This is a genomic window from Flavobacterium sp. GCM10022190, assembly GCF_042656445.1.
GTDB classification, from domain to species: Bacteria; Bacteroidota; Bacteroidia; order Flavobacteriales; family Flavobacteriaceae; genus Flavobacterium; species Flavobacterium nitratireducens.
In genome coordinates, this window is record NZ_JBHSOQ010000002.1 from 749729 (window position 1) to 800834 (window position 51106).

At 32.0% G+C, this 51106-nt stretch carries 39 protein-coding genes, 2 rRNA genes and 1 pseudogene (1 of these 42 only partly in view); 11 read left to right on the forward strand and 31 right to left on the reverse strand.

The window, feature by feature from the left end:
* Positions 1-1229 carry the 3' portion of an LTA synthase family protein gene (locus ACFPTQ_RS10085; protein WP_379777095.1) on the forward strand. Its footprint begins 688 nt before the window's first position, so only the last 1229 of its 1917 coding nucleotides appear in the window; the start codon falls outside the window, past its left edge; it ends in the stop codon at positions 1227-1229.
* Positions 1230-1235: 6 nt separating this feature from the next.
* On the opposite strand, the pseudogene ACFPTQ_RS10090 reads toward ACFPTQ_RS10085, so the two are convergent.
* From ACFPTQ_RS10090 to ACFPTQ_RS10140, 11 genes and pseudogenes are all read right to left on the reverse strand, one after another.
* A pseudogene (locus tag ACFPTQ_RS10090) lies at positions 1236-1493 on the reverse strand (putative sulfate exporter family transporter); the annotation flags it as partial.
* A gap of 153 nt (positions 1494-1646) precedes the next feature.
* On the reverse strand, positions 1647-3674 hold the full coding sequence (locus tag ACFPTQ_RS10095; protein WP_379777097.1) for a hypothetical protein: 2028 nt from the start codon (positions 3672-3674) through the stop codon (positions 1647-1649).
* A 72-nt stretch (positions 3675-3746) separates the two neighbouring features.
* Complete coding sequence (gene fabG, locus ACFPTQ_RS10100) at positions 3747-4493, reverse strand: 3-oxoacyl-[acyl-carrier-protein] reductase (protein ID WP_278035629.1); 747 nt, start codon at positions 4491-4493, stop codon at positions 3747-3749.
* A gap of 136 nt (positions 4494-4629) precedes the next feature.
* Positions 4630-5052, reverse strand: coding sequence for a hypothetical protein (locus ACFPTQ_RS10105; protein WP_379777100.1), 423 nt, complete (start codon positions 5050-5052; stop codon positions 4630-4632).
* A 140-nt stretch (positions 5053-5192) separates the two neighbouring features.
* Positions 5193-6065 (reverse strand): succinate--CoA ligase subunit alpha, encoded by an 873-nt coding sequence (gene sucD / locus ACFPTQ_RS10110; protein ID WP_379777103.1) that lies wholly within the window; start codon positions 6063-6065, stop codon positions 5193-5195.
* Positions 6066-6230: 165 nt separating this feature from the next.
* Positions 6231-7160, reverse strand: coding sequence for a UDP-3-O-(3-hydroxymyristoyl)glucosamine N-acyltransferase (locus tag ACFPTQ_RS10115; RefSeq protein ID WP_379777105.1), 930 nt, complete (start codon positions 7158-7160; stop codon positions 6231-6233).
* 100 nt (positions 7161-7260) lie between these two features.
* Positions 7261-7827: an elongation factor P gene (gene efp / locus ACFPTQ_RS10120; RefSeq protein ID WP_278035625.1), complete on the reverse strand. Its 567-nt coding sequence runs from the start codon at positions 7825-7827 to the stop codon at positions 7261-7263.
* 85 nt (positions 7828-7912) lie between these two features.
* Positions 7913-8698, reverse strand: coding sequence for an acyl-ACP--UDP-N-acetylglucosamine O-acyltransferase (lpxA, locus tag ACFPTQ_RS10125; protein ID WP_278035624.1), 786 nt, complete (start codon positions 8696-8698; stop codon positions 7913-7915).
* A 72-nt stretch (positions 8699-8770) separates the two neighbouring features.
* Positions 8771-10162, reverse strand: a complete 1392-nt coding sequence (locus ACFPTQ_RS10130; protein WP_379777110.1) for a bifunctional UDP-3-O-[3-hydroxymyristoyl] N-acetylglucosamine deacetylase/3-hydroxyacyl-ACP dehydratase — start codon at positions 10160-10162, stop codon at positions 8771-8773.
* Entirely contained in the window at positions 10155-11201 is a 1047-nt protein-coding gene (gene lpxD, locus ACFPTQ_RS10135; RefSeq protein ID WP_379777113.1) for a UDP-3-O-(3-hydroxymyristoyl)glucosamine N-acyltransferase, read from the reverse strand. The genes ACFPTQ_RS10130 and lpxD overlap by 8 nt, the downstream gene beginning before the upstream one ends.
* A 39-nt stretch (positions 11202-11240) precedes the next feature.
* A complete protein-coding gene (locus ACFPTQ_RS10140) occupies positions 11241-12470 on the reverse strand; it encodes an HD domain-containing protein (protein WP_379777116.1) in 1230 nt (409 codons plus the stop codon).
* 208 nt (positions 12471-12678) lie between these two features.
* Here ACFPTQ_RS10140 and ACFPTQ_RS10145 point away from each other — a divergent pair, with 208 nt between their 5' ends.
* The 4 genes from ACFPTQ_RS10145 to ACFPTQ_RS10160 are packed head-to-tail and all read left to right on the forward strand — an operon-like array spanning position 12679 to position 18886.
* Complete coding sequence (locus ACFPTQ_RS10145) at positions 12679-13176, forward strand: GbsR/MarR family transcriptional regulator (RefSeq protein WP_379777119.1); 498 nt, start codon at positions 12679-12681, stop codon at positions 13174-13176.
* Positions 13177-13185: 9 nt separating this feature from the next.
* A complete protein-coding gene (locus ACFPTQ_RS10150; RefSeq protein WP_379777122.1) occupies positions 13186-14304 on the forward strand; it encodes an efflux RND transporter periplasmic adaptor subunit in 1119 nt (372 codons plus the stop codon).
* Positions 14305-14328: 24 nt separating this feature from the next.
* Positions 14329-17496, forward strand: a complete 3168-nt coding sequence (locus ACFPTQ_RS10155) for an efflux RND transporter permease subunit (protein WP_379777124.1) — start codon at positions 14329-14331, stop codon at positions 17494-17496.
* A complete protein-coding gene (locus ACFPTQ_RS10160; RefSeq protein WP_379777126.1) occupies positions 17486-18886 on the forward strand; it encodes an efflux transporter outer membrane subunit in 1401 nt (466 codons plus the stop codon). Before ACFPTQ_RS10155 ends, ACFPTQ_RS10160 begins: the two co-directional genes overlap by 11 nt.
* Before the next feature lie 95 nt (positions 18887-18981).
* Here the strand turns inward: ACFPTQ_RS10160 and ettA are convergent, their stop codons facing one another.
* The 5 genes from ettA to holA all read right to left on the reverse strand — a co-directional run bounded on the left by ettA (position 18982) and on the right by holA (position 25614).
* Entirely contained in the window at positions 18982-20676 is a 1695-nt protein-coding gene (ettA, locus tag ACFPTQ_RS10165) for an energy-dependent translational throttle protein EttA (protein ID WP_278035616.1), read from the reverse strand.
* 108 nt (positions 20677-20784) lie between these two features.
* Positions 20785-22605 (reverse strand): cytochrome c peroxidase, encoded by a 1821-nt coding sequence (locus ACFPTQ_RS10170; RefSeq protein ID WP_379777130.1) that lies wholly within the window; start codon positions 22603-22605, stop codon positions 20785-20787.
* A gap of 73 nt (positions 22606-22678) precedes the next feature.
* Positions 22679-24157, reverse strand: coding sequence for an alkaline phosphatase PhoX (locus tag ACFPTQ_RS10175; protein WP_379777133.1), 1479 nt, complete (start codon positions 24155-24157; stop codon positions 22679-22681).
* 213 nt (positions 24158-24370) lie between these two features.
* Positions 24371-24553 (reverse strand): CAL67264 family membrane protein, encoded by a 183-nt coding sequence (locus tag ACFPTQ_RS10180; protein WP_379777136.1) that lies wholly within the window; start codon positions 24551-24553, stop codon positions 24371-24373.
* Positions 24554-24609: 56 nt separating this feature from the next.
* Positions 24610-25614, reverse strand: a complete 1005-nt coding sequence (gene holA / locus ACFPTQ_RS10185) for a DNA polymerase III subunit delta (protein WP_379777139.1) — start codon at positions 25612-25614, stop codon at positions 24610-24612.
* A 96-nt stretch (positions 25615-25710) separates the two neighbouring features.
* Here holA and ACFPTQ_RS10190 point away from each other — a divergent pair, with 96 nt between their 5' ends.
* The 3 genes from ACFPTQ_RS10190 (at position 25711) to ACFPTQ_RS10200 (ending at position 28073) form a co-directional block, all read left to right on the forward strand.
* Entirely contained in the window at positions 25711-26166 is a 456-nt protein-coding gene (locus tag ACFPTQ_RS10190) for a type I restriction enzyme HsdR N-terminal domain-containing protein (RefSeq protein ID WP_379777141.1), read from the forward strand.
* 5 nt (positions 26167-26171) lie between these two features.
* The gene (locus ACFPTQ_RS10195) at positions 26172-27161 is read left to right on the forward strand and encodes a glycosyltransferase family 2 protein (protein ID WP_379777144.1); all 990 of its coding nucleotides are present in this window, start codon (positions 26172-26174) and stop codon (positions 27159-27161) included.
* Between the two features lie 81 nt (positions 27162-27242).
* Positions 27243-28073 carry an OmpA/MotB family protein gene (locus ACFPTQ_RS10200; RefSeq protein ID WP_278035609.1) on the forward strand — a complete coding sequence of 277 codons (831 nt, stop codon included), beginning with the start codon at positions 27243-27245 and terminating at the stop codon, positions 28071-28073.
* A gap of 194 nt (positions 28074-28267) precedes the next feature.
* On the opposite strand, the gene ACFPTQ_RS10205 is transcribed toward ACFPTQ_RS10200, so the two are convergent.
* From ACFPTQ_RS10205 to ACFPTQ_RS10215, 3 genes are read right to left on the reverse strand one after another with little or no spacing between them, the layout of a single operon-like run.
* Positions 28268-28888, reverse strand: a complete 621-nt coding sequence (locus ACFPTQ_RS10205) for an L-threonylcarbamoyladenylate synthase (RefSeq protein ID WP_278035608.1) — start codon at positions 28886-28888, stop codon at positions 28268-28270.
* A 24-nt stretch (positions 28889-28912) separates the two neighbouring features.
* A complete protein-coding gene (locus ACFPTQ_RS10210) occupies positions 28913-29383 on the reverse strand; it encodes a hypothetical protein (protein WP_379777148.1) in 471 nt (156 codons plus the stop codon).
* A gap of 49 nt (positions 29384-29432) precedes the next feature.
* Positions 29433-31766: an ATP-dependent helicase gene (locus ACFPTQ_RS10215; RefSeq protein WP_379777150.1), complete on the reverse strand. Its 2334-nt coding sequence runs from the start codon at positions 31764-31766 to the stop codon at positions 29433-29435.
* Positions 31767-31962: 196 nt separating this feature from the next.
* On the opposite strand from ACFPTQ_RS10215, the gene ACFPTQ_RS10220 reads away from it, so the two are divergent.
* Complete coding sequence (locus ACFPTQ_RS10220; protein WP_379777153.1) at positions 31963-32484, forward strand: hypothetical protein; 522 nt, start codon at positions 31963-31965, stop codon at positions 32482-32484.
* 2 nt (positions 32485-32486) lie between these two features.
* Here ACFPTQ_RS10220 and ACFPTQ_RS10225 read toward each other — a convergent pair whose 3' ends face one another.
* The gene (locus ACFPTQ_RS10225) at positions 32487-33386 is read right to left on the reverse strand and encodes a patatin-like phospholipase family protein (protein WP_379777156.1); all 900 of its coding nucleotides are present in this window, start codon (positions 33384-33386) and stop codon (positions 32487-32489) included.
* A gap of 5 nt (positions 33387-33391) precedes the next feature.
* Positions 33392-35452 (reverse strand): M1 family metallopeptidase, encoded by a 2061-nt coding sequence (locus tag ACFPTQ_RS10230; protein WP_379777159.1) that lies wholly within the window; start codon positions 35450-35452, stop codon positions 33392-33394.
* A gap of 99 nt (positions 35453-35551) precedes the next feature.
* Here ACFPTQ_RS10230 and ACFPTQ_RS10235 point away from each other — a divergent pair, with 99 nt between their 5' ends.
* Positions 35552-36289 carry a diphthine--ammonia ligase gene (locus tag ACFPTQ_RS10235; RefSeq protein ID WP_379777162.1) on the forward strand — a complete coding sequence of 246 codons (738 nt, stop codon included), beginning with the start codon at positions 35552-35554 and terminating at the stop codon, positions 36287-36289.
* An 82-nt stretch (positions 36290-36371) separates the two neighbouring features.
* Here ACFPTQ_RS10235 and lon read toward each other — a convergent pair whose 3' ends face one another.
* The 8 genes from lon to ACFPTQ_RS10275 form a co-directional block, all read right to left on the reverse strand.
* Complete coding sequence (gene lon, locus ACFPTQ_RS10240; RefSeq protein WP_379777164.1) at positions 36372-38822, reverse strand: endopeptidase La; 2451 nt, start codon at positions 38820-38822, stop codon at positions 36372-36374.
* 211 nt (positions 38823-39033) lie between these two features.
* Positions 39034-39897, reverse strand: coding sequence for a DUF6252 family protein (locus ACFPTQ_RS10245; RefSeq protein ID WP_379777166.1), 864 nt, complete (start codon positions 39895-39897; stop codon positions 39034-39036).
* Positions 39898-39935: 38 nt separating this feature from the next.
* Entirely contained in the window at positions 39936-41270 is a 1335-nt protein-coding gene (locus ACFPTQ_RS10250; protein ID WP_379777169.1) for an MFS transporter, read from the reverse strand.
* Between the two features lie 79 nt (positions 41271-41349).
* The gene (locus ACFPTQ_RS10255; RefSeq protein ID WP_379777172.1) at positions 41350-42168 is read right to left on the reverse strand and encodes a M48 family metallopeptidase; all 819 of its coding nucleotides are present in this window, start codon (positions 42166-42168) and stop codon (positions 41350-41352) included.
* Positions 42169-42255: 87 nt separating this feature from the next.
* Positions 42256-44652: a glycoside hydrolase family 31 protein gene (locus ACFPTQ_RS10260; RefSeq protein ID WP_379777174.1), complete on the reverse strand. Its 2397-nt coding sequence runs from the start codon at positions 44650-44652 to the stop codon at positions 42256-42258.
* 204 nt (positions 44653-44856) lie between these two features.
* Positions 44857-46761 (reverse strand): 1,4-alpha-glucan branching protein GlgB, encoded by a 1905-nt coding sequence (glgB, locus tag ACFPTQ_RS10265; protein WP_379777177.1) that lies wholly within the window; start codon positions 46759-46761, stop codon positions 44857-44859.
* A gap of 66 nt (positions 46762-46827) precedes the next feature.
* Positions 46828-48108 carry a glucose-1-phosphate adenylyltransferase gene (locus ACFPTQ_RS10270; protein WP_379777180.1) on the reverse strand — a complete coding sequence of 427 codons (1281 nt, stop codon included), beginning with the start codon at positions 48106-48108 and terminating at the stop codon, positions 46828-46830.
* Positions 48105-49526, reverse strand: a complete 1422-nt coding sequence (locus ACFPTQ_RS10275) for a glycogen synthase (protein ID WP_379777183.1) — start codon at positions 49524-49526, stop codon at positions 48105-48107. Before ACFPTQ_RS10275 ends, ACFPTQ_RS10270 begins: the two co-directional genes overlap by 4 nt.
* Before the next feature lie 362 nt (positions 49527-49888).
* Here ACFPTQ_RS10275 and ACFPTQ_RS10280 point away from each other — a divergent pair, with 362 nt between their 5' ends.
* Positions 49889-50527 (forward strand): endonuclease III domain-containing protein, encoded by a 639-nt coding sequence (locus ACFPTQ_RS10280; RefSeq protein ID WP_379777186.1) that lies wholly within the window; start codon positions 49889-49891, stop codon positions 50525-50527.
* 197 nt (positions 50528-50724) lie between these two features.
* On the opposite strand, the gene rrf is transcribed toward ACFPTQ_RS10280, so the two are convergent.
* Positions 50725-50833 (reverse strand): 5S ribosomal RNA (gene rrf / locus ACFPTQ_RS10285).
* A gap of 146 nt (positions 50834-50979) precedes the next feature.
* A 23S ribosomal RNA gene (locus ACFPTQ_RS10290) occupies positions 50980-51106 on the reverse strand; the annotation flags it as partial.

The window sequence follows — 51106 nt, forward strand, 5'->3', positions numbered from 1 at the left end:
GCATCCTTAAAAATAATAAGGCCAGCAAACAAGGTGAAATTGCTTATTATGATGCCGCGACTGTAGAAAAAAATATTCAAAAAATATATCATACAAATCCAACTGAACACGAAAAAATACTTAGCATTCCTAAACCAAATGTTGTATTAGTTATTTTGGAAAGTTATACTGCTGATATTATAGAGACCTTGGGTGGAGAAAAAGGAATTACACCCTATTTTTCAAAATTAACTCAAGAAGGAATGTTGTTTGAAAATATCTATTCTACTGGTGACCGAACTGATAAAGGTATTGTTGCTGTTTTAAGTGGTTATCCAGCTCAATCTTGCTCATCTATTATAAAAGAACCAAGTAAATTTGAAAAATTACCATCATTAGCTTCTGTTTTTAAAAATAACGGATACACTACCTCCGTTTATTATGGTGGTGAGTCGGAATTTGCTAATTTTAAAGCCTACTGGAAGTACTCGGGCTACAATACTATTATTGACGAAGAGCAATTTGATGAAGATGACAAAAATTCAAAGTGGGGAGCACATGACCATGTTGTCTTTGAAAAAGTAATCAAAGATTTAAATTCCCAGCAAACTCCATTTTTTACAACGGTTCTCACTTTAAGTTGTCATGAACCTTTTGAAACACCTATCAAAACTCCTTTTGATCAGGCAGTTGAAAAAGAATCAGACAAAGACAAAAAACAAGCTAATTTATTTAGAAAAGCAGCGTATTATACGGATTGGAGCATTCAAAAATTTATGGAGTCGGCTAAAAAACAATCATGGTTTAATAACACATTATTCCTTTTTGTTGCTGACCACGGAAATCGATTACCTAAACTTTATTCCGATAGTCGTCAAACCGAAAAATATAGAATTCCATTACTACTTTATGGTAATCCCATATCGAAAGCTTATTTGAAAAAGAGAAATTCAAAAATTGGTTCACAAACAGATATTGCAACCACTCTATTGGGTCAATTAAATATGGATTATTCTAAGTTTAAATGGGGGAAAGATTTATTGAATCCTACTTCAAAGGATTTTGCATTTTATTGTTATGATGAAGGAATGACTTGGGTAATGCCAAAAGGAGTAATTCGTTATGTAACAACAAATGAAACATCACAGTTCAAAACCGCTTCTGATAAAAACAAAAAGTATCTAATAGAAGAATTACCATTAGCTAAAAGTTACTTACAGGCACTGCTAAATGATTATGCGAAAAAATAAAAAACTTTAATTAAAGTGGAAAATAGCTATTAACGACAGAATAGCAATAAATCCCCATAATAAGATACCTTGGATAAGTGGTTTTATACCAACAGCAAGTAAAACAGAACTACTTAAACCTGAACCTATGAAATACAAAGTGACTGTTAAACCAATTTTTGCAACCGAAACAATGTAAGGCGATACAACAGACAATTGTTCTACATAAGTATTAAGAATCATAGCCAGTACAAAAAGACCAATAAAATAAGGTATTTTTATTTTATTGGCTTTGTTTTTAAATAAAAACTCAAAAAAATATTTTTTTGAGTACGACTATGTTTCTCAAAGTTTAAAATCCCTGTTTCGGAAAATATTTTAATTTGTTTTTTCAAGAGATTCTATTTGTGTTTTGCATTAATTAGGCTATAAAAACTGTTACAACAAACCATTATATTTTCTAATAAACCATTCGGCTGCAAAGAAACTACAAATGAATATCAACAACCATTTCCAATCTATTAGTGGGGAACGAATACTATTATTTTTCTCAATAGTTTTGTAATTTTCATCAGCTACTAAGTTTTCAATTAATGATTCTACTTGACTAGGAAAAAACAGTTTACCCTTAGTTAAAGTTGCTAATTGTTCTAATTTGTCTACATCGGGAATAACAAATTGCTTTTCGATATCAAAATCCAATATTTCAAAACGCCCTGAATAGGAAGATTTTGAATGTAACTCTTTAACTGTAAATTGATAACTTCCTGCCAATAAACCATCTAAATTTACTTTATAAGTATTATTTCCTTTAAGTAAATCATAGGTTTTACTTTGTTTGGTTTTCGAATTGACTACAGTAATATTCAAATGTGCTTTTTCATCAAACTCATAATTCTTATTGAAATATTGAGCTGAAATTTCGATAGCTTCTCCAGAATTATAGAAACTTTCATGATTGACAACTAATGATTTCTTTGTATTATTTGAAGCCAAAAATTGAATAACTTTATCTATAAAAATATCGTACTTCTCGAATGATTGATTTTGGATATGACTTTCTAATCGCCATTTCCAACTATTTTCTCCTAATAAATAAGCTGAACGACTTCCTTTATACTCACTAAAAGCTAATAATGGAGCCTGAGTTTCTATGGCTCTTATTTTAGACCAAAGTAAAATGTTGGTATTTACATTCGATTTAATAGAACCGTAAGCATTTTGTAAAGGAGGAAATTGATCAAAACCGATATTATCGATTGCAAAAAGATTAAATTGAGAATTAAATCCAGCCAGATAATCTTCTTTTTGTGATGACATTTTGAATTCTAAATTGCTTTGTACTTGATTTAAAAAATTAAAATCAGTATGTGTACCCGTAATAATAAAAGTGTTTAACCCGACTATCTTATTAGATTCAAAAATCGTTTTAAATTCTTTGGTAGGTTGATATAAAACCAATACATCATAATCATTTAACTGACTGATTTGTTTTGGTTTAACAATAACTACTTTACGATGTGCATTAGCTTCTATAGCTCTTTTTAGAGCTGCTAAATCTGGATGATTTATTGAAGAAACTATAGCAATACTAGTTTTTTGATCAATTACTTCAACAGCAAAATTTTTAGTGTTATTATAGTTGTTTTTTTCTTTTTCTGATGAAGTTAAACTTGCTTTGTATATTTGGGTCCCGATTTTATTAGCGGTCAAAAGTACATTAACAACGGCTGTATTTTTTGTTGGTGAAAAACTTATTTTTTGTTTGTTCACAACTGAATTTCCTTGTGAAATCTGAAAATCAGCAGTAATGGATTTATTACCTGAATATTGTAAAAAAACTTCAACAGGAAACTGATTTTTCAAAAAAGCATATTTGTTTACATTTAGTTGGTTGATTTTTAAATCCAAAACTTGAGTAGTATCTCCAAGTACAATTGGATATATTTTATTGGAATCACCAAAACTGAACACATAATCATTCCCTGATGTTTGATTTCCATCACTAATTAAAACTGTTGGATAGATTTGATTGCGATTTATGGCTTTTAAATCATTCGCAATAATATCAAAATTGGATTGTTTTCCTTTGAAATCTAATTTTTTTAAAACTTTAAAATCAGTATCAAATTGGTAGGTTTGAATATTGAATTTTTCTTTTAAAGCAGAATTAGAAAGTAATTTTGAAACCACTTCTTGAGCATCTTTATCTGCCTTCAAATAAGAAATAGAATTGGAATTATCAGCAACTACAGCTAGAACAGGTTTTTCTAAAACTATTGTATTACTTGTGATGATTGGATTAATCAATAACAACAATAATCCAAAAATGCCTAAAAAACGTAAAAAAGCCAAAAGTAAATTCATCCTTGAATTACTCTTGGCCTTAAAATAATATTGAAAATAAGACAACCCAGCTGCTATTACCAAAGAAAGAATAATAAGAAGAATGGTGTTTGTTGTCATATTATTAGTTTATGGTTTGTAGTTTATTGTTTATAGTTGTGTAAAAACTACAAGCAATAAACTATAAACTTATTATGTAAGCATTCCTCCACAAACATTTAATACTTGTCCAGTTACATAAGCACTCATGTCTGAAGCAAGGAATAAACAAGCATTAGCGACATCTTCTGGAGTTCCTCCACGTTTTAATGGAATACCTTCTCTCCAACCTTTAACTACTTCTTCACTTAATTTAGCAGTCATCTCAGTTTCAATAAATCCAGGAGCAATGGCGTTGCAACGAATATTACGAGATCCTAATTCTAAAGCCACTGATTTAGTAAATCCTATAGCTCCAGCTTTAGAAGCAGCATAATTAGTTTGTCCTGCATTTCCAGAAACTCCAACAACAGAACTAATGTTAATAATAGAACCTGCGCGTTTTTTTAAGAATGTTTTCTGGATTGCTTTAGTCATATTGAAAACTGATTTCAAGTTCACATCAATTACTTGATCAAAATCTGCTTCCGACATACGCATTAACAAATTATCTTTAGTAATTCCAGCATTGTTAATCAAAACATCAACAGTTCCAAAATCTTCCAAAACCGCATCAACAAGTGTTTGAGCTTCGTCAAAATCAGCTGCGTTAGACTTATATCCTTTTGCTTTAATGCCTAAAGCGTTTAATTCATTTTCTAAAGCTAAAGCGGATTCCGCCGAAGAGCTATATGTAAATGCTACGTTGGCACCGTTTTTTGCGAAAACTTCAGCAATCCCTCTTCCAATTCCGCGACTTGCGCCAGTAACAATAGCTACTTTTCCTTCAAGTAATTTCATATTGTGTTAAAAGTTAATTTTAATAAATTGAATTACAAATATAAACGATTTAGATGTTTTATAAAATTAAAGCTATAAAAAAAGCCTTACTGGTGCAAGGCTATACTTTATAAACTTATATTCAATTGAAAATGAACTAAAAAGCTACATTCCATCTAGGTAATTTATTGTTTTCGTTCAGAAAGTTTTGCAAAACCTGAGCTTCAACAAAAGTTGGAATTACTTTAGAATCATCGTTAAACGTTTCGTACCAAACCACTTCTAAACGACTAATTGCTTCTTTTTTCATTTGTGCAGGCCAAGAATATTTTCTTCCAGTTTTAGCAAATTGATGACCGTTTACAATTTTATCATACAATCCTCCATTTTTAGTTTTCAAAGAACCATCATTTTGCACTGTTCCTGTAGAACCTACCATAATAAGCTCTTTTTCATCCGCTACATCATACACTAAAAAAACACCTGAGCCTTCAGAAGCATTACATACTTCCTCCAAATTATCTTCTACTGTTAATGAAAACTGATTTTTTACTTTGAATTCTTCTAATTCTTTATACATATCTTATTTATTGAATTTATTTTTATCTCAATTAGTCTCCTAATTAAATCGGCTGCAAATGTATTTCTTTAATTCTGTATAATACTAAAAAAGCCCCACAAATGTGAGGCTTAAACTAATATAAAATGGAGTTCTTAGATTTAACCTAAAACTTCTTTTACTTTTTTTCCAATTTCAGCTGGAGAATCTACAACGTGAATTCCGTTTTCTCTCATGATACGTTTTTTAGCAGCAGCTGTATCATCAGAACCACCCACGATAGCACCAGCATGTCCCATTGTTCTACCAGCAGGAGCAGTTTCTCCAGCGATAAAACCAATTACAGGTTTACGGTTACCATCCGCTTTAATCCATTTAGCAGCATCTGCTTCTAATTGACCTCCAATTTCACCAATCATGATGATCGCTTCAGTTTCAGGATCGTTCATTAACAATTCTACAGCCTCTTTAGTAGTTGTTCCAATAATTGGGTCTCCACCAATACCAATAGCAGTAGTGATTCCTAAACCTTGTTTTACAACTTGATCTGCAGCTTCGTAAGTTAAAGTTCCTGATTTTGAAACAATACCGATAGTTCCTTTTTTGAAAACAAAACCTGGCATGATACCTACTTTAGCTTCACCCGGAGTAATAATACCAGGACAGTTAGGACCAATTAATCTAGCGTTTCTTTTCTTAACATAATCGTTTGCATGAATCATATCAGCTACAGGAATACCTTCAGTAATAGCAATAATTACTTTGATACCTGCATCAGCTGCTTCCATGATAGCATCAGCAGCAAAAGCTGGTGGTACAAAAATAATAGAAGTATCAGCACCTGCTTGTTCTACTGCATCTTTTACAGTGTTAAAAACAGGAAGGTCTAAGTGAGTAGTCCCCCCTTTTCCCGGAGTTACACCACCTACAACGTTTGTTCCGTATTCAATCATTTGAGAAGCATGGAAAGTTCCTTCGCTTCCAGTAAAACCTTGAACAATTATTTTAGAATCTTTGTTAACTAAAACACTCATGATATATATTTTATGTGATTTTTAAATTTGTGTTGCAAAAATAAGGTATTTAGAAATTATTTGAGCGGTTTTCTTATCAAAAAAAAATTATGTTATTGCAATGATTTGTTAGCATCAAAACAAAAAATAGTTTTGGATTCAGATAGGATATTTTTGTTCTTTATTTTATTTTAATTTTTCTAGAATTTCTGGAATTTTTTTAAGATTAGCTAATTGCTTCAAAGACTCTCTAGATTCCTGAATTGGGGTTCCAAAATAGGTTTTACCTCCTTCAATTGACTTGGTTACGCCTGTTTGTCCTAAAATAACTGCTTTTTCCCCAATTGTAATTCCGCTAGTAGTTCCTACTTGTCCCCAGATAGTAACTTCATCTTCAATAATAACACAACCTGCAATTCCAGTTTGGGATGCGATCAAACACTTTTTCCCAATTACGGTGTCGTGTCCTACGTGCACTTGATTATCAATTTTTGTACCTGCTCCAATTGTTGTGTCGCCAGTCACTCCTTTATCAATAGTACAAAGCGCACCTATACCAACATTATCTTGAATAACTACGCGCCCTCCAGACAATAATTGATCAAAACCTTCAGGTCTTTTTTTGTAATAAAAAGCATCAGCTCCAAGAATAGTTCCTGCATGAATAATTACATTATCTCCTAAAACTGTATTATCATAAATAGAAACATTGGAATGAATCAAACAATTCTTTCCTATAACTACTCCATTACCAATAAATGAATTGGGTTGAATAATAGTCCCCTCACCAATAGTTGCTGTTGGTGAAATTGAAACATTTGAAAACTGAAATGGCTTAAAATAATTGGTTAATTTATTGAAATCTCTAAACGGATCATCAGAAATCAATAACGCTTTTCCCTCAGGGCAATCTACTTTTTTGTTGATTAAAACAATTGTCGCTGCCGATTGCAAAGCTTTATCGTAGTATTTTGGATGATCTACAAAAACAATATCTCCTTTTTCTACCACATGAATTTCATTCATGCCCAAAACTTCAAAACTATCATTACCTACAAATTCACATTGAAGTAAATCTGCAATCTCTTTTAAAGTATATGCTCTTGTAAATTTCATAAATTAGTATAAAGATTGAAAAAAATTAAAGTTTGAAAATACAGTTGTCAACTTAATGCTAATAACTGTTCATTTTCAAACTTTAAATATTTCAAATAAATTACTCCTTAACACGCTCCATATAAGAACCAGTCGCAGTATCAATTTTAATTTTGTCACCTTCATTGATAAACAAAGGAACATTTACTGTAGCACCAGTTTCAACAGTAGCAGGTTTAGTTGCGTTAGTAGCTGTATTTCCTTTTACACCTGGCTCTGTGTATGTAACTTCTAAAATTACTGAAGGAGCCATATCAACTGATAACGGTAAATCAGTTTCTGTGTTAATCTGAATCATCACATTTTCTCCTTCTTTCAATAAATCTGGTGAATCAAGAACATCTCTATTCAGAGTAATTTGTTCGAATGTTTCCGTATTCATAAAGTGGAATTGATTTCCTTCAGGATATAAAAATTGAAAAGTGTGGGTTTCTACTCTTACCACATCAATTTTATGACCTGCTGAGAAAGTATTATCTAAAACTTTTCCATTAGTTAATGATTTCAATTTTGTTCTTACGAAAGCAGGACCTTTACCTGGTTTTACGTGTAAAAATTCAATGATTTTGTATATATCGTGATTGTGTTTTATACAAAGTCCGTTTTTAATATCTGATGTAGATGCCATTTTGTGTATAGTATTTATCGTTATATTAATCAAAAAGCAGCTATTTCATATTTTGAAATAGCTGCATTCTATTTCTGTTATTTAATTAATAGCTTCCGCTATATCCTTTCATGATACCACGAGATGAATTTCTGATAAAATCAATAATTTCATCTCTTTCAGGAGTAGCTTCCATTTCGGCTTCTATAATCCCTAATGCTTGAGTAGTATTGTAATTTTTTTGATATAAAATTCTATAGATATCTTGAATTTCTCTAATTTTCTCTGTGGTAAAACCTCTTCTTCTTAACCCTACTGAATTAATCCCAACATATGACAAAGGTTCTTTGGCTGCTTTTGTATAAGGTGGAACATCTTTACGAACAAGTGAACCACCAGAAATCATAGCATGATCTCCAATATGGATAAACTGATGAATAGCTGCTAGACCACCTATTACTGCATAGTTCCCCACTATAACATGTCCTGCAAGAGCAACTCCATTTACAACAATAGCATTATTCCCAATTACACAATCATGTGCAATGTGAGCATAAGCCATAATTAAACAATTGTCACCAATAACTGTTTGACCTGAAGCTACAGTACCTCTATTAATTGTAACACATTCCCTAATAGTACAATTGTCACCAATAATAGCCAATGAATCTTCTCCACCAAATTTCAAATCTTGAGGAACAGCAGAAATTACAGCTCCTGGGAAAATATTACAATTTTTTCCAATTCTTGCTCCTTCCATGATGGTTACGTTTGAACCTATCCAAGTACCATCACCAATTACCACATTGTTATGAATGGTTGTAAAGGGTTCAATTACCACATTTTTGGCGATTTTTGCGCCCGGATGAACATAAGCTAATGGTTGATTCATCTATTTTCGTTTTTTATAATTAACAACCTTGACTATTACTACCAATTAATAATCAAAGCAATTATTCTACAATTAGTTTTGTTTTTTTGCAATTTGAGCCATTAATTCCGCTTCTGCCACTAATTTTCCATTAGCATAAGCATTCGCTTGCATATGACAAATTCCTCTTCTTATAGGAGTAATTAGATCACATTTAAAAATTAATGTATCTCCAGGCAATACTTTGTGTTTGAACTTAACATTATCAATTTTCATAAAATATGTCAAATAGTTCTCTGGATCCGGAACAGTACTTAAAACTAAGATACCACCTGTTTGAGCCATTGCTTCAACAATTAATACTCCTGGCATTACTGGAGCATTAGGGAAATGTCCAACAAAGAAATTTTCGTTCATTGTAACATTTTTCATCCCAACTACATGACTTTCTGACATCTCAATAATTCTGTCAATCAACAAAAATGGTGGTCTATGTGGTAACATAGCCATAATTTTGTGAATATCCATTAATGGTTCTTGATTTAAATCGTAAACAGGAACATAATTGCGTTGTTCGATTTTAATCATTTTAGCCATTTTTTTAGCAAATTGTGTATTTACAAAATGACCTGGTTTATTTGCTATAATTTTACCTTGGATTTTTGTACCAATTAATGCTAAATCACCTATTACGTCAAGTAATTTATGTCTCGCAGCTTCATTTGGATAATGTAAAGTTAAGTTGTCCAAAATTCCATTTGGCTTAACGTTTATTGTGTCTTTACCAAAAGCAACTTTTAAATTCTCCATTGTAGATGCCGAAATTTCTTTATCAACATATACAATAGCATTGTTTAAGTCTCCCCCTTTGATTAATCCATTATCTAAAAGTGATTCTAGCTCATGTAAAAAACTAAACGTTCTCGATGAAGCAATTTCTGTTTTAAAATCACTTATATTTTTTAGTGTTGCATTTTGAGTACCCAAAATTTTAGTACCAAAATCAACCATAGTTGTTACAGTGTAATGATCGCTTGGCATAACCAAAATCTCACTTCCGCTAGCTTCATCAGTAAAAGAAATAACTTCTTTTACAACATAAACATTACGGTTAGCAGCTTGTTCTTCTACGCCAGCTTTTTCTAATGCTTCAACAAAATATTTAGAAGAACCATCCATTATAGGCAATTCAGAAGCATTTAATTCGATGATTACGTTGTCTAAATCACAACCTACTAAAGCGGCTAAAACATGCTCAGGTGTTTGAATTTTAACACCTAATTTTTCTAAATTAGTTCCGCGTTGTGTGTTTACTACATAATTAGCATCTGCTTCGATAACAGGATTTCCTTCTAAATCGACCCTAACAAAAGTAAAACCATTATTTACTGGAGCAGGTTTGAAAGTCATTTTAACTTCTTTTCCGGTATGTAACCCTACACCTGTTAATGAGATTTCTGTTTTGATGGTCTTCTGTTTAACCATTGTTTCCATTTTTTTGGTTTAATATTTGTTTCTTTAATTCGTCTATTTCTGCAATTATTTTTGGTAAATTTTTAAAATGAACATAGGATTTACTAAAATCATTATATCCAAATGTTGGGCTTCCTTGCAAAACTTCGTCGTCTTTTATGTTTCGTGCAACTCCTGATTGTGCTTGAATTCGAACATTATTCCCAATAGTTAAATGTCCTGAGATTCCTACCTGTCCACCAATCATTCCGTTTTTACCTATCTTAGTTGAACCTGCAATTCCTGTTTGTGCAGCAATAACAGTATTTTCGCCTATTTCTACATTATGCGCAACTTGAATTTGATTATCTAATTTTACTCCTTTTTTAATTCGAGTAGAACCTAAAGTTGCTCTATCAATGGTTGAACAAGCTCCTATTTCGACATCATCTTCAATAATCACATTACCAATCTGAGGAATTTTTTTATAACTTCCATCTGGATTTGGAGCAAATCCAAAACCATCAGAGCCAATAACTGTTCCTGCATGAATGATACAATTATTACCTATAACTGATTCTGAATAAATCTTTGCGCCAGCAAAAATAGTTACATTATCGTGAATGACAACATTATCTCCAATAAAACAATTAGGATAAATTTTTACATTATTACCTATTTTTACGTTTTTACCAATGTAACTAAAACTACCTAAGTATAAATCCGACCCATATTGTACATCTTCGGCTATTACTGTATGTGGCTCAATACCTACTTTACTAGCTTTGATAGCTTGATCATAAAATTCAAGTAATTTAGAAAATGCAAGATAAGCATCCTCAACTTTTATGAGTGTAGTTTTAATTTCAGATTCAGGAGTAAAACTTTTATTTACAATAGTTATAGAGGCTTCAGTTGTATATATATAGTTAGTATATTTAGGATTTGACAAAAAAGTGAGTGAGCCCACTTTTCCTTCTTCTATTTTAGAAAGCTCGTGTACTTCTACTAAAGGATTGCCTACAACCTCTCCTTCTAAAACTCCTGCTATTTGTTCTGCTGTAAATTTCATTGGGACAAAAATATAAAAAAATAGATTTCCAATAGGGATTTATACTAGTTGTTTTGGAAAACATATATAGTATTTGGTCACTGATTTTGATAATGATTTCAAATTCAGTTGGTCTGAAGATTCAATAACATCTTCTATTGTTCTATCTTTTTTAAGTATACGAATGGGTTCGGCTTCTTTATTATAAGCTTGATTTTTAATTTTTCCTTTAAAAATAAAATAATTAGTATCGGCCAAACTAATATTATGTTCTGAAGCAAATTTCTCTCTTAACGGATTTAAATCATCAATTGCTACTTTATCACTGGTTAACTGAATTTTTAATAAATCTCTATTAATTATCATTTTGCTCAATGTCGACAAAATAAAATCATCTTGTCGTTGCCAAGCTTTCAGCGCACTAATAATATCAAAATCATCTAAATGTGAAAACAAATCTAAGGTATTAGTATCAAAGGATGCCAAATCAATTTTATTTTGCATAAAAAACTGTAAAGGTTCACTGCAAGGCAATACTACACCTTTTAAGATAAGTTCTTTGGCTCGTTTTAAAATTTTGGTCAACACTAATTCAGCCACTAAACTAGTTTTATGTAAATAAGCTTGCCAATACATTAAACGTCTTGACATTAAAAACTTTTCAACTGAATAAATTCCTTTTTCTTCAATCACTAAATAATCATCTTCTACGTTCATCATTTGAATTAAACGCTCCGAATTGACATTTCCCTCCGCAACTCCAGAATAAAAACTATCCCGTTTTAAATAGTCCATTCGATCCATGTCTAATTGACTGGAAATTAATTGCAACATGAATTTTCGAGGATAATCTCCCTCGAATATTTTTATGGCTAAACTTAACTTCCCTTTGAATTCCTTATTCAACTGACGCATAAATAGCAACGAGATCTCTTCGTGATGCACATCTTCAACGATACTTTTTTCCATAGCGTGTGAAAATGGACCATGACCTATATCATGCAATAAAATAGCAATGTAAAGTGCATTTTCTTCCTCTTCAGAAATTGAAACCCCCTTAAAACGCAATACATCTACTGCTTTTTGCATCAAATGCATACATCCTAAAGCGTGATGAAAACGGGTATGATTTGCTCCTGGATACACTAAATACGACAAACCCATTTGAGAAATACGTCTTAACCTTTGAAAATAAGGATGCTGAATTAGGTCGTAAATTAAAGCGTTTGGTATTGTTATAAACCCATAAATAGGGTCATTGAATATTTTAAGTTTATTGATTTGCGACACTATGACTTGTTTTTATGCCAACAAATATAAATAAATTAGCTCGTAATTTTAACTATCCTATTTTTTCCTATACTGGTAGTTTATCTTTTTTTTGCTATAAAATTCGTTCTAAGATAACTAGAAACTTTAAAATCTTAAAAAAAGATTAAAATCGTTTGTTTGGTTCGGTAAATTACGAACTAATCATATCTTTGCAAAAAAAATCATCATGGAGACTTTACAAAAAGAAAAAGAAGAACTAGTTGAAATATTAGGTATTCACTTTGAGACTGTCTATCAAATTGCACCATTAGCTGGAAGAATTTTAGGCCTTCTTGTTGTTGAAGGTTGTAAATCTGGATTAACATTTGAGTACATAGTAGAAAAACTAGGTGCCAGTAAAAGCTCAATTTCAACAAATTTAAATTTACTTCTTAAAACGGAAAGAATAATATATTTTACAATTCCTTGTGATAGAAAAAAATACTTTAAGTCAGCTGCATTAAGTAGCCGATTATCAAACTACTTGAAGTTTTTAGAGTCAGAAAATTATATTACCGATAGGATATTTGACTATCGCCAAAAAACGGCTTCCTGCCCAGAAGAAAGATGCAATTTAGAAAACATAAAAGCGTATAAGAACCATTTGCAAGCTGTTGAAGCCTCTTTAAAAAAAACTATCGCCGAATTCAAAGAAATAGAAATTAAAAATCAATCCAACAAATAACATCTAATTATGAAAAAGAAATTTTTTATTAGTTCAATTATATTATCCTTAAGCTTACTTTCTTGCAATAAGAAAAAGGAAGAACAAGCCGCACCTCCTGTAATGCCCTACAAAGTTATAAGTGTAGAAAAATCAAATACTTCTTTACTTTCTGAATATCCAACTACTCTTGAGGGAGTTACCGATATTGATATCCGTGCAAAAGTAGATGGTTATATTGAAAAAATTTATGTGCAAGAAGGACAAGAGGTTAGAAAGGGCCAACTATTATTTAAGTTAGAAACACAAACTGCCGATCAGGAAGCAAGTGCTGCTAAAGCAAAAGTTGCAGCAGCTCAGGTAGAAGTTAATCGTTTAAAACCATTAGTAGAAAGAAACATCATAAGTGATGTTCAATTAGAAACAGCCAAAGCAAATTTAGCTAGTGCCAAAAGTACCTATCAAGGTATTTTAGCTAAAATTAATTATGCTACTATCAAAAGTCCGGTAAATGGAATTGTTGGTACCTTACCCCTACGATTAGGAAGTTATGTTAGTAGTCAAACCGCTGAACCATTAACCCGAATTTCAGATGTCAGTACGATTTATGCTTACTTTTCGGTTAATGAAAAACAACAATTGGATTTTACCATGACTGCAGAAGGTAAAACCTTTCAAGAAAAAATCAACCGTTTACCATTGGTTAATTTAATTTTAAGTAATGGAGATGTTTATGCTCAAAAAGGAAAAATTGAAACCGTAAGCGGACAGGCTAATACTCAAACGGGTTCCTTTAATGTAAGAGCAAGTTTCCCAAATGCTAACAAATTATTGCGTTCTGGAAGTAGTGGAACCATTCAAATTCCTACGAATTTAACGGATGTAATCTTGATACCACAAAGCGCTACGATTGAAATGCAAGATAAACGTGTAGTATTGACTGTTGACAAAGAAAACAAGGTCAAAGCAATACCAGTTGAAGTTCGTGCGGTTCCTGGTGGGCAATTTTATGTGGTAGATAAAGGACTGAATGTAAACGACAAAATTCTAATTGAAGGTGTAGGAATTGTACCTGAGGGAACTCTAATCAAACCTGAATTAGTTGACTATTCCACAATAATAAATCCTGAAAAAAAAGGAATTAACTAAAAAACAACCCCAAACAACATATTTATGTTTTCAAAATTTATTGACAGACCCGTATTGTCAACGGTGATATCTATCATCATCGTTATTCTGGGAGTTTTAGGACTAATCTCGCTTCCAGTTTCACAATATCCAGAAATAGCTCCTCCTACGGTTACCGTTTCGGCTAACTATCAAGGTGCAAGTGCCGAAGTAGTTATGAACTCGGTAGTAATTCCTTTAGAAGAACAAATTAATGGTGTCGAGGACATGACTTACATGACTTCGACTTCCAATAATGATGGTTCGGCATCGATTAATATTTATTTTAAATTAGGTACAAATCCTGATTTGGCTGCAGTAAACGTTCAAAACCGTGTATCGCGTGCCACTCCACTTCTACCTCAAGAAGTTACAAAAGCAGGTGTAACTACTTCCAAAAGGCAAAGTGATAACATTTTGATTTTCTCTTTATACAGTGAAAATCCTAATTACGATATGACTTTCCTCCAAAATTATGCTAATATCAACATATTACCTAAAATTAAAAGGGTTGCCGGTGTAGGTGATGCAACTATTTTTGGACAAAGAGATTATTCTATGCGTATTTGGTTAAAACCAGATATTATGGGGGCTTATGGTTTAGTCCCTTCGGATATAACAGCCTTGTTAGCGGAACAAAATATTGAAGCTGCTCCTGGACAATTGGGAGAAAGAGCAGACCAATCATTTCAATATGTTTTAAAATACAAAGGTCGTTTACAAAGTACGAAAGAATTTGAGGATATTGTAGTTCGTTCTACTTCAAATGGAGAAGTATTGAAACTTAAAGATATTGCTCGAATTGAATTAGGTGCCGTAAATTATGCTAGTAATACACTTACCAACGGAAATCAATCGGTGGGTATTGCGATTGCTCAAACAGCTGGTTCAAATGCGCAAGAGGTAATTGAAAATTCCTTAAAAGAATTAGATAAAGCAGCAATCAATTTCCCGAAAGGGGTAAAATACACAACCCTAATCAATGCCAATGATTTCCTTGAAGAATCGATTTCTAAAGTAATTCATACTTTAATTGAAGCATTTATTTTAGTTTTTATCGTGGTATTTATCTTTTTACAAGATTGGAGATCTACACTTATTCCTGCTATTTCAGTACCAGTAGCCATTGTAGGTACATTCTTTTTCCTAAGTTTATTTGGTTTCACTATTAACTTATTGACCTTATTTGCATTAGTATTAGCAGTAGGTATTGTGGTTGATGATGCTATTGTGGTAGTTGAAGCCGTACATGCCAAAATGGAAGCTGGTGAACACGACCCCAAAAAAGCGGCTCATAGTGCTATGGGCGATATTAGTGGTGCCATTATTTCCATTACATTAGTAATGTCGGCGGTATTTATTCCTGTATCTTTTATTAGTGGTTCGGCAGGAGTATTCTATAAACAGTTTGGTTTAACATTAGCTATTTCTATTGTACTTTCTGCAATTAATGCCCTTACCCTATCTCCTGCTTTATGTGCTATTTTCTTAAAAGAGCACGATCCTAATAAAGAAAAAGGATTTTTAGAACGTTTTTATGCTGCTTTTAATGCTGGATTTGAAACTACTACTAATAAATACAAAAAAGGGGTTGAGTTTTTAGTTAAACGAAAATGGTTAGCTTTCCTCGGAATTGTAGTTTTTGCGAGCATTTTTGTCTTATTATTAAATACTACACAAAAAGCTTTTGTACCTAGTGAAGATACAGGAGCAATCTTTTCAGACATCCAATTAGCACCAGGAACTTCTTTGAAGAAAACTGAAGAAGTATTATTACAGGTAGAGAACAAGATAAAAGATATGCCAGAAATTAAAGAAATATTACGTATTTCTGGTAGAAGCATTATCAGTGGTTCTGGAAGTAATTATGGTATGGTAATTTTAAAACTTAAACCTTGGGCGGAACGTAAAAATGCCAATCAAGAAGTTACAGCTGTTGTGCAAGAATTATTTAAACGTGCAGCTACAGTGAAAGATGCCAAAATATTATTTTTTGCACGTCCTACCTTATCTGGTTTTGGATTCTCTAATGGATTCGAAATGCAATTGCAGGATCAAAAAGGAGGAACCATCCAAGAATTAAGTAAGGTGAATTCTGATTTCTTAGCCGCTTTAAATAGTCGTCCGGAAATTCAATATGCTGCTACCTCATTTTCTCCAAATTATCCACAATATCGAATCGATTTGAATGTCGCAGCTATTAAAAAATCTGGATTAACAGTAACCGATGTTTTGGGAACTATGCAAGGCTATTTTGGAGGAGTTTATGCTTCTAATTTTAATAAATTTGGAAAACAATATCGTGTTGTCTATCAATCGGAACCTGAATTTAGAAGTGATCCTGAATCTTTAAATAAAGTTATGGTTCGAAATAATTCCGGTCAAATGGCTCCTATATCGCAGTTTGTAACATTGGAAAAAGTATTTGGACCTCAAGCAATCGACCGTTTCAACTTATTTACTTCGGTTAAAATCACTGGTGCTCCAAAAGAAGGATTTAGTTCAGGAGATGCTATTAAAGCGGTACAGGAAGTAGCTAGTCAAAAACTACCTATTGGGTATGGATATGAATTTTCGGGAATGACCCGTGAAGAAATTAATGCTGGCGGACAAACTTTATTTATTTTCTTATTGTGTTTAGTATTTGTCTATTTCCTTTTATCTGCACAATATGAAAGTTACGTTTTACCATTTGCGGTACTATTGTCGCTTCCAGTAGGTTTAGCAGGAGCTTTTATTTTTGCATTTTTCTTTAATGTGAGTAATAATATTTATATGCAAATTACCTTAATTATGCTTATTGGTTTATTAGCCAAGAATGCGATTTTGATAGTTGAATTTGCAGCCGACTCCAGAAGAAAAGGATTAAGTATTTCACAAGCTGCCATTCAAGGTGCTGTAGCACGTTTAAGACCTATATTAATGACTTCATTTGCCTTTATTTTAGGTTTATTACCATTAATGTTAGCTCAAGGAGCTGGTGCTGTAGGTAACAAAGCTATCGGAACTGGAGCTATTGGTGGTATGCTAATAGGAACGGTTTTAGGAGTTTTTGTTATTCCTGTCTTATTTATTGTTTTCCAAAATTTACAGGAAAAAATATCGAGCAAACCACTACCTATTGCAATTAAAGAATCAGATGTTGAATCTATAGAATCAGAAAATGAAAAATAAAATATATAAAATTGCTTTGCTAACAACTACTGTTATTCTATTTCAGTCCTGTTTTGTTGGTAAAGACTATAACAGACCTGAAGTAAAAACAGCTAATTTGTACCGAAATGAAACAACTGCTGTTGATACCAATTCATTAGCCAATGTAAGTTGGGAAAAAATATTTACCGATCCTATTTTGCAAGCTCATATTCGAAAAGGTTTGCAAAACAATTTAGATATCCGAATTGCAATGCAAAACCTGGCTGCTGCTGAAGCAACAATGAAGCAAGGTAAAGCTGGATTTTTTCCTAATTTTTCAGTTGGAACTGATTGGACGCACCAAGAACTTTCTAAAAACAGTCAGTTTGGTGCTATTGTAAGAAACACTTCGGTAGACCAATATCAATTTACGGGAACTTTATCTTGGGAAGCTGATATTTGGGGAAAAATAAAAAGTAATAAACGTGCTGCAAATGCTGCATTTTTACAAACAGCTGCTGCTAATCAAGCAATCAAAACGGAGTTAATAGCCAATATTGCTGCAACCTATTATCAATTACTTGCCGTAGATGGGCAAATAAAAGTTGCCGAAGAAACTTTAATCAACAGAAACAAAAGTGTTGAAACAATCATTCAACTAAAAAAATCAGGAAGTGTAACTGAAGTTGGTGTTAAACAAACTGAAGCTCAAAAATATGCTACTGAAATTATTTTAGCCGATTTAAAAAATAACATCATCATTCTTGAAAACACACTAAGTACATTACTTGGCGAACCTTCAAATAAGATTGAAAGAAGTACATTTGAAACACAAAAATTAGCACCTTCAATCACGCTTGGTGTACCATCGCAATTATTAAGAAATCGTCCAGATATCATTGCTGCCGAATATAACTTAATATCCAATTTTGAATTAACTAATGTAGCCAAAAGCAGTTTTTATCCCACTCTTAAAATTACTGCAACAGAAGGATTTCAGAGTATTGAGTTAAAAGAATGGTTCAGCACTAATTCGATTTTTGCTAATATTGTTACTGGCTTAACGCAACCGATCTTTAATCAAAGACAACTTAAAACAAAATATGAAATTGCTAAAGCCAATCAAGAGAAAGCCTATTTACAATTTGAGCAATCTCTTTTAAAAGCAGGTAAAGAAGTTTCAGATGCCTTAGCACAATACAATAACGAAACCACAAAAATAGCTGTGCGCGAAAAACAAGTTGATGCGTTAAAGAAAGCGGCTAATTATTCAGATGAACTATTGACCTATGGTCTAGCTAATTATTTAGAAGTCCTAACATCCAAAAATGATGCTCTGAATGCTCAATTAAGTTTAATTGATAATAAATTTCAACAGTACAAAGCTGTGATTCAACTTTATAAAGCCTTAGGAGGCGGATGGCAATAATAAATCCTATGTATAGTATACAAAAAGGCTCCAACGTACATTGGAGCCTTTTTCATTATATTCATTTTTTAGAAAAACTATTTAAAAAAATTAGATTATCCTCGAATAAGTTTTCTGTACTTGATACGTTTTGGAGTTAAATCACCACCTAAACGTTTCTTTTTGTTTTCTTCATATTCAGTGAAACTTCCTTCGAAGAAATATACTTCAGAGTTTCCTTCAAAAGCTAAGATATGCGTACAAATACGATCTAAGAACCATCTGTCGTGAGAGATTACCACAGCACAACCAGCAAAGTTTTCTAAACCTTCTTCTAGTGCACGAAGTGTATTTACGTCCAAATCATTCGTTGGCTCATCCAGTAATAACACGTTTCCTTCTTCTTTCAAAGTCATGGCCAAGTGTAAACGGTTACGTTCCCCACCTGAAAGCATTGATACTTTTTTGTTTTGGTCACTTCCTCCAAAGTTGAATCGACTTAAGTAAGCACGTGAATTTACCTGACGACCTCCCATCATAATTAATTCCTGTCCATCGCAGAAGTTTTCCCAAATTGATTTATTAGGGTCAATATTAGAGTGTGATTGATCTACGTAAGCAATTTTTACAGTATCACCCACCGTAAATTCTCCACTATCTGTTTGTTGTTCACCCATAATCATTCGGAAAATAGTTGATTTACCGGCACCATTTGGTCCAATAACTCCAACAATTCCTGCCTGAGGCAAAGTGAAATTCAAATTATCATACAATAATTTATCACCAAAAGCTTTTGCTACATTTTTAGCTTCAATAACATTGGTTCCTAAACGTGGACCATTAGGGATGTAGATTTCTAATTTCTCATCCAATTGTTTTTGGTCTTCGTTTAATAATTTGTCGTAGTTCTGTAAACGCGCTTTTTGTTTCGTTTGACGTCCTTTTGCTCCCTGACGAACCCACTCCAACTCACGCTCTAATGTTTTTCTTCTCTTAGAAGCTACTTTTTCTTCTTGTTCTAAACGTTTCGATTTTTGGTCTAACCAAGAAGAATAGTTCCCTTTCCAAGGAATACCTTCTCCTCTATCCAACTCTAAAATCCATCCCGCAACATTATCTAGGAAATAACGGTCGTGCGTTACAGCAATTACAGTTCCTGCATATTGCGCTAAATGTTGCTCTAACCAAAGTACTGATTCCGCATCCAAGTGGTTGGTAGGCTCATCTAAAAGCAATACATCTGGTTGTTTTAATAATAAACGGCATAAAGCCACACGACGACGCTCTCCTCCTGATAGGTTTTTAATTGGAGTATCTCCGTCTGGAGTGCGCAACGCATCCATTGCGATTTCTAATTTGGTGTCGATTTCCCAAGCACCTAATGCATCAATTTTGTCTTGCAAAGCAGCCTGACGCTCCATTAATTTATCCATTTTATCTGGATCGGAATAATTTTCTTCAAGACCAAATAAATCATTGATTTTGTTGTATTCGTCCAATACAGCCATAGTTTCGGCTACACCTTCCTGAACTACTTCCAAAACAGTTTTAGTTTCGTCTAATTCTGGCTCTTGCTCTAAATAACCTACTGTATATCCTGGAGCAAAAACTACATCTCCTTGGTAATTTTTATCAACTCCTGCAATGATTTTCAAAAGGGAAGATTTACCAGAACCATTCAAACCTAAAATACCAATTTTAGCTCCGTAAAAGAAACTCAAATAGATATCTTTCAATACTTGTTTATTGCTGCTTGAGTAAGTCTTACTCACTTTTGACATCGAGAATATTACTTTCTTATCGTCTGACATTTGTATTAAATTTTAATTTTAAAAAAAGAATACAAATATAGTATTATTGCAGTAATAATTTACTGCTACTTTGAGGCAATACTACATAAAATTTTTACGCTAATAATCTTACTGATATGCTTTATCCGTCAATGTTTTCATAAAAGCAACAAGAGCTTTGATTTCTTTATCGTTTAGTTCTAATTTATCTGAAGGTAATGTTTGATTATCAATAGCAAAACCTAAGCCAACTCCCCCACCTTTATTATAAAAATCAACTACTTCCTCTAAACTTGAAAAAACGCCATTATGCATATAGGGTGCTGTTATAGCTACATTTCGCAACGAAGGTGTCTTGAACGCATTTTTTAATTGAGGCATTTGATTTTGTAGATATCTACCTAAATCTGGACTAATCTTCTTCCCATTTTTATCCGCTGGGGTACCTATTACTTCCTGTTCTGTTTTTTGAAAAGAAGGAGGAACAGTTCCATTAAATAAAGGAATAAAATGACAAGTGGCACACTTGGCTTTTCCAGCAAAAAGATTAAAACCTAATTTTTCTTCTGCTGAAAAACGATTCGATTCTCCCCTTATGTAAGAATCAAATTTACTATCGAAAGCATTTAAAGAGCGAATATAACTTGCAAGCGCATTTTGAACTTGCCATCCTTCAATCTTGGAAGATTTTGGAAATGCTTTTTTAAATAATTCTTGGTACTCTTTATCTTTACCTATTTTTTTTAAAGCATTACTAACATTTCCGTGCATTTCATCTTTGTTTTGGATAACATCCAAACTTTGTTTTTCTAAATCCAACTGACGCATATCCCAAAATTGCGCATTTTGTAAAGAGGCATAAGTTAACATTGGTGTGTTTCTTTTTAAATTTCCACCATTTAACGATTCATTATACTGCAAGCCATCCGTAAATGCTTTATCAGGATTATGACAACTGGAACAATTGCGCGAATTAGTATTTGAAAAAGCATTTTCATAAAATATTTTTTTTCCTAACACTGCTTTTTCGGTGGTAAAAGCATACTCTTCAGAAGGAATAAATCCATCAACATTGAAAGCATTTTTATCAAATATTGACTTTGTATCCTGCTTAACTATACTATTTCGATCTGAATTTTTAATCTTATTAATTTTTTGAAAAGCGACTAATTTATGACTTAAGGGGTTTAAGAATTTCAAAATAAATTCTGCTCTATCAAAAGTTGCAAAATCGGCATTAGCATCACAATATTTTATTGCTTTATCAATTAATGAGTTAATTTCTTTTTCAAGTTGATTGGAATCAGGATTAGCATTTTTAAACTTTGATAATAAACCCTTTAAAGAATGTAAACTTTCTTTGGCTTCAGGAATCGAATGTAAAGCAATGGGTGAATCAAAACCTGTAATACCTAATGCCAATATTCTATTAATTTCCAATTTACAGGCGTCCATAATGTGTGCATCCGAAATAGTAATTGCTTCCAGATGTTGTTTTACTTGTTTAATATTACCTCCAAGAACCTTAACTTCTCTAATTAAATCGGTTTTATTTTCAACGGAATAATGAGGAAAAATTATTTCTTCAATAACTTGAAATCCACTTGGGGGTATCGCTGTATTTTCGGCTACTTCTAGTTCATCTAACGCAGGACCATTAATAAATCGAGCTGGATTAGGTGTAAAATATTCAACAGCCCATTCAATTTTCTTATAGTCTAATCTTGCGGATTTAAAAGCTTCTTGAATTGCTTTTTCATCTTCATTTCCTTCAACCTTTTTTTCAAAAACAGCTATATTTTGACTTAATTTATCAATATCCGAAATTAAATTTTGTTGAACATCTAAGTCTTTATATTGGTTTGTTTCGCAACTAGCTAAAACCACTAAACATCCAAAACTCATTAAAAAAACTAAGTGTAAGCTAAACTTATATTTAAAAATTCTCATTTTTTAAAAAAATATAAAAACCAAAAAACAATCCTAAAAATAGGATTGCTCTTTGGTTTGTGTTTTTCAAAAATTATTTTTGAACGTTTCTAATAATTACGGTTTGACCACCTTCCTTATTTGTATTAACACCACTTCCATCAGCATTTAAAAATGCATCTTTTTGCCAAGTATGTGGGTGAATATTCACTATAAATGTATTTGGAACTCCTATTACATCTGAAATATCTTCCATTGCACCATATTCCCAGCTACCAAATTTCATAACGTTTGCCTGATTGTAAGTCGCATTCCAAATAGCATCATCACGCTTATGATTCATTGTCAACCAAGGTTTATTAGCTTTAGTTGCAATATTATATTGCCAGATATACGAATCGTGTTTAGCAGCAGTATAATACGAATCCCCATCCTCTTGAATGTAAACATAATTTTCAGTCACACAGATGTTATCCGGATTAATAATCCCTGTCCCTGGAGTTGAATCTCCTTCAACTACTAATTCTAATTTTCCTTTTAAAGGATCTTTATCATCTAAATTTAATTTATAAACTCTTCCCCACATCGTATACCCATCAACAGGGGCATTATTTGTAGCTTGTCCAGTAGCAGTAAAATAAATTTCACGGTTGTTTTTAGCAGATCCTTTTCGGTAATCAACGTCTTCAACTCTTGAAAAACGAATTGCTCCTAATGAATTAACTTTTGTGTTTATTTCAGCTCCTGTTAAGTTTTTAGCATTTGGGATTTCTACAAAAGAAACATCAAATGAACTTCCTACGCCCATTGTAGTTTCAGCTTGTTCTCCATCATTTCTTTTTAAAGCATATAATTTACCGTTATTTAAATCTCCAACTGTATTACTTACATACATGATTACTTGACCTGCACTGATATGAGAAGTTGAATAAGACTGGTCTTCACCTATCAAAATAACTGTTTTCCCTGGATACGCTTCTTTTGTTAATGGAACTGCATTTTCCATACTAGCTTTTCCTAAAGCTGGTAAAACTCTGTCTGTTCTCTTTTTATCAGATGTTAAACCCATTGGGTCAATTCCGTGTACCATACTTTCTTCACCACTTTCTCCAGCAGTTAAAAAAAGAGGTCCAAAGCCGTTAATTTTTGGAGTTGCTAAAGTTGCCGAGCATAATCTTGTCATACCTCCTACAGCATCTACAATATATTCCCCTTTAACTGCTTTTAAAGTTTTGTCAAAATATACTCTAGAAACCGATTTTAAAATCTCGTGATTTGTAATCATAATGTAACCATCACCATTAGGATCTTTCATAAATCCAGCTCCATCAGGTTGTGCACCATAAACAAAAAGAGGAGAACCTGATAAAACATCAGTACTACTAATCATAGAAGTGATTTTTAAATCTTCAAATCCTTCTTTGGCAACAACTAAAGCAGGTACAGATGAAGTATTGTTAAAATCAATATCAGCATTGGTTTTTTTTGAATTTTCATCATCATTTTGACAACTCAAAATGGTTAATCCCATTACAGAAAATACTCCTGCCTTTTTTAAATAATTAAATTTCATAGTTTTTCTTATTTTTATTTTTGTCAAAACTATATCGGAAAAACTAAGTAGAGGTTAATTGATGTTTTTGAAATAATAAGCAAGAAGTTAATTTTTTTGATAAAAAAAGGGGAAAAGTAAATTTAGAGTTAACAAATAAATAACAGCTAAAATTGTAGAAATAAAAAACGACCGTTATTAAAAAAATAACGGCCGTTCTATTGTTGATTGGTGCTACACTCTTCCTTTTAAGGAACTAAAAACCCAGGCAATGGCAAAAAAACCAATGCCTACGGCAGCAAATCCTATCCCAGAGATTTCTCGGTATTTAAAAACACCTAAGGCAATTAAAATTAACCCCATTACAATCATAATAAAAGTGGCCCAGCCTAGGATCGTATTTTTATTCATTCCCATTGATCTGATGATTTATAATTTGTTTTTGAGACTACAAATATCGGTAATTTGAATAGCTAATTAAATATATGATAAAGCATTTCTTTGAGTAAATCAGCATTTGAAAGAGCATTCGCACCTACACCTTTACTTTTTACATCAATATCACGTAAAGCCGCTACAATCTGACTTACTTTTCGCATGGGATAATTTCGAATTGCTATATCATATTCTTTCAAGAAAAAAGGATTAACGCCTAAAACTTTAGAAACATTGGTTGGATTTTTATCCTTTAAACCATGGTATTTTAAGAGTTGAACAAAAAAACCAAAAACCAAACTAGTTGTCACTACCATTGGATTGTCTTTAGGATTATTAGCAAAATTTTCAGCAATAGTATATGCTTTTAGTTGGTTGCGTTCCCCAATGGCTTTTCGCAATTCGAAAACATTAAAATCTTTACTAAAACCAATGTTTTCTTCAATATCTTTTGCAGTTATCATGCTGCCTTTTGGCAAAATGATTTGAAGTTTCTCTAATTCATTATTAATTTTACTCAAATCAGTTCCTAAAAACTCCACTAACATAGCCGAAGCTTTCGGTTCAATAGTATATTTTTTTCCTGATAAAACCCTCTTAATCCAATCACCAACCTGATTTTCGTACAATTTTTTACTTTCAAAAATTACTCCCGACTTAGCAATGTTTTTGGTAACTTTTTTTCTTTTGTCTAAGGTCTTGTATTTATAACAAAGTACTAAAACCGTTGAAAGCATTGGATTTTCGGCATAACTTTCTAGTTTATCAATGGTTTTAGTCAAATCTTGTGCTTCTTTTACAATTACAACCTGACGCTCGGCCATCATTGGATAACGCTTAGCAGTAGAAACAATATCATCTACGGTTACATCTCTTCCGTACATCACTGTTTGGTTGAATCCTCTTTCGTCTTCAGACAAAACATTTTCCTCGATATAATCGGATAATTTATCAATATAATAAGGTTCTTCACCCATTAAGAAATAAATAGGTTTAATGTTACCTGCTTTTATATCGTTTACAATTTTAATGACTTCGTCCATTTCTTAGGTTTATGGTTCGTGGTTTGTAGTTTATTGTTTTTGAGTTTTGCAAAACAACAAACTATAAACTATAAACAAAATAACTATTTTTGCCAAATGCAAAAACTTAATTTTCCAACATATAATTTTCGTTTCAAAAATAGCGAAAATAAAATGGCAATTTTTGATGAAATAAGGAAAAAATTCATCATTCTCACACCCGAAGAATGGGTACGTCAACATGTTGTTCGTTTTTTATTGGAAGAAAAACAATGCCCCAAATCCTTAATCAATGTCGAAAAAGTATTATTGGTTAATGGTTTACGAAAAAGATACGATGTGGTGGTTTTTAACCCTGATGGTTCCATCCAAATTTTAGTGGAATGCAAAGCACCCGAAGTCAAAATAACGCAAATGACTTTTGACCAAATTGCCCGATACAACATGACCATGAAATCTACTTATTTAATGGTAAGCAATGGTTTGAATCATTATTTTTGCCAAATGGACTATCAGAATGAAAAATATCAATTTCTGGCCGAACTACCCAATTATAACATCAATAACAAATAGATACTTTGAAAAAAATAGCAGTTGTAATTCTAAATTGGAATGGAGTAAAATTATTAGAACAATTTTTACCATCGGTTATTCAATTTTCACCTGAAGCCACTATATATGTTGCTGATAATGCTTCAACAGATGATTCTATTGCTTTTGTAGAGGCGAATTTTCCAATTGTTAAAATCGTCAAAAACGATGGCAATTATGGATTTGCCAAAGGTTACAACGAAGCTTTACAACATATTGATGCCGAAATTTATGCCCTAGTGAATTCAGATATAGAAGTAACTGAAAATTGGTTAACACCTATGTTAGAAATTTTCGAAAAAGAACCCAAAACAGCTATCATCCAACCTAAATTATTGGATTTTAAAAACAAAGACTATTTTGAATATGCTGGAGCTGCTGGAGGTTTTATTGATAAATATGGCTATCCCTATTGCCGTGGACGTATTTTTGAGACGATTGAAAAAGATAACGGACAGTATAATGATGCTCGAGAAATTACCTGGGCTTCAGGAGCTTGTTTTTTCATTCGAAGTAAAGTCTATCACGAGTTAAAAGGTTTTGATGATGATTTTTTTGCACATCAAGAGGAAATTGATCTGTGCTGGCGTGCTAAAAATAAAGGTTATACCATAAAATACAATCCTAAATCAGTCGTTTATCATGTAGGTGGCGCTACTTTACAACAGGGAAATCCAAAGAAAACCTTTTTGAATTTTAGAAATTCGTTATTAATGCTTGTAAAGAACTTACCTAAAGAAAAATTAATTCCTATTTTATTTATTCGGTTAATTTTAGATGGAATTGCAGGAATTCATTTTATTTTTCAAGGAAAATTCAGTCATTGTGTAGCTATTTTAAAAGCTCATTTTGCTTTTTATAGCTTACTATCAAAAAATTACAAAAAAAGAGCTATTTTTCAATCAAATGAATACTATTCTTGTAAAAGTATCGTTTTTAATTATTATTTGAATAATGGCAAGGTATTTGTTATCTAAAATTAACAGAAATTTATATTTAATTTCTAAACATTAAGAACTAAATTTGTAAAAACTCTAAGAACTATTAAAATTAAATTTATGAAAAAAGTTGTTATCGCACTATCGGTACTTGCTCTTTTAACATCATGTGTATCTAAAAAGAAATATGCAGCCCTAGAAGCAAAAAACAAAGAAACTCAAGATTTACTTAATTCTGCTACTGTAAAATTAAATTCATGCCTTGAAGAAAAAGCAGGTTTAACTGCTCGTGTTGAAGGTTTAAAAGAACAAAACCAAGGATTAATTAGTCATTCTAAAGATTTAACAATGTTAACAGCTAAAGGTGCTGAAAATTTAGAAAAATCATTAGAAAGTTTAAAAGAAAAAGATCTTAAAATCACTAGATTACAAGACGCGTTAACAAGAAAAGATAGTGTAACTCTTGCAGTTGTTACAAGCTTAAAAAGCGTAGTTGGATTAAACGATGAAGATATTGAAATCAATGTTGAAAAAGGAGTAGTTTACATCTCTATCTCTGACAAAATGTTGTTTAAAACAGGAAGTTACAACGTTACTGATAGAGCTAAAAGTGTATTAGCAAAAGTAGCAAAAGTAGTAAATGACAAACCAGATTTCGAGTGTATGGTTGAAGGTCATACTGATAATGTGCCTTACATTGGAAACGGAATTTTATTAGACAACTGGGATTTAAGTGTGAAACGTTCTACTTCAATCATCCGTGTATTAACAAACGAATTAGGAGTTAAACCAGAACAATTAGTAGCTGCTGGTAGAAGTTCTTATGTTCCTTTAGTTCCTAACACATCTGCTGAAAATAGAGCTAAAAACAGAAGAACTCGTATCTTAGTTTTACCTAAAATTGACCAATTCTATGATATGGTTGAAAAAGAAATGAAAAAACAAAAATAATCTGTTAGATTTATTCCATCATAAAAAAACGTCCCGACAATCGGGACGTTTTTTTATGCTTTAACACTTTTATAAAACACTGATCTGAATCTTTAAAACTAAATTGAATATTTTTTTTGAAACACTGATTTAAGAAATCTGAAAAAACAAAAGAAATCTATATTTCTGCCCTAACTCATAACTCATAACTTTTTTCACAAAATATCTAAACTTCCTTTTCCCTCACGAACCACTTCTGGTTCATGACCTGATAAATCAATAATCGTCGAAGCTACATTATCACCATAACCACCATCGATTACCATATCGACTAAATTTTGCCATTTCTCAAAAATTAATTCTGGGTCAGTAGTGTATTCAATTACATCATCTTCATCACGAATAGACATGGTAACTATAGGATTCCCAAGTTGACGAACAATTTCAAGAGTAATGTTATTATCTGGCACACGAATACCTACTGTAGTTTTCTTTTTAAACTCTCTTGGCAAGTTATTATTTCCTGGCAAAATAAAGGTATAAGGACCTGGTAATGCTCTTTTTAAAATTTTGAAAGTAGCCGTATCAATTTGTTTCACATAATCCGAAAGATTGCTCAAATCATGACAAATAAAAGAGAATTTTGCTTTTTCTAACTTTACCCCTTTAATCTTAGCAATGCGTTCCAAAGCTCTAGAATTAGTAATATCACAACCCAAACCGTAAACAGTATCTGTTGGGTAAATTACCAAACCACCATCTCTTAAAACCTTAACTACTTTAGCAATTGCTGCTTCAGAAGGTTTGTCTTCATATATTTTGATAAACTCTGCCATTTAATTTCAGCATTTTAAATAAGATTATTTTTTTTCTACAATGCACTTCCAAGTTCTGTTTTTTAAAATAAGATGCTTATTTATAATAAAATATTCAGATTTCGATCCATCATTAAATTCATAATTTTCATTTACAACAACTTCTTTAGAATTTTCAACTTTTCCCTCAATTGCAATGTATAGTACTTTACTTCCTTTCAAATCTTTATAATCCTTAATTTCTGATTCTCGAATGATTTTTTTATCGGTAAAGGACTTAATTTGACTAGCAAAAGGTTCTTCTAATAAATCTGGATTATAGTAAGAATTTAATTCTTCTTCTGTCATATTACCGCACTCATAAATATAGGTTTTAAATACGATAATATCAAAATTCTTATTAGGAAAACTCAAACTTTGGGCATAGGTTTGATTCAATTCCTCAATTTTCTTTGGAGAAGTAGAAGTGATATTACATCCTAAAATCAGAAATAACATTAATACACCTTTTTTCATTACTTTAAGATTTAATTCTTTTTTATTCTAATAATCCAAAAAATAAAATTTACCCTATAACATCCAATTTTGCAAATCGCAACAAGAGCTTTTTGATTCCTCCTACTTCAAATTTAATTTCGGCTTTTTTATCTGCTCCTACTCCTTCTAAATTTAATACTTGTCCTCGCCCAAAACGTTCGTGCATAACAATATTTCCAGAAACTAACTTATTATCAAACAAATTAGCAGCGGCTGACGGCGCTGAACACGAAACTGGTTTTAATTTTCGAATTGGCGCATCCGGTTTCGGCTGGTTATCCGTAATGTATTTTGGAGGTGTTCCGTTAGAAGGCTTAGACAAACGTAATTTGGATTTATCTACATCGCCAAATATATCTTTATCAATCATCGGTTTAAAGCGATAATTACTTTCGGCAGGTGTTAAATATTCCAAATACTGACTGTCAATCTCTTCAATAAATCGGGACGGTTCACTGTCCGTCAATTTTCCCCAGCGGTAACGAGATTGTGCGTAGGTTAAATAAGCCTGATGTTCCGCTCTAGTTAATGCCACATAAAACAATCGACGTTCTTCTTCTAATTCCGAACGCGTACTCATACTCATCGCCGAAGGAAATAAATCTTCTTCCATACCTACCACAAAAACATGTGGAAACTCCAATCCTTTTGCCAAGTGAATAGTCATTAAAGCTACGCGATCTTCATCGCTGGTGTCGTTATCCAAATCGGTAGCCAAAGCTACATCTTCTAAAAATTCAGCCAAAGAACCTCTTGCGCCATCAACCTCCTTTTGTCCTTCGGTAAAATCTTTGATACCATTTAATAACTCTTCAATATTTTGAATTCTGGCCATGCCTTCAGGCGTTGCATCTTTCTTTAATTCTTGTACCAAACCTGTTTTTTTTGATACATGATCTGTTAAATAAAAAGCATCATGATTTTCATTTAAAACTTGAAAACTTTGAATCATCGTTACAAAATCCTGCAACTTTTGTTTAGTTCCTGAATTTAATTTCAAATCAATTCGGTCAATATTTTGCATAATTTCAAATATTGATCTCTTATAATGATTGGCTGCAACGGTTAATTTTTCGATAGTAGTATCTCCAATTCCACGAGCTGGATAATTGATAACACGAACTAAGGCTTCTTCGTCTTTTGGATTGATGACCAATCGTAAATAACAAAGTACGTCTTTAATTTCCTTTCTTTGGTAAAAAGACAAACCTCCATAAATTCGATACGGAATATCTCTTTTTCTCAGAGCATCTTCCATAGCACGAGATTGTGCATTGGTACGATACAATATGGCAAAATGACCATTGTTTAATTGATTTTGCATTTTTTGCTCAAAAATAGTGCTGGCTACAAAACGTCCTTCTTCGGCATCGGTCAAACTTCGATGTACTTTAATTTTGGGACCAAAATCATTGGCTGTCCAAACCACCTTATCCAGTTTGGTTTTATTATGTACCATTACCGCATTGGCAGCTTCTACAATATTACGTGTGGAACGGTAATTTTGTTCCAAACGATACATATTTACTCCCGGATAATCTTTTTGAAAATTCAAAATATTATTAATGTTAGCACCACGGAAAGCATAGATACTCTGCGCATCATCCCCAACTACACAAATATTTTGAAATTTATCCGATAATGCACGAACAATTAGATATTGTGAATGATTCGTATCCTGATACTCATCAACTAATATGTATCGAAAACGATTTTGATATTTAGCCAATACATCAGGAAAACGTGTCAATAATTCATTGGTTTTCAATAATAAATCATCAAAATCCATTGCTCCTGATTTAAAACATCGATCCACATAATTCTGATAAATTTCTCCCATTCTAGGTCGCTTTGCCATGGCATCTGCTTCTTGTAAATCGGGATCATTAAAATAAGCCTTAACGGTAATTAAACTGTTTTTAAAGGAAGATATACGACCTAAGATTTGTTTGGGTTTGTAAATATCTTTATCCAATTGCATTTCTTTTATAATTCCAGAAATAGCTCTAAGTGAATCCTGAGAATCATAAATGGTAAAATTGGATGGATAGCCTAATTTATCAGCTTCAGAACGTAAAATTTTAGCAAAAATAGAGTGAAATGTCCCCATCCAAAGATTTTTTGCTTCACTTGCTCCCACAATACTAGCAATACGGGTTTTCATTTCACGAGCCGCTTTATTGGTAAAAGTAAGCGACAAAATATTGAAAGCATCCACTCCCTGATGCATTAAATAGGCAATTCTTATGGTCAAAACACGCGTTTTCCCCGAACCTGCACCGGCAATAATAATCATTGGGCCGTCTTTTTGTAATACAGGTTGTTGTTGGGCTTCGTTGAGTTGGGATATATATTGTTGCATTATTTTTTTCTATTTATGCAAAAATAAGTATTTACATGGATTTATTCCACAAAGATTCTCAAAGAAACATGGAGAGACACAAAGCGTTTAAAAAATCTCTCTGGAAATCTTAGCGTATAAACTTTGCGAGTCTTTGCGTTATTTTTTTCCAATGAAGAACAAAAAGTATATTTTTGCTTTTAAAATTTTATACTTAATGGACACAACTAAAATCATTGAAATACTAGCTTATACTATCCCATCATTAATTACTGGCGGAGTTGCCTATTTTTTGTTTCAGTCTCATTTTAAAGACCAACAAAAAACCAGACTTTGGCTTATTCAAAGAGATAATCAAAAAATTGCACTGCCTTTGCGTTTACAGGCTTATGAAAGAATGACATTGTTCATGGAGCGCATTCATCCTTCTCAATTAATGGTACGCATCAATCCGATTTCGACGAACAAAAACGATTATGAAAACTACATAATTGCCCATATCGAACAAGAATTTGAACATAATATTGCACAACAAATTTACATTTCAGACAAATGCTGGACAGTGATTTTAACCGCCAAAAATGCTACGGTTCAAATGATACGCAATGCTGCCAAAAACGAAAAAGTTACGAATGCGGATGAATTAAGAACTTTTGTAATCAGTGAATTATTAGAAAAAACTTCACCTAGCACAACAGCTTTGTCTTTTATCAAAAATGAAGTAGCCGAACTTTGGTAATCTTAGGCTATTGTTTCTAATGCTTCACTTTTTTTCATTGCATATTGAAAGCCTTGTTCCCACCATTGCGCCATTTTTTCTTTGTTAAATATCAAAGCATTATCCGTTAAATTAATTGGCGTATAATACAAATTGAGTTTAACATTGTTATGAGAAGCCGCCATGGTTCCTAAAAGAATATTGTGCTTCTCAATTTGATCTAATTCGATTTGGAACAAATCAATTAATAGCGAAAATGGATTTTTACCAATTGCTACCCTTGGTGTCGATTTTTCTGTTTCAAGAATAACAACATCAACTTCAGTTGCACCTCTTAAAATGGCTTCTTGTATAGGAACTAAGCTAGAAAATCCACCATCGGCATAATCATTTCCTTTTATATTAACGATACTCATAAAAGGAATGTAGTTACTAGAAATCCAAGTCCAATCACAAAACTCATCATAAGTACAGTCTTTTATCGATTTGTATTCGCTTTGATTATTCGTCAAATTGGTAACAGTAACAACAATATCCGTCCCTAAAGCCTTTAACTGATTAAATTCATCAATCGAAAAATTTTTCTTAATGTACGAGCGTAGTTTTTTGCTTTCGCCAAAAGTTCTTCGACCTCTTAAAAATTGTAAAACGACATTAAAGTGATTAATACTAACTACATTAACTCCTTTTTTCTTCCTAACTATAAACGGATTAATATTGAAAATTTTCTTCATATTCACATTAGTGTAAATACGTTTAATTTTTTCAATATTACCCAAGGCAAGATGTGGAATTAATAAACTTCCTGTAGAGGTTCCTATAAATAAATCATATTTGATGTTTTTATTTTCTAGCAAATACTGGGCTACACCGCCTGCAAATGCCCCTTTACTTCCACCTCCAGAAATAACCAATGCTCGCATATAGTTTAATTTAATAATCGATTCAATTGAATTTGTTCTTTTTCGTTCAAACTAGGTAAAATTCGAATGAAAGCATCTTTTTGCTCTTTATTTTTCAATAAGGTTCGAATAGTATCACGTCCAAATTTAGAAAATTGCCAAGTATGATGTGTCGTGGCTTTCACTAAATTAATTAAAACTTCTTCATTAATTAATTGAAAACCTATTAAATATTCCAATGCATTTTGCCTTGTTGTTGCTTCAAATCGTTCAGACGACAAACTGATTAATTCATCAATTATAGCTTTTTTATCTCCTTCGTATTGCGGTGTCATGATAGCTAAGGACAACCACAATGTACGTAAATTCAAATCGTTAAAACCAATCCAATTTTTAGCTTTGTTTAAATACGTTATTCGTTGTTCTGGAAAATTTCGCCATAAATATAACAAAGCAATTTCTTGGGTTTGATAGGATTTATCATCTAAAAGCGTTTCATAATCCAATCGAAATTCTTCAGGAATTTTTGGTAATGCATAGGCCACCGCTTGACGAACTTGAACATTTTTAGTATTTAAAGCCATCTGCAAAAGCTCTTTTTTTAATTCAAAATTTTCATTTCTAAGTTGGTTTACCACATGTTCCTTTACGAAATGATATTGATCCGATTGCAAAATTTGCCTAAAGAAATCCATTTTTTCAATCAATGGTTTTGATTTCATTTTGTCAATTTCAAGTAAAAGCTTAGATGATTTGTTTTGATTAAGTAAATCATTAACAATATTAGTATTAACAATCGTATATTCAAGCCATACTTTAGAAAAAAGTTGAGTATCAAAATCACTTACTTTTTTAACTTCAGCTAGAAATTCGGCCGTTGTAACATTTTTGAAAGCATACTTATTCAAGTAATTTTTAATGACTTTTTTGAATGCTTTATCACCAATTGCCTGATGTAAAGAAAACAAAGCCCAAGCCCCTTTTTGATAATAACTTAACGAACTTGCTTTTTCATTTAAAATAGGAATACTATCCGTTCTTGAAGCAAATTTTATTTGCTGAATCGATTCATACATTTTCGAATAAAAATAATCCTCTCCAAATATGTTTTTTTCAGCCAATAACGCATAGTAAGTAGCAAACCCCTCTTGCAACCAATGATGCTTTCCGCTGGTAGCTGTCACTAAATCACCAAACCATTGATGCGCTAATTCATGAGCATCTACATTCGTATAATTTCTATCTTCAAAACCTGTAGAATCTACTACATACCGAGTAGCAAATAAGGTTGCTGATGTATTTTCCATTCCTGCATACAAAAAATCCCTTACAGGAACTTGTTTATAAACTTTCCACGGGTATTTATATCCAATTTCTTTTTCTAAAAAATCAAAAACAGTTTTGGAATAACGATAGGTAGGCTCAAAATGAGAAAGCTCTTTGTTTCCAATATATAAATCCAAAGGAATTTTAGTTTTTGAGAATTGTCGTTGCTTTTCAAACTTACCAATAGCTAACATCAGCAAATAAGAACTCATAGGTTTTTGCATCTTATACTGCCATATTGTAGATTGATTTGTGCTTATTTTTTTCTTTAAAACCCCGTTTGCAACAACTTTATAATCAGAATCAAAGCCAACACTAAGATTGAAAATCAACTTTTCATTAACGTCATCAAAACTAGGAAACCAATGGCTGGTATATCTGCCTTGACCCTGTGTCCAAATTTGCAAATCATCTGCTTCTTTAGAACCCACAAAATAGAGTGCTTGTTTGGGTTTAGCTTGATATTCAAAAGTAATTGTATTTTTTCCTTTTTTAAAAGGATAAACAATAAGTAACTGCTTGCCGGAATTCAAGAAAGCTATTTTTTTCTTATTTAACTTCACTTCAAAAAATTCCATGTTTTGGGCATCTAACCTTAATGTATCTACTTCTTTAAGTACTTTGAAAGTATAATTTATCAAACCAGAAATTGACTTTTCATTAGGATTAAGGTTCAAGTGTGCTGAAACGGAAGTAAAATCAACATTCTTTGTTTGTTGTCCAAAAACGAAAGCAGAAATAAAAAGAAAAATAAATCGCATTTAAAATAGATTAAGGTAGATTTTCAAAGTTACAAAGGTTTGATAAACTAATCGAAGTATTTTTGTAAGTTTACCTCTTAAAATTATATTAAATTACCCTTGAAAAAAGCCTTATTTAACTGGAGTAGCGGAAAAGATTCGGCTCTAGCCTTATACAAAATTCTTCAAAACCCAGAATTTAAAATTGATTACTTACTTACGAGTGTTAACCAACAATTTCAGCGTATCTCAATGCATGGTGTACGTGTAGAATTATTACAACAACAAGCTGAAAGTATTAAAATTCCTTTAGAAATAATGGAAATTCCTGAAATGCCTACAATGGAAGTTTACGAAAGTGTTATGCAACAAACACTTGAAAAATTAAAAAACAAAGGAATTAGTTATTCGGTTTTTGGAGATATTTTTCTGGAAGATTTACGCCAGTATCGCGAAGATAAATTAGACACAATGGGATTTGAAGGTGTTTTCCCTATTTGGAGAATACCAACAAAAGATTTAATTCAGGAATTCATCTCTTTAGGATTTCAAACTGTTGTGGTATGTGTGAATGAACGCTATTTAGACAAAAGTTTCGTTGGAAGAATTATTGACCAGCAATTCATTGATGATTTACCTGAAAATGTAGATGTATGCGGCGAAAATGGAGAATTTCACACCTTTTGTTTTGATGGCCCAATTTTTCAAAAACCAATTGATTTTGAATTAGGCGAAATTGTGTACCGAAAATATAAAAAACCAAAAACAGACAGCTCCAATACAGCTTGTGATTCAGACGATTCCACTGCTTACGATTACGGGTTTTGGTATTGCGATCTCATTCCGAAAAAACAATAAAAAAAATCCAAATTCCAATAACACTTCGACATACTCATTGTGACAATTGGAATTTGGAATTTTACTTTTTTTTGATCTTTAACTACAATTTCTTTGCATTTTTTACTTTTTGATCTGTAATCGAAATGGCTAATACTTCACTCATTTCTTTTACATAATGAAAAGTAACTCCTGTTAGGTATTCAGGCTTGATTTCATCTACATCACTTTTGTTTTCATGACACAAGATGATTTCTTTGATATTAGCTCTTTTAGCAGCTAAAATTTTCTCTTTTATTCCACCAACCGGCAATACTTTTCCTCTAAGTGTTATTTCTCCAGTCATGGCTATATTTTTCTTCACTCTTTTTTGAGTAAATAATGACACTAAAGAAGTTAACATTGCAATACCAGCGCTTGGTCCGTCTTTTGGAGTTGCTCCTTCAGGAACGTGCAAATGGATATTGTATTTTGATAACAATTCTGAATTCAATCCCAATTGTTCTACATTCGCTTTAATATATTCTAAAGCAATAGTAGCCGATTCCTTCATTACCTGACCTAAATTTCCAGTAATAGACATACTTCCTTTTCCTGGCGAAAGTAACGATTCAATAAATAAAATATCTCCTCCTACGCTTGTCCAGGCCAATCCTGTAACAACACCTGCCACATCATTGCTTTCGTATTTATCTCGTTCTAATCTTGGAACACCAAGAACTTTTACAATATCTTCGTCAGTTACTTTTTTGTTGTACTCCTCTTCCATCGCAACTGATTTAGCTGCATTACGAATTACTTGAGCAATTTTAGCTTCTAATCCGCGAACACCTGACTCACGGGTATAACCTTCGATAATTTTTTCCAATTGTTTTTTACCAATAGTCAAATCTTTAGAAGTTAATCCATGCTCTTTTAATTGACGTGGAAATAAATGCTGCTTAGCTATTTCTACTTTTTCTTCAATAGTATAACCTGACATTTTGATAATCTCCATTCGGTCTCTTAAGGCTGGCTGAATGGTACTCATATTATTTGACGTAGCAATAAACATTACCTTAGACAAATCATAGCCTAACTCAACGAAATTATCATAAAAGGCATTGTTTTGTTCTGGATCTAAAACTTCTAACAATGCAGATGATGGATCGCCATGATTACTATTAGATAATTTATCGATTTCATCTAAAACAAAAACCGGATTAGAAGTACCTGCTTTTTTCAAACTTTGAATAATTCGTCCCGGCATAGCTCCAATATAGGTTTTTCTATGACCTCTAATTTCCGCTTCATCACGTAATCCTCCTAAAGAAATACGAACATATTCTCTACCAAGTGCTTCAGCAACCGAACGTCCTATAGAAGTTTTACCAACTCCCGGAGGTCCTGTTAAACATATAATTGGCGATTTCATATCGTTTCTTAGCTTCAAAACAGCCAAGTGTTCAATCATTCGCTTCTTAACTTCTTCTAATCCAAAATGATCTCTATCAAGAATTTTTTGAGCATTTTTTAAATCAAAATTATCTTTAGAAAACTCATTCCAAGGTAAATCCAATAATAACTCCAAGTAATTTCTTTGAATACTGTAATCAGGAGCCTGCGGATTCATTCGACGCATTTTAGTCAATTCTTTTTCAAAAATTTTCTGCGTTTTTTCATCCCATTTTTTTTCTTTAGACTTTGCTAACATTTCGTCCATTTCCTCTTCTTGGGTTGATCCTCCCAATTCTTCCTGAATGGTTTTCATCTGTTGATGAAGGAAATATTCTCTTTGTTGCTGGTCTAAATCGAAACGTACTTTAGATTGAATATCATTTTTAAGTTCCATTTTTTGCAACTCAATATTCATGTATTTTAGCGTTTCTAATGCTCTGTCCTTTAAATTATTGATAACTAATAAATCTTGTTTTTCTTTAACAGACAAATTCATGTTAGAAGTAACAAAATTGATTAAGAAAGACTGGCTTTCGATGTTTTTAATAGCAAATGTAGCTTCACTAGGAATGTTAGGACTTACCTTGATAATTTGAATAGCCAATTCTTTAATGGAATCTAAAATCGCTACAAATTCAGAATCTTCACTATCTGGTCTTTCTTCAGCAAAATCTTTAATTGTAGCTGATAAATAAGGATCCTCTGAAGTTATAGCATCAATTTCAAAACGTTTTTTACCTTGTAAGATAACGGTTGTAGTACCATCAGGCATTTTAAGTACACGTAAAATACGGGCAACAGTACCGATGGCATTGATATCGTCTTTAGTAGGATCTTCAATATCTTCATTTTTTTGAGCTACAACACCTATAATTTTACTTTCGGCATTAGCGTCATCTATTAGTTTAATTGACTTATCTCTACCAGCTGTAATAGGAATAACAACTCCTGGGAATAATACCATATTACGCAACGGAAGAATTGGCAAAGAAAAAGGCAACATCTCTTTGTTCATTTCTTCTTCATCTTCTGGTGTCATTAATGGAATTAATTCTGCTTCTGAATCAAATTCATGTTGTGACAGATTGTCAATAGTTAGTATTTTATGTTTTGACATAGTAAAATTTAAGTCTTTTTGTCATTAAATAAAATGTATACCCAATAACAAAGTTAGTATTAAAATATTTTATGTTGCTGAAAATCAATTAACAACATAAATAACAAATGTATTTCCATTATATAATTCAATCTTTATGCCATAAGCAAAAAACAAAATGCCTTCAAAAAGCAATTTACTCTTTGAAGGCACTACTTTAAAAGTATCTTATTTAATAACTTACATCAAAGCTACCTTCGGTTATTTGAAAAGGTGAAGCTCCATTTGTTGCAAATGAAAAAGTTCCTTTAATCCTATCATCGGCATTTGAAATAATTTTGACAGTACCTGAAATAGCGATGTATTCATCATTTTCATCTTCATAAGAAGCCTGCACCTTATCGGTCAGTCTATTACTGCTAATAGTATATTCTCCAGGTGCTAAATTGTTTTTAACGTTTACCGATATTGTATTCATATTGGCATCTTGTGCACTTATAGCAATCCATTCATCACTATCCTCACCTACTAACATTCCCATAATATCATTACTTACAAAGGAAGAACCATTTACTTTTGCCGAAAAAGCATCTTCAGTCTCACTCTCTGTAATATATGGTAAATCAGTAAAAACACCTTTGGTAAACAGAACAGGGGCAATAGTACTATCAGTATCACTCCAATAACCTTTAAATGAAAATGTACCTGAAATTGTTTTCTTTTCGGTATCAATTTTTGTTATCGTGATAGAACCCGTATCTTCATTTTCATCATCAGGATTTAAAGAAACAAAACCAAAATCTGTTGTGGCTGGTGTAAAAGCTAATAAATTAATATTGGCAGGATATGTTCCCTTTTTATTCGCTTCAACCAAAATACCAAAACCTTCACCATTGGCTTTAACAGCCGAAATTTCTATATAATTACCCGAAATAACAACAGAAGTCTCTTGTGCAATCCATGTTTTACCATTAAAATCAACTTTAAATGCAGCATTAGATTCTACGGTACCATCAATAGGCTCATAGACACAAGAACAAAAGAGACTTACTAAAAAAAGAACTAAAAAAGGTGATTTTAAATTTAAGATTCTCATAATTTGGAGCTTTTATTTTAAAGTCCAAATATAATTTTTTATTTTATTTTTCTTACTATTTTTTTCGGTACATTTCTTAACAAAAGAACTCCTATCATGAAAAAAACTGCTAAAAATACAATAGCTAAACGTGGACTTCCGGTTATTTGATCAATTATTCCATAGACTAACATACCAATAACAATCCCTATTTTTTCAGCTACATCATAAAAACTAAAAAAAGAAGCGGTATCATTAGTTTGCGGTAAAAATTTTGAATAAGTGGAACGAGATAAAGACTGAATCCCTCCCATAACTAAACCAACCAACGCTGCCATTGTATAAAAATGAATTGGCAATGTGATAAAATAAGCCCCAATACACAAGAAAAACCAAATGCTATTAATAAACATTAATGTTTTAACATTTCCATATATCTCAGAAGCTATAGAAGTAGTATATGCACCTAAAATGGCTAAAACTTGAATTAGTAAAATACAAACTATCAAACCTATAGTACCTTGATCTTTTGATTCCCATTCTATTTCTTGTGAACCAAAATACGTAGCTACTAACATTACCGTTTGTACTGCCATACTGTAAACAAAAAAACTTTTTAAATAGGATTTTAAGCGTTCATTTTCTTCTAATAAAAACCACACTTTTTTCAATTCTTTAAAACCATTAAAAACAATAGCTTTTGTTACCTTTTGATTTGAATTATTATTTCCTTTTGGTAAAAAATAATAGGTATATTGACTAAATACAATCCACCAAACGCCAACCATAACAAAAGAATATCGCATGGCTTTCATTGCTGAAAACTGACCATTTGTATCTGTAATATTAAACCATTCTGGTTTCATTACCATTGCCAAATTGATAATTAATAATAAAACACTACCTAAATATCCTAAAGAATAGCCTTTTGCACTTATGGCATCTTGCTGCTCCTCGAATGCAATATCAGGCAAATAGGAATTATAAAAAACCAAACTCCCCCAAAAGCCTACTAACCCTAATAAATAAAACATTAAACTTATATAAATATGGTCTAAGTCAAACCAATACAAACCCACACAAGAAAGCGCTCCCATGTAGCAAAAGAATTTCATAAACAGTTTTTTATTCCCTACATAATCAGCGATACCGGATAATAACGGTGATAAAAAAGAAACAATTATAAATGCTGTAGCTGTAACAAAACTTATTAATGCTGAATTTTTAACATTGAAACCTAAAAAACTAATGTAACGCCCTTTATCTATAAATAAAGCATCATAAAAAATTGGAAAAACTGCCGAACTAATTGTTAAAGTGTAAACTGAATTTGCCCAATCATAAAATGCCCAAGCATTCAATAACTTCTTATCTCCTTTTTGTAACTGAATCATGTCTATTAGGTTTTTTTGCCGAATTTATATAAAAAAAGCCAATTCAAACGAATTGGCTTCTATAAGTAACAATTTATTTTTATTTAAAAACAACTCCAAACTTAGCTGCAACAGCTTTAGCCTCTGGTACCATTGCTTTTAAGTTAGCTATACGAGTAGCATCAGAAGGGTGAGTGCTTAATAATTCAGCTGGTGCTTGACCTCCTGAATTAGCTGACATTCGAGTCCAAAAATTAATTGCTTCTTCTGGGTTATAACCAGCAATTGCCATTAATATTAAACCAATTTTATCCGCTTCTGTTTCATGATTTCTACTAAAAGGAAGCATCACTCCTACTTGAGAACCAATACCATAATATTGTTGCCACATCTTTTGTTTTTCTGCACTTTGACTTCCAGTGGCAGCAGCAACACCTACAGCACCTAAAGATTGCAATTGAGAGGCACTCATTCTTTGCGCACCATGATTTGCCAAAGCATGAGAAACTTCATGTCCCATAACAGTAGCTAAACCAGCATCGTTTTTAGTGATAGGCAAAATTCCTGTATATACTACAATTTTTCCTCCTGGCATACACCATGCATTAACCTCTTTACTATCTACTAACTTGTATTCCCATTGGTAATCTTTTAAATAATCATTTTGCCCCAATGAGGCTAAATAACGTTCAGCAGCCGATTTGATTTTCATTCCTACAGTTTCTACTTTTTTTGCATCAGCAGTCCCTGAAATAACTTTATTTTCCTTTAAAAAAGTTCCATACTGTTGAAAAGACGACGGAAAAAGTTCACTATTAGAAACAAAATTCAATGTTTTTTTTCCCGTTAATGGATTAGTAGCACAAGAATAAATCAAGCCTAATGTAGCAATTCCTATAAATAATAAATTCTTTTTCATGATAGTTTAGTTTTACAAAACAAAAATACTGTTTTTATTAGCTAATGTTTTATAAAATTAAATAGAATTCTATCAACATATTTATTTTTATGCCGAAATGTGTAAAACATTAAAATCTTTTGGAATAATCATATATTGATTTTCTTTAAAGCTTTTGGCATCAAATGCTATAATTTCATTATCAATTTCAACGGTTTTAATTTCGAAAGGCAATCCTATAAAGTTGATTTTAAATTTAGTATATTTTGTGTCATACTTTCCTTCTTTGTGCAATTGGATATTTACTTCATTCTCTTTACCTGTCATTTGAAAAGACAAAAAGCTAAACCTTCCTTTCTTGTAATCGTAACCGTCTTGAGCATCCTCATAAACAACTGATTTTTCTTTTCCTGCTTTATAATAAATATCTAGTGTCAATTCATCAAATTCTAATTCCCCCACATATTGCTGAACAGGATATTTTGGAATAATTGCTCCCGATTTTACAAAAACAGGAATCTCATCAAATTTTGTATCAACCCACGTTTCTTTCCCACCTTTAACCAAGGTATTTGTCCAGTAATTATACCATTCCCCTCTTGGAATGTACATTCTACGCCCTTGCGCATTTGGTTCAAGAATTGGACAAACCAAAATTTGATTTCCAAAAATAAACTCATCATTTCTATAATGTGTTTGAATATCCTCTTGATCAAAATACACTAATGGTTTTAACATTGGAGTTCCTTCTTCAATATATTGCCAAAACATGGTGTATAAATAAGGTAATAATTGATAACGTAGACTGACAAACTTTCTAGTAATATCAATAACTTCCTCATCAAAAGCCCATGGTTCTTGATTTCCGTGATCTCCTGATGAGTGTGTTCTACAAAATGGATGAAAAACCCCTAATTGTATCCATCTCGCATACAATTCACCTGTAGGTTGCTCAGCAAAACCTCCTATATCAGATCCCGTGAATCCCATTCCTGAAATTGACATTCTTTGAACTTGAATGTTTGCAATCCATAAATGTTCCCAACTAGCAACGTTGTCACCTGTCCATGAAGAGGTATAACGTTGTGCTCCAGAATAGGCCGATCTTGTAATAATAAAAGGGCGTTTTGGATATGCAAAACGTTTTACACCATGATAAGTAGCTCTTGCCATTTGAGTCCCATAGATATTATGTGCTTTTCTATGACTGCAAGGATTTCCGTCATAATCATGGCGAACATCATTTGGAAATGTTTTATTAGGAACCTCCATAACAGCTGGTTCGTTCATATCATTCCATACTCCTTTAACACCAATTTCTGAAACTAATTCTTTAAATAATCCAGCCCACCACTCTCTTACTTCAGGATTCGTAAAATCCGGGAAATTACATTCACCTGGCCATACTTTACCTTTCATATAAGGACCATCAGCTCTTTTGCAAAAATAATCTTTGGCTAAAGCTTCTTTGTAAACCCAATACTCTTTATCAATTTTGATTCCTGGATCAATAATTACAATCGTTTTAAAACCATCTTGAGCTAATTCGGTCACCATTCGCTTAGGATCAGGGAAATATTCTTTATTCCAAGTAAAACATCTAAAACCCTCCATATAATCAATATCTAAATAGATCGCATCACATGGAATTTGTAATTCTCTAAACTTAGCTGTAACTTCTTTTACATTACTTTCAGGATAGTAACTCCATTTACATTGATGGTAACCAAGTGCCCAAAGAGGTGGCAATTCAGGCTTACCAGTTAAATCGGTATAAGAGGTTACAACGTCTTGCATATTTGGTCCATAAAAGAAATAATAGTTCATTTCTCCTCCATGAGCCCAAAAACTAGTTACATTTCTTCTTTCATGACAAAAATCAAAATAGGTTCTGAAAGTATTATCGAAGAAAATTCCATAGGCTTGTTTATGATGTAAACCAATATAAAACGGAACCACTTTATATAAAGGTTCTTGATCTTTTTGGAAAGCATATTGGTCTGTTGCAAAATTCTCAACGCGTTTTCCTTTTAAATTTAATTGTGTGGCTTTATCACCTAAACCGTAAAAACACTCTCCATCTTTGGAAGTTTTACTCATTTTAACAATATTTCCACCAAATTCATAGGATTCCTCCCAATGAAAACCAAGTTCATCTTCTAAAATAACATTGCCTTTTAAATCAAAAATAGAAGCTCTTAAATCTATTTTTTGAATTTTACAGATGATTTTATTCGTTGTAATTTGGAAATAGCTTTCTTCTTCTGTCACCTCCAAATGGTTATACCCATGAGAATGACTTTTATCTATTGCGTATGAGAAATCATTACTAAAATATCCTTTAGTTGTAAAACGAAAACGAATCAAACTATCTCTTAAAACAGTAAGTTTTAAAATGACACTGTTGTCAGTATAAAAAAATATGGAATCTACATCATGCGTGTAAGAAACTATTTTTGAAGGATATAAATCTCCTTTGTATTCTAATTCGGTATTTGTAATCATAATTTAGGATTTGATTATTATCATCGTGACTCTTTCAAACTTACAAAAAAAGTTATTCAAATAAGAACAATACTTATTATATTCACGAAAACGATATAGTTGCGCATATAACAAAAAAAAGAAGTATTAATTTTGACATTAACACTTCTTTTTTAGAAAAATTATTATTTATATTTTGAGTCCTTTTTAGCATTGCCAAAAAAACTATAAATATTTAAAAACAGTAACACTTAAAGGTGGAATTACTATTTCAACCGAATAATCTCTACCATCATAAGGTGAAGATTCAATTTTTATATCGGTTATATTCTCCACATTGCTACCTTGATATTTCATTGAATCACTATTGAAAATTTCTTTAAGTTTTCCATTTCTAGGAACCCCTATTCGGTAATTTTTACGAACCATTTGGGTAAAATTACAGACAACAATCAAATCATCTTTCGTATCATTTCCTTTTCTAATATAAGAGATAACCGCATTTAGATGATCGGAATAATTAATCCATTCAAACCCCTCTGGACTAAATTGTTTTTGATATAAGGCTGGTTCCGATTTATATAGATTATTTAAATCCTTAACATATTGTTGAGCTCCACCATGTACAGGGTATTGTAGCAAATGCCAATCTAAACTTTCTTGAAAATCCCATTCTTTGATTTGTCCAAATTCACCCCCCATAAACAACAAATTAGTTCCCGGGTGCGTAAACATATAACCATAAAGCAAACGTAAATTAGCAAATCGTTGCCATTCATCCCCAGGCATTCTATCAGCAATTGATTTTTTGCCATAAACCACTTCATCGTGCGATAAAGGTAACATGAAATTTTCGGTAAAAGTATAGGTCATTGAAAAAGTCAAATCATTTTGATGGTATTTTCTATACACTGTTGCTCTTTGGAAATACTTTAAGCTATCATGCATCCAGCCCATCATCCACTTCATCCCAAATCCAAGACCTCCAACAGATGTTGGTCTGGAAACCATTGGAAAAGAAGTGCTTTCCTCTGCAATAGTCTGAACCCCCTCATAGTTAGCATAAACAACTTCATTGAATTCTTTAAGAAAACTAATCGTATCTAAGTTTTCCCTTCCACCAAAAATATTAGGCTCCCATTCACCATCATTTCTAGAATAATCTAAATATAACATAGAGGCTACAGCATCTACTCTTAAGCCATCAACATGATAATGATGCAACCAAAATAAAGCATTACTAATTAAAAAAGAGCGTACTTCATTTCTTCCGTAATTAAACACCAAACTTTTCCAATCTGGATGATAACCTTTTCTTCTGTCTGGATGTTCATATAAATGAGAACCATCAAAATAACCCAAACCATGAGCATCATCTGGAAAATGAGAAGGAACCCAATCCAAAATAACTCCAATTCCTGCTTGATGTAATTTATCTACCAAAGTCATAAAGCCTTGTGGATCACCAAAACGAGAGGTTGGAGCAAAATATCCTACTAATTGGTATCCCCAAGAAGGATCATAAGGATACTCCATAACAGGCATAAACTCAACATGAGTAAATCCCATTTCTTTGACATAACTCACTAAATCTTCGGCTAAGTCTAAGTAACTTAAAAATTGATTACCTTCGGCACGTTTCCATGAACCCAAATGAACTTCATAAACCGAATATGGTTTATCTAAATCATTATGTTCCTTTCTGGTTTTCATCCAGTCAGAATCTTTCCAGTCATGCTCTAAATCCCAAACTACAGATGCAGTATGAGGCGGTTTTTCACAATAAAAGGCAAAAGGATCGGCTTTTTCTGTAACCAAACCTTGATTATTCGATAATATCTTGTACTTGTAATTTGTACCTTTTTGTACGTTTGGAATAAATCCTTCCCAAATTCCTGAAGAATCCCATCTAACATAAAGTTCGTGCTCCCCTTGAGTCCAGAAATTAAAATCTCCCACTACAGAAACCGAATGTGCTGTAGGAGCCCAAACTGCAAAATAAACACCTTGAACTCCATTTAATTCAATCAAATGCGCACCTAACTTTTCATACAATCTAAAATGTTTTCCAGCTTTGAATAAGTTAATATCAAAATCAGTAAAAAGGGAATGCGAAATAACATTACTCATAGTATTTTGGGTATAATTCTAAATCTTAAGATATAGAATATTGATATAAAAAAACAGTTTAATAACTTATCCAATTTTAAAATTGTCAGGCAAAGTCACACCTTTCTTAATTACTACAATTCCTTCTTTAACAGCATACAATTCGTTTGTAGAATTTTCTAAATGACTTCCTCCATTAATATATACATTATTTCCTATTCTACAGTTTTTGTCTACTAATGCATTATTAATGTAACAACCCTCGCCAATACCCACTAATATTTTATTCTTTTTTGTATCTTCTTGCATGTCTTCGATACTTTGATAATAATCATTACCCATTACATAGGTATTTCTAATCACGGTATCCTTACCTACACGAGAACGAATTCCAATGACTGAATGTACAATCTCTTTAGCATTTATTATACAGCCTTCAGAAATCAAAGATTTATCTACCATCGCATTTTTAAATTTTGAAGGTGGCAATAAACGAGGTCTGGTGAAAATTTTATTATCGTTATCAAATAAATTGAATTTAGGAACATCTTCAGTTAAACCAATATTAGCTTCAAAGAATGAATCAATATTTCCGATATCTGTCCAATATCCTTCATATTGATAACTAAGAATTTTTTGCTCACCAACTGCTTGAGGTATAATTTCTTTACCAAAATCTTTTGTATTAGGATTCGCCATTAAATCCACTAAAAGTTGTTTATTAAATATATATATACCCATAGACGCTAAGTAATTTTTACCCTCAGCTTTCATTTGGTCACTCACATTAGACGTCCAATCAGGTAATAATTCTTTGGCTGGTTTTTCAATAAAAGATTCAATACAACTATCATTATTCGTTTTTAAAATACCAAATTCAGGAGCATCTTTAGCATTAACCGGTAAAGTTGCAATGGTTATATCGGCTTGGTTTTTAATATGTTCTTCGATCATATCATTAAAATCCATTTGATATAACTGATCTCCTGATAGAATTAAAGCATAATCAAAATCGTGATTTAAAAAATGAGGCATACATTGTCTTACTGCATCAGCGGTTCCTTGAAACCAAGTAGGGTTATCCGGGGTTTGTTCGGCAGCTAAAATATCAACAAAAGCTTGACTAAAAGCGCTAAATACATATGTGTTTTTGATATGTGCATTAAGTGAAGCCGAATTAAATTGTGTTAAAACAAACATTCTATAAATGTCTGAATTCATACAATTTGATATAGGAATATCTACCAATCTATATTTCCCTCCTACGGGTACCGCTGGCTTAGATCTAGTCTCTGTTAATGGATATAATCTAGATCCTTGCCCTCCACCTAAGATAATAGCAATAACGTTTTTTCTTTTAGCCTTCATATTTTGTTAATTATTAAGTTGTACATGTCTATATATTCCTGACTGGCTTTTTCCCATGAATGATCAGTATTCATTCCTTTTTTTCTAATTTCATTCAAAAGTTCCTTATCTTCATATAAATGAATAGCTCTTTGAATGGAATAACAGATATCGCCCACTGATGCCTGATTATGACAAATTCCATTTCCATCATCTCCAAAATCAACAACAGTATCTTGTAACCCACCAGTTCTTCTTACTATTGGTATAGTTCCATATCGTAATGAATACATTTGATTTAAACCACATGGTTCTACCCTTGAAGGCATTAATAAGAAATCAGCACCAGCATAAATCAAATGTGCTAATTCCTCGTTATATCCAATAAAAGTGTTGTAATTACCTTTATAATCAACTAGTAAACTATTTAATTGATTTTCGATATTTATATTTCCAGAACCTAAAATCAGTATGTTTATATTTTTAAAATTTTCTGATAATGCTAATGCAGATGCTTGAGGTAATAAATCCCCCCCTTTTTCATCCCAAAGCCTACCAATGAAGCTAAACAAGGGCTTTGTAGGATCTAAATTAAATAATGTACAAAGTGTTTCTTTATTTTGTTGCTTTCCTTTTTCAAAATTTTTAAGAGAGTAATTTTTCTCTAACATTTTATCCTTAGCAGGATCCCAAACTTGTGTATCAATTCCGTTTAAAATCCCTTTAGATTTATATCTTACAAGATTAAATAATGATTCTAAACCATTAGCCGATTGATTAATTTCATCCAAATAACTAGGTGATACAGTTGTCACAGCATTAGCACATTTAACACCAACTGCTAATGAATTTATACAATGACTCCATTCTAATATCTTTACATGAGATAAATCAAATTCTGGAAAATAATGCAACTTATCAAAATTAAATTGCCCCTGATACAATCCATTATGAATAGTTATCATTGAAGGTGTATCTAGCAATTGATCATATTTATAACAATATTGCATCATAAATGGAATCAAGCCCGTGTGATGATCATGACAATTAATAACATCTGGCATTGAAGCTCTTCCTATAATCCAATCTAAGGTTGCTATTTGAAAAGTCACAAAACGTTCTATATCATCTTCATAACCATAAACATCCTTCCTATCAAATAGTTCCGGTATTTCCATTAAGTACAATTCAAAACCTAGTTTATCGGTCTTTTCTTTGAGAACACTAAAAGGAAAATTAAAATTTCCCAATTTGACTGTTCCCCAATGTACACATTCAAATTCATTATCATTACGAAATTTAGTTTCATAGCAAGGCATCACAACCCTTACATCATGACCAGCTTTAGATTGATATTTTGGCAATGCGCCAACCACATCAGCAAGACCTCCTACTTTTGCAACTGGGTAACACTCAGCACTAATATGAAATATTTCCATTTATTGATTTAAATTTATTTTAGGTTTAAAAAAATAGAATAAAAAAGTTACGTTAAAATATCCCGAATTATACAAAAAGAATAATAATTTTATAAAAATTATCACTATTTAACTTTTTTTAAATATAGTAAAATTTAAAAACAATTAAAGTAAAAAGTAAAAAATAAAATCAATTATCACAAAGCGATTGTAAATTGATAATTTAAAAAAAATCACATTGTGCAATCATTTTTTTCTCACATTTTACAGCTTAAAATTATATAATTATAATTTCTATTGCACTAATGAATTTCAAATAATAATAATTTAATAACAAAATTGACTTCAAAAAAACTTAAAACAATTAATTATTAAATTTCAATATGGATTTATTCAACAAACCAATTGATTGGAAAGAAGAATTACACCCAATTTTAGAGAAATATAGGGATAAAAAACATCCTTTAGAGTACAGAAATATTTATCAATTACTTATCATGACAATTTTATCTGCTCAAGATTCAGACGACAACATTAATAAAATTGCTCTTGATTTTTTTAATAAATTTCCTGATTTATTAAGCTTAACCCAATCAAATATTAAAGAAATAAATAGTTTTATTATTGATGTAAAATATCACGAAAACAAAGCTCTTTGGATTTTCAATATTGCAAATACAATAAAGAAGGAATCACATATCCCATTAACAATAAAAGAATTAACATCTTTAAAAGGAATCGGTCGAAAATCCGCAAATGTAATTATGAGGGAAGCCAAAGTAACATTAGAAGGAATAATGGTTGATTTACATGTTCTACGTGTAGCTCCAAGAATTGGAATTATAAAACCAACAAAAGATGGTTTAAAAGCAGAAAAAGAATTGATGTCTGTATTATCAAGAGAAATTTGGAATGACATAGGTATGTACATTTCATTTTTAGGGAGAGAAAATTGTCGTCCTCATCCAAAATGTTATGAATGTCCAATAAAATATTGTTGCCAATACGCTATGAAACAATAAAAATAATTTTAAAATGAATACCCCCTCCAAATTGAATAGACTTTTACTAAGTAAGTTCGTTACGGTCGAATTAAAGACTCGAGGGCTATGACCGACTGAACGAAACTAAAGGCAACATTTGAAATTAAGAGGAGCAAGTCCGGTGGACTTGAGGTATAAAACAAAAAACCCTATCCAAATTGGATAGGGTTTTCAAAGAAAGGCGACGACATACTCTCCCACAAAATGCAGTACCATCTGCGCAGGCGGTCTTAACTTCTCTGTTCGGGATGGGAAGAGGTGAGCCCCGCCGCAATAACCACCTTAAGGTCATTCGCTGCAAGCAGCTTTTAATCATTAATTATCAATTATAAATTGTTAATTATCAATTAAACAATATTTTAACATACTGAGATAAAGAATTTTAATTCATTTAGAAAGTTTCCTCCCCCGATTTACATCGGGGGAAAAGCGTACATAAGCTTACGGATTATTAGTACTACTCGACTATGACATTACTGCCTTTACATCTATAGCCTATCAACGTGGTCATCTCCCACGATCCTTAAAAGAAATCTCATCTTGTGGTGGGTTTCGCGC

What these genes read in the sequence shown, in the direction of transcription:
- ACFPTQ_RS10270 (WP_379777180.1), bottom strand. Translation starts at nt 48,108, where the DNA reads ATGAAGGCTAAAAGAAAAAACGTTATTGCTATTATCTTAGGTGGAGGG.
- ACFPTQ_RS10160 (WP_379777126.1), top strand. Translation starts at nt 17,486, where the DNA reads ATGAAAAATAAAATATATAAAATTGCTTTGCTAACAACTACTGTTATT.
- ACFPTQ_RS10250 (WP_379777169.1), bottom strand. Translation starts at nt 41,270, where the DNA reads ATGATTCAGTTACAAAAAGGAGATAAGAAGTTATTGAATGCTTGGGCA.
- ACFPTQ_RS10245 (WP_379777166.1), bottom strand. Translation starts at nt 39,897, where the DNA reads ATGAGAATCTTAAATTTAAAATCACCTTTTTTAGTTCTTTTTTTAGTA.
- ACFPTQ_RS10275 (WP_379777183.1), bottom strand. Translation starts at nt 49,526, where the DNA reads ATGGAAATATTTCATATTAGTGCTGAGTGTTACCCAGTTGCAAAAGTA.
- lon (WP_379777164.1), bottom strand. Translation starts at nt 38,822, where the DNA reads ATGTCAAAACATAAAATACTAACTATTGACAATCTGTCACAACATGAA.
- fabG (WP_278035629.1), bottom strand. Translation starts at nt 4,493, where the DNA reads ATGAAATTACTTGAAGGAAAAGTAGCTATTGTTACTGGCGCAAGTCGC.
- ACFPTQ_RS10105 (WP_379777100.1), bottom strand. Translation starts at nt 5,052, where the DNA reads ATGTATAAAGAATTAGAAGAATTCAAAGTAAAAAATCAGTTTTCATTA.
- ettA (WP_278035616.1), bottom strand. Translation starts at nt 20,676, where the DNA reads ATGTCAGACGATAAGAAAGTAATATTCTCGATGTCAAAAGTGAGTAAG.
- efp (WP_278035625.1), bottom strand. Translation starts at nt 7,827, where the DNA reads ATGGCATCTACATCAGATATTAAAAACGGACTTTGTATAAAACACAAT.
- ACFPTQ_RS10095 (WP_379777097.1), bottom strand. Translation starts at nt 3,674, where the DNA reads ATGACAACAAACACCATTCTTCTTATTATTCTTTCTTTGGTAATAGCA.
- ACFPTQ_RS10175 (WP_379777133.1), bottom strand. Translation starts at nt 24,157, where the DNA reads ATGAAATTTAATTATTTAAAAAAGGCAGGAGTATTTTCTGTAATGGGA.
- glgB (WP_379777177.1), bottom strand. Translation starts at nt 46,761, where the DNA reads ATGAGTAATGTTATTTCGCATTCCCTTTTTACTGATTTTGATATTAAC.
- ACFPTQ_RS10220 (WP_379777153.1), top strand. Translation starts at nt 31,963, where the DNA reads ATGGACACAACTAAAATCATTGAAATACTAGCTTATACTATCCCATCA.
- ACFPTQ_RS10155 (WP_379777124.1), top strand. Translation starts at nt 14,329, where the DNA reads ATGTTTTCAAAATTTATTGACAGACCCGTATTGTCAACGGTGATATCT.
- ACFPTQ_RS10170 (WP_379777130.1), bottom strand. Translation starts at nt 22,605, where the DNA reads ATGAGAATTTTTAAATATAAGTTTAGCTTACACTTAGTTTTTTTAATG.
- ACFPTQ_RS10230 (WP_379777159.1), bottom strand. Translation starts at nt 35,452, where the DNA reads ATGCGATTTATTTTTCTTTTTATTTCTGCTTTCGTTTTTGGACAACAA.
- lpxD (WP_379777113.1), bottom strand. Translation starts at nt 11,201, where the DNA reads ATGAAATTTACAGCAGAACAAATAGCAGGAGTTTTAGAAGGAGAGGTT.
- ACFPTQ_RS10215 (WP_379777150.1), bottom strand. Translation starts at nt 31,766, where the DNA reads ATGCAACAATATATATCCCAACTCAACGAAGCCCAACAACAACCTGTA.
- holA (WP_379777139.1), bottom strand. Translation starts at nt 25,614, where the DNA reads ATGGACGAAGTCATTAAAATTGTAAACGATATAAAAGCAGGTAACATT.
- ACFPTQ_RS10255 (WP_379777172.1), bottom strand. Translation starts at nt 42,168, where the DNA reads ATGAAAAAGAATTTATTATTTATAGGAATTGCTACATTAGGCTTGATT.
- lpxA (WP_278035624.1), bottom strand. Translation starts at nt 8,698, where the DNA reads ATGAATCAACCATTAGCTTATGTTCATCCGGGCGCAAAAATCGCCAAA.
- ACFPTQ_RS10130 (WP_379777110.1), bottom strand. Translation starts at nt 10,162, where the DNA reads ATGGTTAAACAGAAGACCATCAAAACAGAAATCTCATTAACAGGTGTA.
- ACFPTQ_RS10145 (WP_379777119.1), top strand. Translation starts at nt 12,679, where the DNA reads ATGGAGACTTTACAAAAAGAAAAAGAAGAACTAGTTGAAATATTAGGT.
- ACFPTQ_RS10180 (WP_379777136.1), bottom strand. Translation starts at nt 24,553, where the DNA reads ATGGGAATGAATAAAAATACGATCCTAGGCTGGGCCACTTTTATTATG.
- sucD (WP_379777103.1), bottom strand. Translation starts at nt 6,065, where the DNA reads ATGAGTGTTTTAGTTAACAAAGATTCTAAAATAATTGTTCAAGGTTTT.
- ACFPTQ_RS10200 (WP_278035609.1), top strand. Translation starts at nt 27,243, where the DNA reads ATGAAAAAAGTTGTTATCGCACTATCGGTACTTGCTCTTTTAACATCA.
- ACFPTQ_RS10190 (WP_379777141.1), top strand. Translation starts at nt 25,711, where the DNA reads ATGCAAAAACTTAATTTTCCAACATATAATTTTCGTTTCAAAAATAGC.
- ACFPTQ_RS10225 (WP_379777156.1), bottom strand. Translation starts at nt 33,386, where the DNA reads ATGCGAGCATTGGTTATTTCTGGAGGTGGAAGTAAAGGGGCATTTGCA.
- ACFPTQ_RS10115 (WP_379777105.1), bottom strand. Translation starts at nt 7,160, where the DNA reads ATGAAATTTACAAGAGCATATACTTTAAAAGAGATTGCAGATTTACTT.
- ACFPTQ_RS10150 (WP_379777122.1), top strand. Translation starts at nt 13,186, where the DNA reads ATGAAAAAGAAATTTTTTATTAGTTCAATTATATTATCCTTAAGCTTA.
- ACFPTQ_RS10280 (WP_379777186.1), top strand. Translation starts at nt 49,889, where the DNA reads ATGGATTTATTCAACAAACCAATTGATTGGAAAGAAGAATTACACCCA.
- ACFPTQ_RS10210 (WP_379777148.1), bottom strand. Translation starts at nt 29,383, where the DNA reads ATGAAAAAAGGTGTATTAATGTTATTTCTGATTTTAGGATGTAATATC.
- ACFPTQ_RS10205 (WP_278035608.1), bottom strand. Translation starts at nt 28,888, where the DNA reads ATGGCAGAGTTTATCAAAATATATGAAGACAAACCTTCTGAAGCAGCA.
- ACFPTQ_RS10260 (WP_379777174.1), bottom strand. Translation starts at nt 44,652, where the DNA reads ATGATTACAAATACCGAATTAGAATACAAAGGAGATTTATATCCTTCA.